This is a genomic window from Bacillus cereus group sp. N6, from assembly GCF_016483705.1.
Classification (GTDB): Bacteria; Bacillota; Bacilli; order Bacillales; family Bacillaceae_G; genus Bacillus_A; species Bacillus_A wiedmannii.
Map to the genome: position 1 here is coordinate 57,672 of NZ_JAEHBI010000011.1, position 54,180 is coordinate 111,851.

A 54,180-nucleotide genomic window follows, 5' to 3' on the forward strand; every position below is an offset into this window, starting at 1 on the left:
CTCCTTGTCCTTGCTACCGATAATAATGCGTTATGTAGACAATATTTGTATAGATAGGATATATAGTCCATACCCATCAACTTAAGAATTTAGAACTCCCCCAAAAAATTATGAGTTTTTTGTTACAAGTTATCACAAAATTTTCGTTTTTTGGGTAGTTTTATTTTCTTAGCTTGATTGCGATGAGCGGTACTCCATAAAGGCCCCTGATACATAATTGATGTTCTGCCATTTGTAGAAAACAATCCACTTATACCATTTTAACAAGAATAAATATCTCGTCCATGTTGTAATATTGGCTTACGTTAAGCTTGTGAAAAAAACATATTCATGTATAATACAATTGATGTATGATACATTAGTTGTAGGAGGGTGACCTATTTGAAAAGAGAAGATGCCTTAAAACTAAGAACAGATATTAAGAAAATGATTATAATAACTGGGGTTTTTGAATCTCAAAATTTGCCCAATGGACCATTTGAAAAACCTTTACCAACTTCTCAAATGATGGCGTTAGAGGAACTAGAGGTGGAAAAATTAACTGTTTGGCAACTATCCAATAAACTTAGATTAGAGACTTCAACTGTAAGTAGATTGGTAGATAAGTTAGTAAAAAAGGGGCTTATTTATCGTGAAGTAAATGAAAAAAATAGAAGAGAACTTTTTCTGCACCTCACAGAAAAAGGTCACATAACTGTTAATTGCTTAAGAGAGCAATCCATTACATTTTATCAAAGTATTCTCAATAATTTATCAGAATCAGAACAAAAAATAGTTGTGGATGGTTTTGAATTATTTATTGATTCTATTTCTAAGCCTTTTGATTAGAGTGAGGTAAATCATAACATTTGGAGGGTAAAATGAGTTTGGATTTTGAACGTCCTATTATTGAATTAAAAGAGAAATTTGATGAATTAAAGAAAATTATGAAAGAAAATAATGTAGATTTATCGCCAGAAATTCATGTATTAGAAAAACGTTTAAATAAAATGCAAGATAAAATTCATTCTAATATTACACCTTTTCAACGAGTTCAAATTGCAAGGCTACGTAACCGGCCCACGACATTGGACTATATACCTTTATTGTTTACAAACTTTCTCGAACTTCATGGTGATCGATTATATGGTGATGATAAAGCAATGATAGGTGGTATTGCAAAATTTAAAGGGATGCCCGTTACGGTTATTGGTCATCAAAGAGGTAGAAATACAAAGGAAAATATAGAAAGAAATTTTGGAATGGCACATCCAGAAGGTTATAGAAAAGCGCTAAGACTTATGAAACAAGCTGATAAATTTAATCGCCCTATTATTACATTTATTGATACAATAGGCGCCTATCCAGGGAAAGGGTCTGAAGAACGTGGAATTTCTGAAGCGATAGCTCGAAATCTATTTGAAATGGCTACACTTAAAGTGCCAATTGTTTGTATTGTAATTGGAGAGGCATCAAGTGGTGGAGCTCTTGGCATTAGTGTCGGTAACCATATCCATATGTTAGAGTATTCATGGTACTCGGTAATTTCGCCAGAAGGAGCAGCATCTATCCTATGGAAGGACGCTAAGTATGCTCCAGAAGCTGCCGAACATATGAAAATTTCAGCAAAAGATTTAAAACATTTAGGAGTTATTGATGAAATCATTCCTGAAATTAAAGGTGGAGCACAAAATGATATAAAATCACAGGCAAAAGTGATTGAATCTGTAATCGAATCATCTCTAAAAAAATTGATCCTATTATCCTCGGAAGAGCTTATACAACAGCGGTATGAAAAGTATAGACAAATAGAGAATTATAAATGAAAATATTTAAAGTCCGTATTAAATTTTGGAGGATTATCGCAAAAAAATTCTAAATATTTTGCAAGTAACCTCTTAAACTGGGATATGCTGATACTATTACACTACAAAAGGTGTATGATCGGTATGGAAAAGGAAAATTTGTTCAAATGGAAGCATTATCACATACCCATCAACTTAAGAAATGGATTGTTCCCCAAAACGAAAAAATGAGCTGAATTCTCATAAATAACTGTAAAAAGGTGGAAATTTCGGTATGGGGGTATCTCAAAGGCTTAGGTTGATGGCAATGGGGTGGGCCCCCTTTTAGCAAAACCGGAGTGGAAATGATGAGTATAAACAGTTTTGTGGGATTGATAAAGGACGAATTATTAAAAGAGGTAAGCATTAGAAGTGAGGATGAATTCGAGCCTGTAGTAGTTAAAGATATTCCTAGACTTTGGAAGTGTTTAGGGATGGGTAATTATGCCGCAGTATTTATGCATCAAGAATACAAAGATTGGGTAGTGAAAGTTTACGCGCGAGAAGGAGAAGGAATTGAAAAAGAGTCAGAAGTATACCGAAGAATTGGAAACCATCCTTCTTATTCGAAGCTTATATATAAAGGAGAAAATTTCATAGTATTGAAACGTTTAAAAGAAATTACCTTATACGATGCTATTCATAAGGGCATTAAAATTCCTAAGCAGGTGATCTTTGATATCAATGAAGCTTTAGAGTATGCAAGAGAACAAGGATTAACTCCTTGTGACGTTCACGGGAAAAATGTGATGATGGAAAACGGAAGGGGATATGTAGTCGATGTATCTGACTTCTTAAAAACAAAAGAAGATAGTAAGTGGAGAGACCTAGAAAAGGCATATTTTATATTTTATTTGCCTTTCATTTATAAATTTCCTTTCCCTGTTAAAGTACCGTATTTTATGTTAAACATTGTTAGACGTTCGTATAGAAAATATAAGAAGCTTAAAAAGAAATTCAAATTGTAAAAGGACCACATACTTATCTTTAGGTTAGATAGGTGAACCACTAGTAAACAAAAGGACCGTACATTTTAGATATGTCTAATATGTACGGTCCTTTTTTTATGAATTTATGAAGTAATCAGTAAGCTGTACCTTTCCTTTTTCACGCAATTACTTATTTTCTTCCTCAAAGCCTTTATTCTTTTTCTTGTTTATTTCGCAAGAATTGATGCGTTCTTTGAGTTCTGTTTGGTTATACAGTGTGGTTTTACTAATCAGGATTCTTTTTGTCATACTCGTGAAGTTAATTATATTTTTCTACGTACTAAATAAAAAGATAAGGCCCCCATAATAACAGGTGCAACGAAATCAAAGAAATGGGAAAAATTAAAAAGAAAAAGAAATGGTATAAGTGTATAGATAACTGCTAGTCCTATAAATACAGGAATTCCAAATTGAAATTCTCTACATCGTTTGATTTTCCTGTATAACACTTCCCCAATTAGACAGGCTACAAGAGCCGGTATACTACCATAAGTGACGATCGTTTTAATGAATCCTAATACAACGTTCGGGTGAATAAAGCTAGGATGAGAAATATATGAAATCAAGAACCATCCAAAAATAAAAGCAAACAGATTTGCAGCATAACTAATTACAAATTTTATCAACGTAATCATCCTCACAGTTTTCTAATATTAACTCCATTGTATGACATAACGTCTCATTAACAGTAGTCAATGATGCATATAATTTTCATTTTTGTGGGATTCGCTTTTCTTAACTTGATAACGAGGGTTGAGTCATAAATTGTGGGAAATCTCTATACTGCTATTAACTCATTAGTTGAAGAAGAATTTGTTCTACAACTAATGAGTTATTATAATATGAAAAATGAAATTCTCCTTCTATAATTTATTCAAATGACTCAATCTCCGCATCTTTTGAATGCCCTGAAAGTGCTAAACATAAGCAAAATAATTAACTATCTCATGCAAGAAAGTTAGGCTAGTTAATTGCATATGTTTTATTGAAAGGGTGTGATGGAACTATGGAACGGCCGAATTGGGGAATTGGAGGATTAGTATTCGTTGGCTGCATGTTTCTTGGCGGAGGAGTGGGATCTATGTTAGGTAATGCCCAAACTGGATGGTTAATAGGAATGGGAGCTGGATTTCTTGGGATGGCTTTAACAAGACTGATTAGAAAGTGAGATAACGGGATTCTGCTTCCAGTAAATAAGGAAATATGTATGTAATACATGGCATAATAGCTTTATAAATTATAGTTAGAACCTTCTATTTTCTAAATTTTTCCATACATAGATATGATTCTCGAGTTGGAGTATGGCACCTTAGGGTGTTTTTTTTATGCTTTTTAAAAATGCCTTACCATATAATAGACTTCGTTAGATTCCGATAATCTTTTTTGTAATAGTATAGATTCATTACCGTTTCAGACTTAAGTATTCATTCATAACCTAACAGTAAAAGGGGGGATGATTCAAGATATGGCGTTTAATGATGAATTAATTTGTCAACAGTTTGCAAGAATTATCGGTGGTCAAGAAGGATTCGCCGGTGGGAAATGTGTGGCAACAATAAATCGGGATGAAATACATGCAACTATTTTAGGAAAACGTTTTAGAGTAACAACTTCTTTCTCGTTTGAATCACGAGATAATAAAACTGGACGAGCATTATGTCTAGGACGTGTAGCGCTCTTGCAGAAGGAAGTCAATGGATTTGTTGCTACAATTATTAAACAAGGAATAATCGTTTCGTCTATACACAATGAGTGGTTATGTGATGATCCAAATTTGATTTACGTTAATATTGAAGATGTTGATGATCCGCTAAGTTTCGCAAGGAAAGTTAGACGAGCGTTATGCAGTTAACCGATTTTTTTAGTTAAATGTGCAATAGAAAAGGATCTTCAATCGAAAGATCCTTTTATGCATAAGATGAAGGTTTTTCCCTTTGTTTCATGAATTAAGTCTAATTGACTAGCAAACGAACGTAATTTCTGTGTACGAATCGATATAATAATAATCTTCGCTTTTATTATAGAGTCAGTCTTTTAGTAGAAAATGAAAATATACGACAAATTTTGACAAATAAAGGCTTATATTTTTGTTATGCTATGAAAGTTATTGATTTGTAATGTATATATAGGAGGATTTTTTAATGTTAAAGAAATTGTTATTTTTTGTAATTTTGAGTTTGTGTGTAATGTCTTTAAGTGCTTGTAAAGGTGATGAAGAAAAATTAAAAGTGGCATCAGATGAGCAAAAAATAGATGAAGATAAAAAAGTAGCGGAGGAAGAAAAACGTAAGCAAGAAGAGCAACAAAGAGTAGAAGAAGAGAAGCGTAAACAAGAAGAGCAGCAAAGAGTAGAGGAAGAAAAACGTAAACAAGAAGAGCAACAAAAAGCAGAAGAAGAAAAACGTAAACAAGAAGAACAACAAAGAGCAGAAGAAGAGAAGCGTAAACAAGGAGAGCAGCAAAGAGTAGAAGAAGAGAAGCGTAAACAAGAAGAGCAGCAAAGAGTAGAAGAAGAGAAGCGTAAACAAGAAGAGCAGAAGACTCAGCAACAACAGTCTATACAACAAGAGAGAACACAAAAACAAGAAAAAACAACACAAGCAACAGGTGGGAAACCAACAAGATCACAAATTTCAGTTGGTTCACATGTAGTTATTCAATTAGATAATGACTATAGTAAAACTGTAAGTGGTGTTGTGAAAGACATCTTAACACATAGTGAAACACATACATACGGCATTAAAGTTCGATTACAAGATGGACAAATTGGCCGTGTTCAAAGTGTTAATTAGTGAAAAAAGATTTGACTACTTTTCAAAGAAATAAAAACTACAAAAAACCGGTTCTTTCGTAAAGGAATTGGTTTTTTGTAGCGTTTTGCTTAGCGTACGAAATTTGCGTTTTGTTGATGTCACCACATCTCTATCAAGTTATCACATACAAAGTAATAGATGTTTTTTATGATTTGAAAGGAGAGGAAGCGAACTTGGAGGGAGTATGTTTGAGAAGATTAAAGGAAATGTTTTTTTGTTCTGGATTATGGACTTATTCGCCTGTTCTAATGAACTAAAAGAAGAACTTTCCCATACCGATTAGACTACTAAGCATTCCGATTCCATTCATGGTGCCTTTTCCTACTGTCAGTAAGTTTCCAAGCATTCCTGGCTGACCGTTATTTCCCCATCCCATAGGACTTACCTGTCCTCCCCATCCTGGAGGGTTTCCAAAAATACCCCAGTTATTATTGGTATTAAAATTAAAAGCTTTAGCTGGTGGCGATAGTAAAGCGGCGAGATGACCTTGTGCGAACATCCCTGCATGATTGAATGGTTGGGCCCAGGGTAAGGGAGGTTTTTGGAGATTACCTACATGGCCTTGTAATGGCGTCCAATTAGCGGGATGTCCTTGTGGCATCATCCCTGCATAATGGATTGGCTGACCTAAAGAGAAGGGAGGAGTTTGAGGATTGAAACCCGTATAATAGGCTGGCGAATCCCAACCAAATGGATAGCCTCGACAACTCCAATTCTCAGGAATCTTCAAATCATTCATTCCCTCAGCCTTAGTGATTTGGGGCTGTAAATATAATGATGACATTGCAATTTGGTTCGTATATTGCTCACCGTTGCCCTCTGAATTCAAATACCAATATTGGTACATAAGTTTATTCCCCTCACTTTAAAAATGTAATGTTAGACTTAGCCTATGTAATATTCCTTTTTATGGATGGTTACATAACTAGATTTACAAGCCTGTATTTAAAGGAATAGGTGTATGGTCTTGTTGATTTATCCTACTATTTGTGGGCAATAAGACAACTCCACCTCAAAATGTAACCTAATTTAATTTCGGTTAACAAACGCGTTTATGAACGTTTGATCAATAAAAAAGATTTTCAGATATTATGTTGGGCAAGTAGAATTGTTAAAAAGAGAATATCCATTCGAAGAGTTTGGCAAAATACTGCAAGGGCAATGTATTGTTGTGCAGATTTGCAAACGGCTTAAACGAATTAATGGAATTTATAATGAAGGGGTAAATGAATATATGAGTGAAACATTACATAAAAGAAAACCACCATATTTAATGCTTGTAATCCTTTTTATTGGGGCCTTTGTTTCATTTCTAAATAACTCGCTTTTAAATGTAGCCTTGCCATCGATAATGAAGGATTTAGACATTAAAGATTATTCAACGATTCAGTGGCTTTCTACAGGGTATATGCTTGTAAGTGGTATATTAATTCCGGCATCAGCATTTTTAATAACCCGCTTCTCCAATAGGAGCTTATTTATTACATCTATGTTGATTTTTATTCTTGGTACGGGCTTAGCGGCTTTAGCGCCGAACTTTAGTTTATTACTGACTGGGCGGATGGTTCAAGCAGCAGGTTCTTCAGTCATGGGGCCTTTGTTAATGAATATTATGCTAGTAAGCTTTCCAAGAGAAAAAAGGGGAACAGCGATGGGGATTTTTGGGTTAGTTATGATTACAGCTCCAGCAATTGGACCGACACTATCGGGTTATATTGTAGAGTATTATGACTGGCGTTTGCTTTTTGAGATGATTTTACCGTTAGCAATCATTAGCTTACTGTTAGGGGTTTGGAAATCGGAGAATGTCATGAGACAAAACAAAAATGCAAAACTTGATTATCTCTCATTACTATTATCTTCTGTCGGTTTTGGCGGTTTGTTATATGGATTCAGTTCTGCAAGCTCCGACGGTTGGACGAATAAAGTTGTTTTAACAACCTTAATCATAGGCGCTATTGCCCTAATTACTTTCATTATCCGTCAATTAAAAATGAATGAACCGTTATTGGATTTACGTGTTTACAAGTACCCAATGTTCGCACTTGCGTCTGTACTTGCGATTGTTAATGCAGTGGCCATGTTTTCGGGTATGATTTTAACCCCAGCTTATGTACAAAACGTCCGCGGTATTTCACCGCTAAGCTCTGGGCTGATGATGCTTCCAGGTGCGGTAATAATGGGGATTATGTCACCAATTACAGGTAAACTATTTGATAAATATGGCCCTCGTATTCTTGGTATAGTAGGACTTTCCATTACAGCCGTTTCAACTTATATGCTAGCAAACCTGCAACTCGACTCTAGTCACACGCATATTATTCTTATTTACACACTGCGGATGTTTGGGATGGCGATGGTGATGATGCCACTTATGACAAATGGCCTTAATCAATTGCCAACTCGCTTAAATCCGCATGGTACAGCTGTTAATAATACAGCTCAACAAGTATCCGGTTCAATTGGTACTGCTATCCTTGTTACGATTATGAATTCGGTAACAAAAACAAAAGCTGAAAGTCTAATGGCTGATGTAGATCCAACAACCTTCACAGAAGCTACGAAGGCAATGTTAACTCAGAAGGCTTTATTATCTGGAATTCAATATTCATTCTATGTAGCGCTTGGCATGAATATTGTTGCACTACTATTAGTTTTTTTCGTTAAACGTGTAGATACAAGCGCGGAAGCTGTCGAGAGGTTAAATCGGTAGAGTAAAATAAAACCTTAGATCATGACTCCTATAAGTTTTTACTGTTTAGTTAGACTATGAAGAAATGCAAATTTCTGCTGCTAAGGCGCTGGTATTTAAATCTGGAAAAGAACCAGTGAAATAATTATATATAGAAAAAAGGATCTGATATTCATATCAGATCCTTTTTTCATTAGCAACACAGTATACTTACTTATCGTATTTGTTTGAATTGACATTAGAAACTACTGGTTTTCCCAATACTACAATCTTTAGCTCTCAATTTCTGATAAACATTATCATAATACGCTTCATTTTTATTTAGTATTTTTTCTGCAAGTTATACATGTAATAGCAACAAACAACTTAGATTAACAACCTGATAAGCAATATCATAATCGTGAATAGTTAGGGAAAAGATAAAATAAGGTAATCAATTACATATCTTTATCCCAGGCGATTCATTGCTATCTTCTTTTTATTGAATGGGATATTTTATTACATGTTTTTTTGAAAGGGTGTTTTTAATGGATAAAAAAGTATCTGCCATTCCTCAACCGAAAACATATGGATTGCTGGGGAATCTCCCATTAATCGATAAAGATAAACCGACCCTATCCTTTATCAAGATAGCGGAAGAGTATGGTCCCATTTTTCAAATTCAAACTTTAAGTGATACCATCATTGTCGTTTCTGGGCATGAACTGGTAGCAGAAGTCTGTGACGAAACAAGATTTGATAAAAGTATAGAGGGTGCTTTAGCGAAAGTTCGCGCCTTTGCTGGAGACGGATTATTTACAAGCGAGACTCATGAGCCTAACTGGAAAAAAGCTCATAATATTTTGATGCCTACATTCAGCCAACGAGCAATGAAAGATTATCATGCTATGATGGTCGATCTTGCCGTACAACTCGTTCAAAAATGGGCACGGCTTAATCCGAATGAAAGCGTAGATGTACCGGAGGATATGACTCGCCTTACATTGGATACAATTGGTCTATGTGGTTTTAATTATCGATTTAATAGCTTTTATCGTGAGACCCCTCATCCTTTTATTACTAGCATGAGCCGTGCTCTAGATGAGGCGATGCACCAATTACAGCGGCTGGATATAGAAGACAAACTCATGTGGAGAACGAAACGTCAATTTCAGCATGATATTCAATCTATGTTTTCTTTAGTGGATAATATTATTGCTGAACGTAAAAGTAGTGGAAATCAGGAAGAAAATGATTTACTTTCCCGTATGTTAAATGTGCAGGATCCGGAAACTGGTGAAAAATTAGATGATGAAAATATTCGTTTCCAAATTATCACTTTTTTAATAGCTGGGCATGAAACAACAAGTGGATTATTATCTTTTGCAATCTATTTTTTATTAAAGAATCCGGATAAATTGAAAAAAGCCTATGAAGAAGTAGATCGGGTTTTGACAGATCCTACTCCAACATACCAACAAGTTATGAAACTTAAGTATATACGGATGATTTTAAATGAATCGCTACGTCTATGGCCTACTGCTCCAGCATTCAGTCTCTATGCAAAAGAAGATACAGTGATTGGTGGGAAATATCCAATTAAGAAAGGAGAAGATCGTATTTCTGTTCTTATTCCACAGTTACATAGGGATAAAGACGCGTGGGGAGACAATGTGGAAGAATTCCAACCTGAACGATTTGAAGATCTGGATAAGGTTCCTCATCATGCTTATAAGCCATTTGGAAATGGTCAACGGGCATGTATCGGTATGCAGTTTGCACTTCATGAAGCTACACTTGTAATGGGAATGCTTCTTCAACATTTTGAATTCATTGATTATCAAGACTATCAGCTGGATGTAAAACAAACATTAACGTTAAAGCCTGGTGATTTTAAAATTAGGATTCTACCCCGAAATCAAACTATTAGCCATACTACTGTTCTTGCGCCTATAGAGGAGAAACTGAAAAACCATGAAACCAAGCAGCAAGTTCAGAAGACTCCTTCTATTATTGGGGCCGATAATCTTTCGCTTCTTGTTCTATATGGATCGGATACAGGGGGAGCAGAAGGTATTGCCAGAGAACTAGCAGATACAGCTAGTTTAGAAGGTGTTCAAACGGAAGTGGTAGCTCTTAACGATCGAATTGGAAGTCTGCCAAAAGAAGGGGCGGTTCTTATTGTAACTTCTTCTTATAATGGAAAACCACCAAGTAATGCAGGGCAGTTTGTGCAATGGTTGGAAGAATTAAAACCGGATGAGCTAAAAGGTGTTCAATACGCAGTTTTTGGTTGTGGAGATCATAATTGGGCTAGTACTTATCAGCGAATTCCAAGATACATTGATGAGCAAATGGCTCAAAAAGGAGCAACAAGATTTTCTACACGTGGAGAAGCGGATGCAAGTGGTGATTTCGAGGAACAGCTCGAGCAATGGAAACAAAGTATGTGGTCTGATGCGATGAAGGCATTTGGATTGGAACTTAACAAAAACATTGAGAGAGAACGCAGTACATTAAGTTTACAATTTGTTAGTCGTCTTGGAGGATCTCCTCTGGCGCGAACATATGAAGCAGTTTATGCGTCTATACTAGAAAATCGTGAACTTCAATCATCTAGCAGTGAAAGAAGCACGCGACATATTGAGATATCCTTGCCAGAAGGCGCTACGTATCAAGAAGGTGACCACCTTGGTGTGCTGCCAATTAATAGTGAGAAAAATGTCAACCGAATTTTAAAACGCTTTAGATTAAACGGAAAGGATCAAGTCATATTGAGCGCAAGTGGGCGCAGTGTAAATCACATACCTTTAGACAGTCCTGTTAGTTTATATGACCTTCTTAGTTATAGTGTTGAAGTGCAGGAAGCAGCCACTCGAGCACAAATACGAGAAATGGTGACATTCACAGCATGCCCTCCTCATAAAAAGGAATTGGAATCGCTATTGGAAGAGGGAGTTTATCATGAACAAATATTAAAGAAACGTATGTCAATGTTGGATCTTCTTGAAAAGTATGAGGCTTGTGAAATCCGATTTGAACGCTTTTTAGAACTTCTTCCTGCGCTCAAACCGCGTTACTATTCTATTTCAAGCTCTCCACTCGTTGCACAGGATCGTCTGAGCATTACGGTTGGTATTGTTAATGCACCTGCATGGAGTGGGGTAGGGACATATGAAGGAGTAGCTTCTAATTATTTAGCTCAGCGTCATAATAAAGATGAGATTATTTGTTTCATTCGAACGCCACAATCGAACTTTCAATTACCTGAAAATCCAGAAACACCAATTATCATGGTTGGACCAGGTACTGGAATTGCACCATTCCGTGGATTCTTGCAAGCGCGTCGTGTTCAAAAGCAAAAAGGTATGAACTTAGGACAAGCACATCTATATTTTGGTTGTCGTCATCCTGATAAAGATTATCTCTATCGTACAGAACTAGAAAATGATGAAAGAGATGGATTACTCTCTTTACACACAGCTTTTTCTCGCCTAGAAGGATCTCCTAAAACATATGTACAGCATTTAATAAAACAAGATAGAATCAATTTAATTTCGTTATTAGATAATGGGGCTCATCTTTATATATGTGGTGATGGAAGTAAAATGGCTCCAGATGTAGAAGATACCCTTTGTCAAGCATATCAAGAAATTCATGAAGTAAGGGAACAAGAGGCAAGGGATTGGTTGGATTCTTTGCAAGATGAAGGGCGATATGGAAAAGATGTTTGGGCTGGAATCTAAATTCTTCTTAATTAGATAAGTAATATTTCATTCACGAACTTCTTTCGACTAAGTATAATTTTAAACAAAATAAACTGATTTATAAAAACCCTGTATTTTTTATTGAATATGGGGTTTTCTTATATTTAAATAAAAGGGACGTATATGTTGATTCAAAATCCAATAATCTTTATGCTTTATATACACAACATGGTAGATTTGACTTAATAAAAAGGGGAACCATCAGGGAGAAGTAGACTTTAATTTAAACTCAACAAAACCTTCACACAAATCTGGGGGATATGATTTGAAAATGGATTAAGAAAGGATTCATTTATGAATGAATGAGTAAGTAAGAAAAGCAATCCAACATTTTTATGTAAATGGGGCTGTAAATGAATATTTACTTAGGTGTGAAAATGAAATTGAATTACCTAAAGAATTAACTGTATTTATTCATAATGCAGACATTCAAACAATGCCTGTCAACATTGATGATATTTGGCCAGCAGAAAAATATGTATTCGATTTTAAACCATATAAGAATGAAGTTAATAGTAAACGAAATTAAGAATAGTTAAGAAAAAGCTATTTCCACTCTTAATTAACGCAATTTTCTAAAATATATAAATGTTAATATTTGTTATATGATATATTTGTCAAAGTACTGTTCCTGTAGTTTCTATAATGAATCTGTAAGATAGTTTGTTTGTCTCATATATTCACCTTAAACTAAAAAGAACTTGCAGAGATTCCTACAAGTTCTTTTTAGTTTAAGGATTGAATGTGGATTTGAAATAAAGAAACGATTTTTTGAGAGGAGAAAAGTAAATGTTTATAAGAGCAGAAAGATTATTAATACGAAATTTTGAGTTCAAAGATTGGCAAGCTGTCCATGAGTATACATCAGATAGCAATGTTATGAAATACATACCCGAAGGAGTTTTTACTGAAGAAGATACAAGAAACTTTGTAAATAGAAATATGGGTGAAAATGCAGAGAACTTTCCTGTGATACTGGTAGATGAAAATATTCTGATTGGTCATATTGTTTTTCATAAATATTTTGGTGAGCATACTTATGAGATTGGGTGGGTATTCAATCCTAAATATTTCAATAAAGGATATGCTTCTGAAGCAGCACAAGCTATATTAAAATATGGGTTTAAGGAAATGAAATTACATAGAATTATAGCTACATGTCAGCCACAAAATACCCCGTCATATCGAGTGATGGAGAAAATTGGAATGAGAAGAGAAGGATATTTCAGGAAGTGTATACCCCATGGAAATGAATGGTGGGATGAATATTATTACGCTATTTTAGAAGAAGAGTAGTGTCTCAGAACGCATTGTTCAAATCAAAATCATAATTAAAATTGTGCTATCCTTGCTTGGTCTATAAAATAATTAAAATGTGGGCGGTGCTCTATGCCCACCAAGCTAACATTATATAAGTTTAATTTCATGTAAGATTTTTTCTTTTTTCTAAAGATCCAGTGCAAGTTCTTTAAAAATTTGCATACAAATAAACCTTATCAGACTTCAATTTTTTTGATTACTCTATATGATTGTGAGACATAGAAAAGTTATATAGGACGCCTAATATATCAAAGACTGTTTCCCTCTTATATCTATGGGATTTTTGTCCGTTTTTCTGTAAGTGATTAAACAGACGAAACAATATCGTTGTTAATTCTTAGGTATCTTTTTGTAAGGCTCTTTTCGTAAAGATTGTTGTTTTTAATTAAAATAAAGGTTAATTTTCTTAATACGGTATAATATTTACAGCAGATTATTCAGTAAACGGGCAGGATTGTGAAAGTATTGAGTTCGAGATATCTTCCTAAAAAACATTACTATAATAAAAGGATGACAAAATTTTTATTATAGTATGGTAATTTGGAAACAGAAGTCAGCTTAATCTATGAAAACCTTATCAGAGGAGTGATGTAAGTGAGACAAAATGTTTACGATAATCCGAATTTCTTCAAAAACTACACAGCGTTGCGTGAAAGTGGAATAAATGCTAATGACTTCATAGAACAGCCAGCAATCAAATCATTAATTCTGTGTTTGAAAGGAAAATCGGTATTAGACTTGGGTTGCGGTGATGGTCATTTTTCAAAGTATTGTATAGAAAATGGTGCAAAAAACGTAATAGGTGTAGACATATCCAAAAATATGATTGAACGTGCTAAAAAGTTAAATCAGGATGATAACATAGAATTTATGTGTCTTCCTATGGAGGATATGGGACTAGCCAATCAAAAGTTCGACCTGATTATAAGTTCCCTCTCTATACATTACATTGAAGATTACTCGGCGATGATTCAAAAGATTAATGCACTATTAAAAAGCAGTGGTGAATTTATCTTTTCAACCGAACATCCAATAGCAACAGCTCGCAAAGGAAGCAACCATTGGATAAAAACTGAGGATGGTAATAAATCACACTGGGCATTAGATAATTATCAAGAAGAAGGAATCAGAGTACACAACTGGTTTGTTGACGATAGTGTGGTTATTTATCATAGAACTGTTGCCACATTAATAAATACTTTAATTGAACACGGGCTTTCTCTGGATAAAATAATCGAACCACAAGCAACTTTGGCAGGGATAGAGAAAATGCCAGATTTAATAAACGAATCGCGAAGTCCATCTTTTATTATAATCAAGTCAAAAAAACAAAATAATATTTAAAAATATTTACCGCAATCTGGGAGCTTTTATTGAATTACGAAAACAGCCGTTTCACTAAGGAATGGCTGTTTTTTTTTAAAACATAACCTAAAGCCGTTAAACTGTATGCATTCGAATTGAAAATATTGAACATAGGAGTGAGTGAAAATGGCATATTTATTACAAGTTGATTTTCCGTTTGAAGGTCCTTTTGGTGAAGAAATGGAAAAAGCATTTTTGGATTTAGCAAAAAGTATTAATGAAGAAGAAGGATTCCATTGGAAAATATGGACGGAGAATGAAGAAACGAAAGAAGCTGGAGGCATCTATGTATTTGAAGAAAAACAAGATGCTGAAAAATACGCCGAAATGCACAAGAATAGACTTCAAGCATCTGGTGTTAAAGATATTAGAGTAAGAATTTTTCACATCAATGAAAAGTTAACGAAACTGAATCGTGGTTATAGTAAATAATGAGGGGCACGTAATTCAAAAAAAGAAGGGGCTAATCTCCTTCTTTTTTTGAATTCTTCCTTTATAAAAAAATCCCTATATAAATAGGGATTCGTGTATCGGCATATAGTTCCTTGGAAAAGGTTGTACCAAGTCGAACATATGAGAATTCTTATATTTGTGAAATAGACGTGAAAGTACTGTGGAAAAGTTGTATTGAAATAATTATTTATAAAAGGGTACGCCCCTTACTGGGAGGTAAGGGGCACAGGAAATGCAAATTTATTTGTAATTTACTAAGTTGATTATAACATATATACCCGTCTATACATGTTACAAAATTATGAACAAAACTATTATTTAGTAACTAGGAATAACGAAGGTTGTATGACTTAAGTTGTTTTTAAAGGAGTATAGCAGAGAAAATGCAAGAAAAGACCTGATAAAAGGACTGTTTTTGTTATTGTTTTTCAGATTTCCTTTGTTCTAGGCTGTATATCCCTATCTAACTGTGTGATCTACATAAAGCATCATTATCAGTAGTCAATGATGCATAAAGTTTTCGTTCTGGGGGGATTAAAAATCATAGCTTGAGGGCGCTACCCCATCACCATCAAGCTATGAAAAGTAAATACTTCAAAATGAAAATATAAGCCGTTTTCTTTCAAAAATACATGGGATTTTTAGCCTGGGTTGAGACTTCGAAATATTGTGCGTTCGCATCAAATAACAAACATGAAAAGGACTTTAAATTTAATTCGCAAGATCTCTTTCTTTTACAAGATCTTCGATGTTATTTGCTTCTTTGATTTCTTTTGACGATAACCAATTTTTATTTATTGTTCCTGTCTTATTGGTTAAATAGATGTTAAAGTTTTTATTATATAGTTCTTCTTTAAGGATTGTAGTTACTTCGATTAAATCCTCAATTAAAAGGGGAGTGTTTTCAAATATATTATTGGTGGTATTTATAACTAAAGTCACTAAATATTTTCGACTATCCTCATCATCTGAACTTGAATAAGTAATACTTTGAAATGCAAATCGATCGTTTTGCATTTCATGTAATCTTTCTTCTACTTTGGTGTGCGTTCTAATCCAATTTTCCTAATATTTGTTTATGGCATCTGACATCGTAGATTTCATTGTTTGTAACAGTTCTTCTTTTGTTATTATTTTTTGTACATTTTTAAAAGGTCCGCCTAAAGATTCACCATTTTGATCCTTAATCTCTAGTTCTGTTATTTTTTTATTATTCTTCTGAATGAGTTGAAGTAGAGCATATAAACGATCTAATTCTACTGAATCCAATTGGCTAAAGTCAATCTCGTTACTCATTTGCAAAGTTAATAATAATTCATTAGTTGGTTTTCCTTCATCTGGATCTTTACTATCTAAAATATATTGAAGAGCATTTTCTGTTTCAGATTCCACGTAGCCTAATTTTTTCATTTCTTCTAGAGTTGGTTTGAATTTCTTATATTCCTCATATGTTTTTTTTCCATATTGGTATTCATCACCTACTGGATTTGAATAGAGGAGACCTTGTACCTTTACTCGGAATTTTAGATATTTGTTATTTTTTTCTTGCACAGTATGGTAGGTATTACCACCGTTATTTTCATTTATAGAGCTCCAATCTGTTACAACAACATCAATACCGTGTTTTTCTTTTATATATTCTTGTACCTCAGCTCCATTTTCTTGATTACAACCACTTAGACATAAGAAACATAATACTAGCAATATTACATGCTTCAAACTTTTCATATAAGCACTCCCTACGTAAGAATTAATTCTTGAATGTGCAGTACACTACAAAATCTTCTTTTCCTTAGTCATATACTTTATCTTTTATATAGTTTGAATCTTAAATCATTTAAATTCCTGACGTTTCCAACTATACAGCTTGAAGTATTACTGTCTTAATATATGTAACTTAGTTGTTTTAAGCTCTTTCTCAATTCTATAAGCATATGGTTCATTGGGCTCATATGTAAAACGTACATTCATACCATGGTATCTATTTTACTATAAAATCTAGTTCTATTATTAAAATGTTCCTTTTTTGTTTTTTGTTTCCTAGTATAGATGTTCCTTCTACTTCAATGAGGGAGGATTTATGGAAGGACATTATACAATTTCAAGTTATGCACCATATATAAGAAGAAAAAACATAGCTACAAACTTAATGTAATAAAATTCGTATATATGCATAATTTCATTTAAAATCACTAATGATAATGTTATACTACTATCAACCAAGAAGAATCCAACAAACTATGATTAATCACTACATCTTCTTTCATAGCATGTCAACGTAAAAAAGACACTTTCCATTGTGTCTTTTTTTTACGCTTTAAGATGAACACATTGACTCAATACTTATATTTGGGGTAGCACCACATGCCCATCAAGCTAATCAAGTGATTTACTAGATATGAAACGATCTTTGGTTCAAAACTAACAATTGATAGAAAAGTAGGCATACTAAAGAAGCCTATTAAAATCTGATTTTTTCGCTAGGCCGTTTGTCTATGCTTCACCGTCGTTTTATACACAATCCCTAGAATATCAAAGACGGTCATTTTCTTATACCGATGACATTTACGACCGTTCTTTTTGAGCAATAGATAAAGACGATGCAAAATTTTCAAAAGTTGTTCTGTGCCAATGGCTATCGCTTGAAACAGTAACGGAAAGTAATCTTTAATCATATAAATCGCCTTGTATTCACTTAGCTCCTGATTTGTTTTTTCAAGCAGAAACTGTCGCATTTGAAACATTGTAGAAGAACAGAGGAGAATGCCGATGAGTTGTCCATATAAATGGCACTCTAGGCGCTCTCTTTTAATGTTTTTACATTCATCAATTTCAAAAAATGACTTCCACGTTTTAAACAAAATCTCAATCTGCCAACGAAGTGAATACAGTGAGTGCACGTAGTTCGTTGGTACTTCTTCTAAAGACGTGTTCGTAATATATACATTCATGCCCATTAAACGTTTACTTTTATCCTTCATGACAATGCCTTTTTTCTTTTCACGTATCGCTTGGTTTTTTAGGCGTGTTTGCGTTTGATCATCGGTTAAACGATGGATAATGACACGTGCTGGAAGTTTTTGATTTTGGCCAATGTATGCCTCGGTAATTTCTATCGTTTCACCAGGGATTAGATCTGACATCATTTGTGTCATATCAAGCTGGATGTATTCTGTTTGCTTTTTTAACGTGCCGTTGTTGAAGTATTCTGGCTCAGGGTTCTTGATATAAATCCGTGTATTTAGCTTCAACCGCGAGATGTAGTAAGCCCCTTTATCATGAATAGTTTGTAAGTCTCCTAAATCGAAGTAACCAAGATCACGTAAACACAAATCGCCGGTCTCTACGGTTTCAAGGCAGATGGTACCGTATGTTTTATCATTATTCTTTCCTGGACCAAGCTGCACGTTAAGAAATTGACCACTAAGTAAATCATATTCCAATTGGATTTTCACGCCTGCCGTATTACTACTTCCACCTGAACCTTGATAGTCAGTGGCGAGATGATCAGGCAGTTGAAACACTGTTGCATCTAGAATACGAATACGATTGAAAGTAGAGATCATGTGTGCAGAAAGTGAGTGATTTGAACAGAGTTTTTGTGTGAGAAGAGAAGTAAAGACTTCTCGAAGAAATGCGACAGCTCCTGGATTAAAGCGTTGATTCAATCCTTCTGAGCTCATCAGTACTCCAGTTGAGGCTTCTAACTGACTGCACAAATGTGTAAGTGATGCGCTGGCTACTTCTTGACTGATCCATACGCAAAGGGCAATGAGTTCGTTCGCTTGATACTTACTAGATCGCTGTACAAAGCCAACTTGTTTGGCGATATCTTGTAGGATTACTGAAGATAAAAAGTATTGTAGCTCTTGTGCGAAAAGATTCAGCTCATTTGAAATAATAGAATTCATTAAAAACACCATCCTTTCTCATAAACTTCTTACGATAAGCATAGCGTTTTTTTATTTTGAGGATATGATTTTAACTTCGCTTGACGGGCAAGTGGCGAGATACCTTATAAGAATAAATTATAAATATAGATAAATAAATTGTAATTTACTCTGTTGAAGTGATGCACCTAAAATGAAGATAACAATTATATAAGGGGTAATTTTATGAGTAATAAATTGAAATATTTATTAGGAGTTAGTATTACCGGATTTGGGGATGGAATTCAACAAATTGCCTTGCTATGGTATATTTTTCATTTAACAGGACAAGCGACTTCTATCGGATTAATGATTGCAATTTATTATATACCAAGTATCATTTTAACACCTTTTGTGTCTGTTTATGTAGATCATCATGATTCTAAAAATATTGTTGTTCTAACAGATAGTATTCGATTTATACTTGTTTTAATCATGGCAATACTTATTTTCATAAAATTCGAATCAGAATTTATTTTTTACATTATGCAATTCTTATTAGCAGTTTGCTACACCGTTTACAAACCTGCATCTTCTGCATTTATTAAGGAAGCATTCTGTAATCATGATATACCATTTGTTATATCAAAAGCATCTTCATTAAATGAAGCAGCATTACTAGTGGGAACTGGTATATCTGGGTTATTTCTAGTTAAATTTTCTTTAGCCACTAGTTTCTTTATTAATTCTGTAACATTTTTAGTTGCGGCCATTTTCTTTTCTTCTATAAAAAGAATGAACCCTAAAAAAATAGAAAATGCAAGAATATCCTACCTTGCAGAATTAATATCGGGATGGCGTTTCATTAATCAAACAGAAGGAATGAAGTACTTACTGTTTTTATCCATTTTGAATAGCATTAGCATACAAATGACAACAACTTTATTATTACCTCTTGCAGAACAGTTTGAAGGAGGTAGCGAACTTTACTCAATATTTGAGATAGCATTTTCAGTAGGAGGAATTATAGCAGGCTTGATTGCTATCTATTTTTTAAAAAAGTTTAAACATAAAGTTATTTTTATTACGATGATGGGTATGGCGACCTCTTCTTTTTTATTATATTTGAATGACTATAAAACAACGGCCGTTATTTGTATATTTATAATGGGGCTATTTACCATGTCGCATTTGATTATCGTGCAAACGTTAATACAGTTGAATACTACAACAGAATATATTGGCAGGGTAATAGGCTTAAGAACAATTCTGGCATCATTTGTTAAGATATCGTCTGCTCTGTCAACTGGTATTTTAATAACTCATATGGGAGTGAATAATATTTTGCTTTTATTTTCTATCTTAATATTGGCTAGCTTTATTACGATTGGAAATATAAAAAAACACATGTATTAAAATGAAGGGAAATACATCTGGAAGATTATTCAGAGATGCTATTACGGGTTGTAAATAACTTGTGAATCGAGGGATAAAATGGTTAATATACGTTCGAAAACAGAAGAATTAAGGGCGAAATTAAAAACTATATTGAATCGAGAATATAAAGAATTGGCTGTTCAGGAATTAAAAGTAATAGGAAATGGAGTACAAAATATTGTGTTCCGAGGGGATTCGGAAAAAGGGCCTTTAGCATTTCGAGTACCTTGGGAACGTGAAGTGAAAAATATAAATGAAGGGTTGTTTAATAGTCGAATCTCATTGCAAAAGGAAGCGGAGCTTTCTAAGTTTTGTAATTCTAAAGACATTCCAGTGCCAAAGGTTCACGGACTGCACCTTTCTACGGAACTTGATTTTTTAATTTCAGATTACCTGGCTACTGATCTTATTCCAATTTCTGCTTACAAAATAGGAGAAGTAGTTAATAAGCTACATAATATTCCAATTGAAGATTTAAATTACCAACATAGGACTAGGAAACCATCTAGCAAGTATATAGCTGAACGTCTCGTAAAAAGAGTAGAAGGATTTAATAAAATTACACATTGCGATATTAAATTTCCTGATATATCGATAATTGAAGAGGTTCTTAAACAAGCAGATCATGTGAAAAAATTATTACATATGGACATTCGACCAGCAAATCTAATTGGATATAACGGAGAAGTTAAGGCGTTGGTTGATTGGGATAATGCTCTAATTGGTCACCCACTGTTAGAACTTATGAGGATAGCTGAAACCAATGAAATTGATTGGTATGAATTTAAAGATGGATATAAGAATAAAGATATCTTTGAATCTATTCCTCGTATTGTCAGCTTATTTTATCAGCTTGATACAGCGGTAATGCTTGCAAATCTGTTTATAGCGCAACTGAAAATAGAGGAAAAAGGGATATTCTATAAAGAGCGTGTGAAAACACTTCATAATGAAATACATAGATATTTATAAAAATAAATAAAAGATGCTTTGACATAGGAGGCACACTACATCGTCATCAATCTAAAAATATGAATTTCCCCAAAACAATAAATACGAGCAAAATGCACAAAATTTTCGTTCTAGGGGTAATATGAGATTTTAACTTGATGGGCATGGGGTAGCACCACATTAACAAAAGAAATAGGAGAGAATATCCTATTTCTTTTTATTAACATAATAAAATGTAATTGCTAAATCCAAAGTAATGATAATAATTAGAAGTAACAAGTGTATAAGCGCATCAGTTTTTCCGTTTAATAAAGACTTTATAAAGAAATCCCATTCTGTTTCATAGGGAGGCTCTGACCAATTTTGTTGCATTCCTAAAGCTATTCCATTTATGAAAAAGATAATACTTAATAAGATTCTTCCAAAAAATAAGGCAACTACTTTTAAATTCCAGTGTTTTATCTTAATTACATACAGGATTGGAAAGAGTATAAGGATCCAAAAAATAATAATATAGATTGTATTTACCATTCTCTACTCCCAATGAAATGATTGTTTTTAATATAGGTAAAGTTTCGGATTGAAGGTATGTTTTATTGTTACTGGTTTAAAGACAAAGGCCGGAATTCCGGCACTTTTTCTATCTTAAAGTCCCACTTTATCTCTCCGTCTCAAAAAACTCAATCTATTCTCCATCAGGACCAGCGAAGAATATGTAACGTGTTCCATCTGGTAATGTTTCAATTTCTTCTCCTAGTAAAAAGGTTACTTTGTGTTTCTTTAGTCTTTCGATTTCATCTTCTAATGAATCCACTTTAAAGCAAATGTGATGTACTTTCCCTTCTGCCGGAAGAGAAGAGTTGTAGCCTTCAATTAATTCGAGTATCGTTTCCTTCGATTCTTCCACACCTAAAAAAGCGAGTTTTAAGTCGGGATTCGGGTGACCCATACGTTTAATGAGCTGTAAGCCAACTACTTCTTCATAAAATGAAATAGATGCTTCTAAGTTTGCGACCATAAGACCGACGTGTTCGATTCTTCTAACTGGCATGTAGATCCCTTCTTTCTGAAAATTATATACAATATGTTATTGAAAATTAAGAAAATAAGCAAGATAAAAACCTTACAAATTTTAGCTTGTTATATGGTATAGTGAGAAAGTATGTTTGGGGAGAAGGAAGGAGATTATACGATGAATACACCTACTCAAACTCCTTCATTATCGGCAACGATGAAAGAGTGGCATTATGCATTAGCGTATGAAATTAAACATTGGAAAACGATAGGTGGTAGTAAAATTTCTATCATGAACGGTCGTTTTTTATATACAGATTATGAAAGTACAGTATACGTATTTCAGCTCATATCGGAAGTAAGCTTACCGGAAGGTTCACCAATTCGAATTGAGTTTGATGGTGAGGAAGCGACAGGAGAAGTATTATCTGTACATGGATTAGAAATAGAACTGAAATTAAATGATTATATACAAGGTGAAATACGAGAAGCTGTTTTATACAGTGAACCGTGGCAATTGTTAGAGCAACTACAAGAGCGATTGAAAGAGGCACATAAAGATAAGTTAAAACGTAATCGTATAAAGCGTCTTGTTGATGGGACGAGCAGTCCGAAACATATTGAGAAGATGAAAAATCCGAAAAATGAATTGGCATATCGTTCATTTTACAATCCGACAACGTACGTGTGGGGACCCCCTGGAACAGGGAAGTCTTACAATTTATCACGTATTATTTCGGCGCATTATCAAAAAGGAAAATCGGTACTTGTGTTGGCTCATAGTAATGCGGCAGTAGACGTATTAATGAGTGAAGTAACGAAGCAAATTGAGAAGAAAAAGAAATGGACACCTGGCGAAATTGTTCGTTACGGTTATAGTCAACATGAACATATAAGAAATCATGAAACATTACTTACGTCGAAGCTAGTTGAAACGACGAACGGATCATGGGGAGAAGAAAGACTCTATTTAGAGGAAACACGACAAGATCTTCGTGAAAAGATTTTATCATATAAAGCGACTTCTGCTGATAAGAAGCGTATACAAGAGATTGAAAGTGATCTTCGAAAGCAAAAAGCGAAAATTAAAGAAGTAGAAAAAGAATATATTGAAAATGCGAAAGTAATCGGTGCGACTTTATCGAAATGTGCCATTGATTCACTTATTTATGAGCGTACATTTGATTTAGTTGTCGTAGATGAAGTGAGTATGGCATATGTTCCGCAAATTGCATTAGCAGCTTCACTTGGAAAACGTATCGTCGTTTGTGGGGACTTTTTACAGTTACCTCCAATTGCGATGGCGAACCATGAACTCGTTCGAAAATGGCTTGGGGAAGATATGTTTTACCATGCTGGGATTGTTGATTCTGTCAATAAATCAGAAGCACATCCGAACCTATTTATGTTGCAGGAACAAAGGCGTATGCATGCGGATATATCGAAGTTTACAAACTCATTTATTTATAAAAATAGAGTATACGACCATCCGTCTGTTTCAGAGCGTAAAGAACTTGCGCGATTGCAACCGTTCGCAAATGAGGCAAGTGTTTTATTTGATACGAGCTTAATGGGAGCCTTTTCGTTAAAGGACGCTGCTTCTGGTTCTCGATTTAACATTATGTCTGGTTTAGTAGCGATGCAAATGATGTTAATCGGACTGTTAGATGGTGTTCAATCGATCGGTGTTGTTACACCTTACAGGGCACAATCCCGCTTTTTATCAACGTGTATTAGAGAAATGTTGCAGAGGACGAAATATCAAAACATACCAGTTTTAGCGGCGACGGTTCATAAATTCCAAGGTTCTGAAAGAGATATGATGATATTTGATACGGTTGATAGTTATCCGCAAGAACGACCTGGCGTGTTATTCTTTGACCATAAAAATCATCGCCTCGTCAACGTTGCAGTAACGAGAGCGAGAGGGAAGTTCATTCAATTATCAGATTGTCATTATATGCGTAAAAACCTTTCGAGAAAACAAGCGTTATCACAATTAACAGCTCATATAGAACGTCACGGAGATGTGTATGATCGTACGACATCAAGACAATTGTGGGAGCGGAAAATTTCGAAACGTTTACGCTGGTTTATGGAAATGAATCTTGAAGAGCCGAAAGGGTTATTGAAAGATATTTTAGCCGCAAAACGAAAAATTATTATTTCACTTCCAAGTACAAAGCAAGTGGATAAGCGAGTCTGGCAAGCGTTAATGCGTACAAATGCGCAAATAACAGTGTATAGTGATGGACCAGTTCCGTTAAAAAATGTAAAGTTACAAAGACAAAATAAAGCATTCCCGTTTATCGTAATCGATGATGAAATCTTTTGGGCAGGAGCACCGCTCACATCTCAAATGATGTTTGAAGGTAGTATGGAATTTCCGTACGTATGTGCAAGATTACAAGCACCGGAAACAATTGGTGTGTTAAAAGGATTTTTAGATATCCGGTAAATTCGGATAGGAATTCCTTGACTTTTAATCGGAATGAACATAGAATGAATATAATTTAATATAATCTTATGAAAATTCTTATCACGAGAGGTTGAGGGATTGGCCCTATGACACCTCGGCAGCGGATTCTTTTATGAATACTGTGCCAATTCCAGCAAGGTAACTTGAAAGATAAGAAAGAAGCTCATTTTGACTGTAAATGCAGAAGCCTCTTTCTATCTTTTAGAAAGAGGCTTTTTTATGTGAAAATATAAGGGGGAAGAGACATGGGAGCGACTGGAGTAACGTCACAAAGAAAAACAATTGAAGAGAGTATAGAAAGAAATAAGGAAAAGTACATAGAAACAAGTCACGATATTCATGCGAATCCGGAGATTGGTAACCAAGAGTTTTATGCATCAAGAACGTTAAGTTTATTACTAGGTAGTGCAGGGTTTCAGCTGCAGCACAATATAGCTGGACATGAAACAGGTTTTATCGCGCGAAAAAGTTCAGGAAAACAAGGGCCAGTCATCGCATTTTTAGCTGAGTATGACGCTTTACCAGGACTTGGTCATGCGTGTGGTCACAATTTAATTGGCACAATTAGCGTTGCGGCCGCGATCGCATTATCAGAAACGCTTGAAGAAATTGGCGGAGAAGTTGTCGTGTTTGGTACTCCAGCTGAAGAAGGAGGACCAAATGGTAGTGCGAAAGCGAGTTATGTAAAAGCGGGTTTATTTAAAGATATTGATGCGGCACTTATGATTCATCCGAGCGGAAAAACAGCGCCAACGAGCCCTTCACTAGCAGTCGATCCACTTGATTTTCATTTTTACGGAAAAACAGCTCATGCCGCAGCTTCACCAGAAGAAGGAATTAACGCATTAGATGCGATTATTCAGCTGTATAACAGCATTAATGCACTTCGCCAACAACTTCCGTCAGACGTGAAAATTCATGGCGTTATTACTGAGGGCGGAAAAGCACCTAACATTATTCCTGACTACGCCGCAGCAAGGTTTTTCATCCGCGCAGCAACGAGAAAAAGATGTGCGGAAGTAACAGAGAAAGTAAGAAACGTCGCACAAGGTGCAGCATTAGCAACAGGTACGAAAGTGAAAATTCATCAATTCCAAAATGAAATCGATGAATTACTCGTAACAAAAACATTTAATGAAGTCGTAGCCGAAGAACTAGAATTACAAGGCGAAGACGTAAATCGAAAAGAAAGATTTGGCATTGGCTCAACAGATGCAGGAAATGTAAGCCAAGTCGTACCGACCATTCATCCGTACATTAAAATCGGTCCAGATGATTTAATTGCACATACGAATGAATTTAGAGAAGCAGCCCGTTCAGAACTTGGAGATAAAGCGTTAATTACATCTGCAAAAGCACTAGCAAATACAGCGTATCGATTAATTACGGAAGAAGGGCTGTTAGAGAAGGTGAAGGAGGAGTTTAGAGAGGCGCAGAGAAATCAGGGGTAGGTGAGAAGGAGACGTATCTCTGGATTTTCTAGTAGGAAATTGAATGAAAAAAGAACCAGCCTATGGCTGGTTCTTTTTATATTATATAAGAATTTTCCCACATACACTCGGTATCTTTATCTTAGTACCCTCTTATCAGAACGACAATTTCTCCTCAAACTCACTCTTTAAAACAATTAAAGGAGACGATAATCCAAATTGCATTAAGGAGTCTAAAAATGTAGCGAGAGAATCCATCGAATTGCTCATGACCTTCATCATATAATTAAACTCCCCGCTAATTCGATATAAATTAGTTACTTCGGGAGTGGCATTACAAAATTGGATGAAATCAGAGCATTGACTCGTTTTAAACATGATGAATGCTTGAATGTTTTTATTAATTTTAGAAGGCTCAAATTTTGTTCGGCAAGCCGCTATAACTCCTTGATCTTCAAGTTTATTAATACGCTCTTTTACAGCAGGTTGCGTCATGGATATGATCCGTCCTATTTATGAAACGGAAATTCTCGCATTTTCATATAACAAGTTTTTCTACATGAAGCTACACTCTAGAAAACAGGATTTAGGGGAATCAGACATGAGATATTTTAAAGGAAAACAATTCAAGTAAGATGTTATTTTAGTAGTTGTCGGCTACTACTGCCGTTTTTCTTTCGGTTATCGTGATGTATCTGAAATCCTGAAAGAACGTGGTATTTCAGTGAAAACAAAAACCATCATGCGATGGAGTCATAAATATGGCAATCCCATCTATCGAATTTGGAAAGTGAAAAATAAATCTGCACGCTTATGAAACCATTCATACCCTATATAAACAAAGGCGAAGTCTTCAAAGAGACTCCGCCTTTTCAACGTACAATGAACTTCAACAATTACTAGCTACTTCCTAAACATTGTTCTGCATTTACCAACCTGTTTATGCTTTTTTCAAACTTTGCAACAGAACCAGTTTAACCATCATCATGCACATGGAACTTTAGGTTATTTAAGTTCAGTTGAGTTCAGAAAACGAGCCCTTAAAAAAGCAGTCTGAATTTGTGTTGACAATTACACCTCCATCAATACTATTAAAAGAACCTTTATACTGTTACAGCTTGAGAAATCCATTGAGCAGTTAGTTCAGGAGATTCAACAGGAAACTGATGACCGTACTGAATACGTGTAATATCCAAGTGTTCAAACTGCTTTGGGACATGATGATCCTTGTCCAAAGCTCCCCATAGTATCTTAATTTTCCTCTTATCCCATGTCTCGGGATTTAACTGGATGGATTTTGATATAGTTAAGCAAGACATGACCGTAGCGTTAGTTTTGCGTATACGGGGGGATTTTAAATCACGGACCACAGAATGAGCGTAATTACTCAATAATTGACTCGATGTTCTGAAGCTATTGGTTTGAATTAGCTCTTTTTCCAAACGGGCGGGCTCCATATATTTTAGAACGAAACTTGTAATACGTCGAAATCTATATTTAGGTTGGATAGGATGCAGTACTGGCTGCAATAAAATGAGTTGTTTGATCAGTGAGGGCAGCCGTTCCATCACTTGAGCCGCAATCAATCCGCCAAATGAATGCCCCACTAATATAACGGGTCTGTTCAACTCAGTGATCATAGTGGAAATGCTCTCTACATAGCCTTCTATCACAGAAGGATTATGGTGATAAGGGGTACGCCCAAATCCAGGTAAATCTACGAACCAAGTATTTAAACCGCTTAAAAATTGTGAGAGGGGCAAAAGGGCATCGGCATTGCTGAACGTCCCATGAAGAAAAATAATAGGTGTTTCATTCCTATCTTTCTCTAGCGAAACTAAGTTAGCCCTTCTTCGTTGACTAAAATCTTTCTGCTCATTTTGATTCAGGCCTAAATGATTTAACCGATAATCCAAATCACTAATGATAAAAGGGAGTGTGGACGGAACTACGAATGAATTTCTGCCGTTCCTTTGTTCTATTTCTAATTTACTGTAAACAGGGAATTCCGACTTAACAAGAAAACTCATGGATTCTTTAGGAATACCAAGCATCTTATCAGCACCCATTCTAAGCACAGTTTTCAATAACGGAAGCGGTATAGTTCCTAACGGCTTTGTTGTCTGCAATTCGTGTGCCATGAGTTTGATGAAAGTTCGGATCGACGGACTTTCTTGCTTAGAATCTAAAAGATAGTAGGTATTGCTTGATAACCCTTCTGTGTTAACAAGTTTTGAAATAAACGAAGCCACATGGTCAATATGAACCATTGGTAACCAATAATCGTCGCCGCCTGGAACAAGCGGCATAAGATTTCGCCTTACGGCATCGACTAAGATACTAAGGCCTCCAATCTGTTCTGTTTTCCCTGAGAAGGAGTCTCCGACGATTACACTAGGATTAACAGTAGATAAGGGAATGCTCATGTTATGAAGAGATTTTCGTATATAAGAGTCGGCTAAAAACTTCATTTTTTCATAAGGCGGTTGATTGTCCAGCAAATGATCTAGATCCAACAATGCATTTTGTTCATGATAGGGACTCATAAAGCCTGCGACATGGATAAAATGCTTTAATTCTTTTTCAGCGTGGATATCCTGTGCTAGCCGAACAAGGGATTTTGCAGGGGTGAGGAAAGACTGCTCAGCTTCAATGAGGTTCAACTCAATATTCATTGGACCTCCTGCGTGAATAATTAGATCAGTTGCAAGTAATTGTTTGTAGCTGTCATCACTTAAACCTAATCGAGGCTGCGTTAGATCACCGATAATAGGAACAATGTTGTTCTGTTGATCGGGTGCCAGTTGATTGATGATGGTAAGAAGACGATTTTTTTGACGTACAAGTGCATAAATCTTATGCTGAGAAGCTAACTCAGCGATTAAATGACGTCCAATATAACCAGTTCCGCCGGTCATGAAGATATTCATAATAAAAACACTCCTTTATTATTTTATAGTACTAACTAGTACTAATACATCTAAAAATATTACTTTAGCATGGAAGCTAAAGTAGGAAATAAATTTTTGATCATATCTTGGTTGTTAGAAGCTTGAGCCAAGAAGAGAGCACCCTCAATAGAGGAGACAATCAACATAGCTGTTTGTTTAACGGGCAGCTCTTTCTTTAGTTCTTGTCGTGCAATCCCTTGGGCTAAAATCAACTCAACACCATGCAGCTGTTTTTCAAAAAAACTCTTGATTCTATCTCTAATTTCAACCGCGTCAATAGGCGTCTGTGTATACAGAGTCAGGAAAGGACAACCGCCAAGGTAGTTATTTTGTTCAATAGTATCGCTTAAAATGTGGAGTACCGCTTCTAATTTCTCTTGAACGGTGAGCTCAGTTTGAGACACAATATAATTAATTCGCTGTTCGTAATGTGCTATCAACTGATTAACAATAGCGAGCAGCAGCTCCTCCTTGCTCTTAAAATAATAATAAATGTTCGTTTTTGAAACTTTGCTATGTGCGACTATGTCGTCCATGCTTGTTGCTAGAAACCCTTTAGTAAGAAACAATGTAAAAGCGGATTGCAGAGCAATATCTTTATTAGTAAGTGTATTTTTTTTCATATTAGTACTATACAGTACTATAAATGGAGAGTCAAGGGAATGATTGATGAAATGCATAGGGGTTCGACCGCACATTCATCAACTTAAGAAAAGTAAACATCCCAAAAACAAAAAAATGAGCTACCTTCTCAAAGTAACTACCTGTAGAGAAAGAAAAAGTTCATTTAGTGGGTACTTCAAAACCTTAGCTTGATTGCGATGGGGTCACCATATCAAAAAAAAAGAAAATTGTGCGTTTAGACATATTTTTCAACCGCTTCCTGTACGTTAAGGGACTCGTTATTTTTTTTACAGTTTTTTATTATGAAATTCTAAATAACTAATTATAATAGGTGAAAAAAACGATCAATAGTTGGGGGACGGAAAGGATTCGAATTTACATTCTTTCTCAATACATATTATGGATAAATAAAGTAAAATATGGGTTGGGGTTATGTCTCATGTTGTGTTAATCCTAACAATAACTAAGGGTACATAATATGCTTTCATACCTTTGAATGATTTTGTTATAGGAGGGATGGAGATTTAAATGGCTCAAATTGTTGGTATTGATAGATACCTTTGTACTGGGGCTTTAATCTATATGCGTGAGGGCCTTTCCCTAAGTCTTGTCAGGAAGTAAGGAACAGTAAGCAAACACTGATATAATATGAATAGAGAAGAGGAATGCCTTATGAAAATAAGTAGTCAAATTACATTTGCAAGTCTGGCCCTTTTAATAGCTGGAAGTTCCCTGTTATATACAACAACAACCTCAATTGTAAAAGCAGAGCCCACTCAAAATATATCTAGTTCGTTACAAACAAATACTCAACGAGATCGTACTTCCGTCAAGCAAGCAATGCGGGATACATTGCAACTTGGATACCCGGGGATACTTGCTAAAACTTCTGAGGGTGGAAAAACGTGGGGGTATGCCGCTGGGATAGCGGATCTGAGAACCAAGAAACCAATGAAAACAGGTTTTCGCTTTCGCATTGGGAGTGTGACGAAGACGTTCACCGCAACAGTTGTACTTCAATTAGCTGGAGAGAATCGCCTGAATCTAGACGACTACATCGAAGACTGGTTGCCTGGTGTCATTCAAGGAAATGGATATGATGGTAACAAGATTACTATCCGGCATATATTGAACCATACAAGTGGTATCGCTGAATACTCAAGGTCAAAAGACGCTGATTTTACGGATACAAAAAAATCGTATACGGCAGAAGAGTTAGTGAAGATGGGGGTTTCTTTGCCCCCAGACTTTGCCCCAGGAGAGGGCTGGTCTTATTCAAACACAGGATACGTATTACTGGGCATTCTTATTGAAAAAGTAACCAGAAACAGCTATGCGGAAGAGATTGAAAATCGGATTATTGAACCACTTGAATTATCGAATACATTCCTACCAGGCAATTCAAGCGTTATTCCAGGCACTAACCATGCCCGTGGATATGACCAACCAGACGGAGCAAGTGAGCTAAAAGACGTTACTTATTATAACCCAAGTGCAGGTAGCTCGGCTGGAGATATGATTTCTACTGCTGACGACTTAAACAAATTCTTCTCTTACTTGCTCGGTGGCAAATTACTGAAAGAACAACAACTAAAACAAATGCTTACTACAGTTCCTACAGGAAGAGAAGGAATCGATGGATATGGTCTTGGAATCTATGAAACTAAGCTTCCAAGCGGTGTCTCGATATGGGGACACACAGGTGGCATTCTAGGGTTTACTACTCTTGTTGGAGGTACACTTGGAGGCAAGCATACGTTGGTTGTCAATTGGAATAGTTTGGGTAGAACTGACAGTCCTAATCCTTTTAAAAATATTTTACTTGCTGAATTTAGCAAGTAGGGAAAAAGGAAAAATTTACTGTAGTTTTCATAGTTAAAAATATACTTTTCTGGTTCAAAAGCCCCACCTTATTTTCGAGAAAAATTTGGGGCTTTTTTTGTTTTGGTGGCGTTTATTCTCCTTAAGTTGATGGATGTGGGGTAGCCCCACATTACTATCAAGCTAAGGTTTTAATATATCTCCTAAATGAACATTTTCTTTTTCTACAGGTAGTTACTTTGAGAAGGTAGCTTATTTTTTCGTTTTGAGGGCGTTTATTTTTCTTAAGCTGATGGATATGGAGTATCCGCCCTAAGTTAAATAAATTTTGACTTAAAAACAAGTGATTTTAACAACGTTAGGAGTGTTTCATGCAGCACAATGTCATATGTGTTGTATTGCAAGAAAAAAATTACATTAGAAAAGAGCCAGAATTCATCCTGTTAAGGGGAAATCGACTCTTAATATTTAAAAGGATGGTAAAAAGAAACACAGAAGTAAAAAAAACTGTGTTTCTTTTTGATTAATATATTTACTGAACTTTACGGCACAGATGCTCCTTCTATCCTATTATAAAAGCGATTTTGAAAGTAAGTAATTTGTAAGAAATGGGTAAGAAAAAAGAAATTTTCATTGTGTATGATAAAAATATAAAGAAGCGTGAAAGGCGGAACAGATATGATTTATATATGAAAAACAGACCAGTAACAAGACTGTTTCAAGGAAAAGAAGTAATTTATGTGGTTAACATATATGTGGAAAAAGAGGGATTTACCCAGGACAGAATGGCGTTTGTAAAAATAATAAATATGAAGATGATTACGAATTCAAAGTTGACCTTTTTTCATTGGTGGAGATGGTAGCTGTGTGGTTAATACGAAATAGCAAGAAACCACCTATACAATATGAATAGAGGAGAGGGATGCCCTATGAAAACATGTAGTCAAATTACATGTGCAAGTCTGGCCCTTTTAATAGCTGGAAGTTCTCTGTTATACACAACGCCAACCTTAATTGTAAAAGCAGAACCTACTCAAAGTGTATCTAGTTCGGTACAAACAAGTACTCAACGAGATCGTAATTCTGTCAAGCAAGCAGTGCGGGATACATTGCAACTTGGATTCCCGGGGATACTTGCTAAAACTTCTGAGGGTGGAAAAACATGGAGTTATGCCGCTGGGGTAGCGAATCTGAGCAGCAAGAAACCAATGAAAACAGATTTTCGCTTTCGCATTGGTAGCGTGACGAAGACGTTCACCGCAACAGTTGTACTTCAATTAGCCGAAGAGAACCGCTTGAATCTAGACGACTCTATTGAAAAATGGTTGCCTGGTGTCATTCAAGGAAACGGGTATGATGATAAACAGATTACTATCCGGCAATTATTGAACCACACAAGTGGTATCGCTGAATACACAAGGTCAAAAAGTTTTAATCTTATGGATACAAAAAAATCGTATAGGGCTGAAGAATTAGTAAAGATGGGGAGTTCGATGCCCCCAGATTTTGCTCCAGGAAAGAGCTGGTCTTATTCAAATACAGGATACGTATTACTAGGGATCCTTATTGAAACAGTAACCGGGAACAGCTATGCGGAAGAGATTGAAAATCGGATTATTGAACCGCTTGAATTATCGAATACATTCTTACCTGGCAATTCAAGCGTGATTCCAGGGACCAAGCATGCCCGTGGATATATCCAACTAGACGGAGCAAGTGAGCCAAAAGATGTTACGTATTATAACCCAAGTATGGGGAGCTCGGCTGGAGATATGATTTCTACTGCTGATGATTTAAACAAATTCTTCTCTTACTTACTTGGAGGTAAATTACTGAAAGAACAGCAACTAAAACAAATGCTTACTACAGTTCCAACAGGAGAAGCTGCACTTGGCAGATATGGTCTTGGAATCTATGAAACTAAGCTTCCAAACGGTGTCTCAATATGGGGACACGGAGGTAGCATTCCAGGGTTTGTTACTTTTGCTGGAGGTACACTTGGAGGCAAGCATACATTAGCTGTCAATTTGAACAGCCTTAATGCTGATAGTCCTGATCCTTTTAAAAATATTTTACTTGCTGAATTTAGCAAGTAGGCCAAAAGGAAGAACGGATAAATTTTATCATATTTTCATAGTTAAACAAACAAATGATGAAATTGATCACTTATCTAAGGAGGCAATTCCCTCATGAAAAATAAACTAACTGGTGTATTAGCCGCTACATTAGCGCTAACTATGATTCTACCAACAGGGGCGAAAGCATTTTCTGATAGTAAGACTACAGTTGTATCTAATGTAGAAGTAGCTAGCCAAGAGCTGAAGAAGATTGCAGCAGAGAAGGCTGCGCTACTCACGAAGTCCCATGGGACGACTAGCGTGCAGTATGCGCTAATTGATAATGGCAAGCTTACTTTGTCGGGGCAGGCTGGAAAGAACGATATGGAAGGGGAACAGCCACTAACCAAAGATACTCTATACGGGATTGGTTCAGTCAGTAAAATGTATGCAACAGCGGCTGTAATGAAATTGGTCGACGAAGGAAAAGTCGATTTGGATGCTCCTGTGGTTAACTATGTTCCTGATTTTAAGATGAAAGATGGGCGGTACAAACGCATTACCCCGCGTATGTTGTTGAATCACTCCTCCGGCTTGCAAGGTTCCACGTTAAGTAATGCATTTTTATTTAACGATAATGATACCTATTCCCATGATTTCTTGTTGCAGCAATTGTCCAACCAGAGCCTGAAAGCAGACCCTGGCGCGTTCTCGGTATACTGCAACGATGGTTTTACGCTGGCCGAAATTTTGGTGGAAAGAGTCAGCGGTATGAGCTTTACCGAATTTCTACATCAACGGTTTACAGAACCCTTAAAGATGAATCATACAAAAACGCCGCAGGACAAATGGAGAGACGAAAAGCGGGCTGGACTTTATTTTCCGGCGTACCAAGGGCAGCTTCCAATTGAATCGGTGAATGTGATTGGTACGGGAGGGGTCTCTTCCACGGCAGAAGATATGGTACGATTCTCACAATTATTTATGGGACAGGGAAAAGGGATCCTCTCTGATAAGGTAGTCAAGGCGATGGAGCAAGAGGAATATAAAAAAGGAATGTGGCCGGGGGATGGAGATAATATTTTTAACTATGGTCTTGGCTGGGATAGTGTGAAACTATACCCATTCAGTGAATATGGGATAAAAGGCTTGGCTAAGGGCGGCGACACGGCACTGCAACATGCTATACTGGTCGTGCTTCCGGAACAGAAAATGGCAGCGGCTGTGTTGTCATCCGGTGGACGAAGCTCTACAAATCAACTGCTGGCAACTGAATTGCTGCTCGCCGTGCTTAAAGAGAAGGGGACAATTAAGAACATCAAGCCGAACAAATCTTTTGGCAAGCCGGTCAAGGTCAAGATGCCTCAAGACGTGGCAAAGAAAGCGGGCTTTTATGGCAATAGCGAAACTCATTTCAAAATTGAAATTACGAAGAATGGAGAACTGTTCTTACCATCTAATCGAGAAGAAAAATATGTATATACTGTGGATGGAAGCTTTATTAATGAGAAGGGTACTTCTAAGCTCAACTTTGTCACCGAGAAGAATGGAAGAACTTATTTGAGGGAGAGCACATATAAATCGACACCAGACTTAGGGCAAGGTGCGATGACTCACTATTTAGCTGAGAAACTAGAAGACAATGTGCTATCGAAGAAAACCGCTGCCGCATGGGCGAAGCGGGAAGGTGTCAAGTTCTATCTCGTGAATGAGAAATTTAGTTCTATTGAATATCTCGTACAACCGAAACTTATTACCACACAAATTACTCGTAAGGAAGGCCTGGCGGGCTATTGGGAGGGCAGAAAAATTACAGGTCCGAACACCGCGGCGCATCAGCTCCAGATCCCCGTGATGAATGGCCGTGATACGACGGAAACGCATTTCTATACAGAAGGCGGCAATGAATATATGGAAATGGCCGGGTTGTTATACGTAAGTGGAAACAACGTAAAACCACTTGATGCTGGCCAATCGTCCAAAGTTACTCTGCAAGCAAATGGGCATGCTAAATGGTTTACGATTCCGCAAGCGGCAGCAGGAAAAAGGATGACCGTGACATTGCCATCGAAGGGTGCGTTCGCGGTGTATGATGAGAATGGAGTATGCGTCAACTTTACCATCGTGAGCGGCAATAACAAAGTAAAACTGCCGAAGAATGGAACGGTTGTAATTGCTGGGGCACGGAACTCAGAATTTGCAATTACGTTGAACTAGCTACAATTCAAAATGGACTTCAACAAAACCAGTACGACATAGGAACGGTGTTTTGCTGGTTTTGTTTGTATTTACGTATTATCTTTAAGAAGAGAATTTCAACGAATAATATCACGCTCAAACTCTGCAAAAACAGCTATCAAACCAATTTAGGGCAATCATCATTTGCTCCATTAATCTTCTTGATGTAAATACGTTCGCAGCCGGTATTATGATGTACAAGCCCTATACGATACAGGAATTATCCGAGGTGTTTCAGCTACTAAGTTTACGCCATATGGCACACTCACATGTCAATAGGCAGCACTTATGTTAGAACGAACTCTAGAATATCTAGGTGTAGAAAAAGAGTCAAATATAGGGCCCTACCACATCGCTATCAAGCTAAGAAAAGCATAAATCCCCAAATAGTAAAATTGAGATCCCCAGAGTAAAAATCATTGTTTTTGGGTAGCATAAAACCTTAGTATGTTAGCGATGTGATGCTAACCCAAATTTGAACCCTATTCCTCAATGAATCAAACAATTTAACATGGTAAAAGTATATTTGGATGAGAGTCCAATACTTACTATTGAAATTGTGATGGTTCACATTGAAAGAAGGCACTTTAGGGTGTCTTTTCTTTATGAAAAAAATTCCCGCACAATGTACAGGGATAAAAAATTATAAGTCATGGTGGGACAGTTCCTGTTTTAGTTAATCAGGTAGTTTCTATTAAAGGTAAAAACAAAATGTAATGCTTTGAAAAAAACTATGTACTAGAACTGGTACTCTGTCGGTAAGCCATGAAAGAGGTACTTATATTATTTGTTTTGTAAATTATCTTGAATTTGTTGTTCCATATTTACTAGTGATGTTTTTAGGGAATTACTAAGCTTTTTAACAAATTTAAGAACAAGAAGCCAGTTTTTAATAATAGAATTCTAAAAGCGTTAGGGTAGAAATTTATTGTTTTTGTTAAAAAAGAATTGACTTCTACTATAGCTGTAACTAATATGGTTACATAAGGTTGTAATTGAGTTAGTTACAACTCATGGATATTTAAAGTGAAAATAAGGTTTATATATTTAATTAAGGATGGTAGTCCACATGTTATTGCCCGGTGTAGAAAGTTACTAACATATTTAAATCAAGATATATTCCAAATTTTGGTATCTTCTATTTTGGAGCAATGATGTGCAGCGCTATCTTTCATTAGAAATCTTATCTAATCTTTTTGGGAAAGGTTAGTTTTGAAAAATATAGTAAGGTAACTCAAAAAAGAACAAGATATAAAAAAGATGTACTTATATAAACCAAAAAGTTAGCTGAGAATTTTAAGTGATAGCTGGAGTGGTTAATAAAAATAAAGGTAGGGGATTTAAATGAAGACGAAACAAGATAATCTTATATACGTATGGGACGCATATTGTGGATGGTGCTATGGATTTTCAGAAAGTATTAAAGGATTTTACAAAGAACACACTGAAATGCCGTTAACAGTTTTATGTGGAGGATTATTTTTAGATGATTTACCAATAAAAAATTTCTCATATATAGAAGAGGGGAATAAAAGAATTAATCAACTTACAGGTGCAGAATTTGGTCCTTCATATCAAAAATTGGTGGAAGAAGGGACTTTTAAAATGAATTCGAAAGATGCTGCAATTGGCTTTTCAGCTTTACGCTCATTAGCACCAGACCGTTTGTTAGAATTCACTGCGGCTATGCAAAAAGCGTTTTATTATGAGGGCCAAAGTCTGAGTGATCCTGAAACATATCGTAAGATTGCAATCGAGCATGGTTTGGACCCTGAACAAGTACTAGAACGTTTAAACGCTCAAGAAACAACAATAGATGTCCAAAACGATTTCAATAAAGTGCGACAGCTTGGTGTTAATAGTTATCCTTCATTACTTTTACAAAAGGATAATCAAATTATCCCTATTGGTGGTGGGGTAATGACGCCGGATAAAATTGAAGCGCGTTTTAAAAATTTATATTAATGAATTTTAAGTTACAGTATATAACATTTAACGTTTTAAAAAAGGCTAGAAGTGGATGGACTTAAACCTTTTTATAACAGTCATAGTTTCAACTTATTTTTAAAAAGAGTCCAATTTTAATGTTTCTATTGACTATAGTAGCAAACATGTTAGCTTACACCAACCGACATTCATCTCTCGCCTATTTGCTGGTGCTATCACACTTTCAGGTAAATTGAAGAGGGAGCTTCTGTCGGAACAAGATAAAAATATGTTAACTAGAAAATAACTTTAACAAAAGGAGAATAACATTCTATGTTTAAAACAATTGATACAAATCAAAAAGATGTGAAATTGACGGTGTTTAGTTCAGACGAAAAAAGTTTTATGGTCACTGCAACCTTAGTTGAGAAAGCGGGACATGCATTTTTAATAAACTCAAAATTTACTCAATCTGATTCGAAAGAAATTGTTGAGTATCTGAAAAAAAACGACTTATCTTTAGATAAAATCTTTATTATTCATGGGGATCCTGATTACTACTTTGGATTAGAAGTTATTAAGGCTGCTTACCCAGAAGCTATAGCGTATGCTACAGAGTCTACTGTTGAACATATTGTTCATTCTGTCTTAGGTAAATTAAAAGTTTGGAAAGGTGCCCTAGGAGAAAACGCACCAAGCAACGTAGTATTACCTCAAGTGTTTAAAGAAAAAACGATTGATTTTCAGGGGTTAACATTTGAACTAGTAGGCTTAGATCATTACAGAACTAGCTTATTTAATAAAGAGCTAAAAGTATTAATTGGTGGTATTGATGTATTTAACGAAATACATGTATTCTTAGCGGATACTAGCTCAAAAGCGGCTATGGAGGCATGGATTGAGAACTTGAAAGTATTACAAGCATTAAATGCTGACATAATTGTACCTAGCCATGGATCAATTGAAAAATCCTTAGATAATCAAGCGATTATTGCAACTATGGATTACCTAAGAACTGCGGTTCAAGCTTCTGAGGAAAGTAAAACTTCAAAAGATTTTGTAGCGAAACTTGAAGCAGCATATCCAGACTATGCAAATAAAGGTGTATTAGAATTAAGTGCAAAAGTTGTAACAAAAGAAATGCCTTGGGGTTAATGCTATGAATAAATATCAAAAACTATTACATGAAACGTATGTGTTAACTGGCGAGGGGAAAATGGATGCTTTCAAAACGTATTTAAGTGAAAATGTATCTTGGACAGAAGCTGCTGGGTTTCCATATGCGGGCACTTATACAGGTCCTGATGCAGTAGTGAAAAATGTACATGAACGTCTTGGTACGGAATGGGATAACTATAACGCTGAAGATGAAATTTATGCTTTTAATAACAATACTGTTATCGTGTATGGAAAATATAGTGGAACATATAAAGTAACAGGGAAATCATTCATAGCAGATTTCTGTCATCTTTATGAGTTTGATGAGAACGATAAGGTTAAGAAGTTTATTCAAATTGTGGACAGTGCAACTGTTAATGAGGTATTAAGTTAGAGTTATTAGTTTCTAACATGCCTTGTATAAGGGGGAGTGTAATTTCCTAACATTCCCCCTCACATTACATTTTTGGGAAAGTTTCTACTTCTCAAGCGTGTTATGGAAGATAACTTATACGATTAGAAGAGGTAGGCATAAATGAAATTAGAGAAAAATTTAATAGTAATAATTATTTCTGTGTTTATTTTAGGAATTGTGTCGACTTTGATATTTCAAGCTTCAACTGGTAATACCAAAGGTCACTCAATAAAGAGTGAGAATGTTGCATCGGTATCGAAAGAAGCGACAGAAAATGAAAAGAATAAAAAGATGGTAGTTGATTTCTATAATGAAGTTTTTAACAAACATGATATCGATATTATCCCTAAATATGTAAGTGAAGATTATAAGCAACATAATCCTTTTGTTGCTGACGGACGAAAAGCCTTCATGGATTTCTTTAAGGAGGACTTTGTTAAAAATCCTAATTCTTCTGCAGAGATTAAACGAGTAGTAGTAGAAGGAGATACAGTTGCTCTTCATGTACATTCTCGTACTAATTCTCAAGATAAGGGAGTTGCTATAGTCGATATATTTCGTATAAAGAATGGTAAGATTGTTGAACACTGGGATGTAATTCAAGAGATTCCAAATGAGGCAGCTAATGATAATACTATGTTTTAGACAGAAGGTATATTCAATTGTTAGTGATGTATAGAATCTAGAAATTATAAAATGAAGGGGATGTCCTAGGTATACTACTAGGACATATCTTTTTGTTTTAACGAGATTTAATATATTATCATTTGTAGAGTGCTTACTTCATATGTTTTTTGATAACTTACCCCTGAAACTGCACCATGTTAATATTAAATTATCGTATTAATTTGTAAGAAAGCTATTTTATATTGAGCAAGAAAAAGTATTCAAGTATAGATTTTGAAGAGGAAGTTTTTTTGATAAATCAAAAAAACTTGATGAATTAGTTGCATATAGAACTCATCAGCGTATATACTATAAACATCAAAAAAAATTGATGAAGGGAGAGTGAACTACAGTGGCACAAGATTTTCAGCTCTATGAGAAAAAATTCAAAGCATTAGCGGATCAGAAACGTTTAGAGATTATGTATGAACTTTGCCAGCGAGGCCAGACTTGTGTATGTGATTTAACAGAGATTTTTGAAATGACGCAATCTAAGTTGTCATATCATTTAAAGATTTTATTAGATGCAGGTTTAATTGTAAAAGAAACAAAAGGTACGTGGAGTTATTATGATTTAAATGATGCGGAAGTAAATAATTTATTATCAGAAGAATTGTGCTGTATCTTTAGAAAAACAGGCAAAGGTAGTTGCTGTTAAAATTTTGCACCATTAATCAAAAAAAATTGATTAATAACATATAAAGAGGAGGAATAAGCTATGAGATATGTTCACGTTGGTATAAATGTTACGGATTTAGAGAAGTCTATTGAATTTTACGAAAAGGTATTTGGTGTGTCACCAGTTAAGGTGAAAGTGGATTATGCAAAATTTTTATTAGAGACGCCAGGACTTAATTTTACACTGAACGTAAGAGATGAAGTGAAGGGAAATCAAGTAAATCATTTCGGTTTCCAAGTGGATACAGCTGAAGAAATTACATTACATAAAGAAAGGTTAGAAAAAGAAGGTTTCTTCGCGCGTGATGAGATGGATACGACTTGTTGCTATGCGGTTCAAGATAAGTTTTGGGTAACAGATCCTGATGGGAACGAGTGGGAATTCTTTTATACGAAAGCACATAGTGATGTTCATAAAATTGAAGAGCCTTCTTGTTGCACGACTTCTAACGTAGTAGAAAAAAATTCTTGTTGTTAATAGGAGATGGAAAATAAAATGAAACGTTTATCTTTTCTAGATCGATATTTAACACTATGGATTTTTCTAGCTATGGCTGTTGGGATTGGTTTAGGGTTTGTGTTTCCTAGTATAGTAGACGGACTGAATACATTACAAGTTGGAACGACGTCTATTCCGCTCGCTGTCGGTTTAATTGTCATGATGTATCCACCATTAGCGAAAGTTCGCTATGAGGAAATGGGCCGAGTATTTAAAGACGTAAAAGTATTGGTTTTATCTTTAGTACAAAACTGGATTATCGGACCTGTACTTATGTTTGTTTTAGCAATTATTTTTCTTCCTGATAAGCCAGAATACATGGTCGGGCTCATTATGATTGGTTTAGCACGCTGTATTGCAATGGTAATTGTTTGGAACGACCTTGCGGATGGGGATAAAGAGTATGCTGCAGGTTTAGTAGCTTTTAACTCAGTATTTCAAATGTTATTCTTCTCCGTTTATGCATACGTGTTTGTAACAGTCATTCCAGAATGGTTAGGGATTGAAGGGGCTATTGTTGATATTACAATGATAGAAGTAGCGAAATCCGTATTTATCTATTTGGGAATTCCTTTTATAGCAGGTATGTTGACACGCTTTGTACTCGTTAAGTTAAAAGGAAGACAGTGGTATGAAAAGGTGTTTATACCGAAGATTAGTCCACTTACATTGCTGGCACTACTATTTACAATCATCATTATGTTCTCTTTAAAAGGGGAAATGATTGTTAGCGTACCATTAGATGTAGTAAGAATAGCAATTCCGTTATTAATCTATTTTATTGTAATGTTTTTTGTTTCTTTCTTTATGGGAAGAAAAATTGGTGCAAACTATCCGGTGACTACAACGTTAGCATTTACAGCAGGTAGTAATAACTTTGAGTTAGCAATTGCTGTAGCAGTTGGTGTGTTTGGTATTCATTCAGGCGCAGCATTTGCAGCTGTTATCGGGCCGTTAGTTGAAGTACCTGTAATGATTGCCCTTGTAAACGTCGCTTTTTGGTTTAAGCGTAAATATTTTAATGATCAACCAGTATAATTTAAAAACAAAGGTGGAAAACAACATGGAAAACAAAAAGACAATCTATTTCTTATGCACAGGAAATTCATGCCGAAGCCAAATGGCAGAAGCATGGGGCAAACAATATGTAGGTGATAAGTGGAATGTATATTCTGCAGGAATTGAAGCACACGGAGTAAATCCAAATGCTATTAAAGCAATGAATGAAGTAAATATTGATATAACGAATCAAACATCGGATATAATTGATTCAAATATTTTAAACAACGCTGATTTAGTCGTTACCCTTTGTAGTCATGCAGATTCTGTTTGTCCTTCCACACCTCCGCACGTTAATCGTGTACACTGGGGATTCGATGATCCAGCAGGAAAAGAGTGGTCTGAATTTCAACGTGTTCGCGATGAAATTGGAGAACGTATAAAGCGATTTTCTGAAACAGGGGAGTAAATAAAGGAAAGAGCCAATCTTCTATTGTATAGGGGATTGGCTCTTTTTTATTATCTACTTCTTTGGTTTAAAACAATTATTAAAACGAATAGAGAATATTCTGTCATGGTGGTAAAGTTAGAATAGAGCAGTTTCAGGGGGGATAACATATGATTTCTGAATTAAACGAGACTGATTTTTATAAATGTAATAGTTTAGTAAATGAAAAAGGGCAATTGGAGGTAAAGGCTGTAATTGCAGGGGTGAATCCTGGTCGTATATTTGTAGATAACATCTATTCTCCTAATTCAGGACTTATTTGGTTAGGGAATAACGATGGCTTCTTTTTTATAGGAAGTGCAGAAAATGAAAAGTTTAATAATGAAATGAATAGTTTTATTGATAATGTGATAGAACCTGAGGCGAGAAAGGCTGGACTAAATTGCTTTGAAGCAATCGGTAATCATTTAAAGTGGAATAAAGCAATCGAAAAAATATTTCAACATCGTAATTTAAAGAGTTGGAATCAAAGAGTGTATACGCTAAAGGAAGAGAATTATGAGGGTAATCGTGAACCTAAAATTGAACAAGGATATACAGTACTAAAAATGAGTAAAGCTCTCTATGAAAATAAAGGGCACGTATTGAAGAATATTGAATTTTTACAATCAAAAATTTTAGAGTTTTGGTCCTCACCTGATGGATTTTTTAATGAGGGAATTGGTTATTGTATAGTTTTTGACAACATGATTGTAAGTGTATGTTTTTCAGGGTTCGTTTTTGAAAATATACAATGTATAGATATTGAAACGATAGAAGGTCACCAAGGTAGAAAATTAGCTCAAAGGATAGCTCATAGTTTCGTAAAAGAGTGTTTGGAGAATAATATTATTCCATATTGGGACTGCATGGATTTGAACAAGCCTTCTGTCGCGGTTGTAGAAAATGTAGGTTTTTCAAATGTGTTTAATTATGTAGGATATTATTTTCCTTTTGAGTGAATTAAGTGTATGTTACAAACCTATCATCGAGGGTTTTCACATGAAAGGAAAAAAGGATGAAACAAATAATAAAAGACATATTAATAAATTATTTTAAAGAAATCCATACATTAGTAGTGGAAGAAGAATTACATAAGAACAGTTGGCATACCGATCTACACTATAAAATCATCGTAAATGGAGATCGGTACTCAGCACGGTTTATAAATAGCGATCGAACAATCAATCCGGCCTTTGGGACGTTATCAAATGAACAATTGAAAGAGCAAGTGCGGTTTACGTATTATTTACGAGAGCATAGAATTCCATTTATGCAGATTAAGGAGAATAGGGCGGGAGAGTCCTTTACATTACTCACTTGGAATGAGGAACAGTAACGGTTTGTATTGTCTACTTGGATGGAAGGGGAACATGTCACTTATTGTACAGAAACGATGGCAGAAGTCTTTGGAAAGGAAGCAAGAAAGATACATGATATTTCTAGTACGTTTCAAAGCCCGATTTTTCAAAAGAAATCTCATTTAGATGGATATGGTGAGTTTATAAGATTATTAGAAAATAAGGGTGGTACACGCAAGGAATTGCAGATATATATGGATTTAGCTAAGTATCATATAGAATGCGCACATACGAGTGATTTGGAGTTTATTGTACAAACTGATTTAAATCCTTTAAATGTCATATGGGATTCAAATCAATGTGTAAAAGGGATTGTAGATTTTGAATCGATTGGATATGTAGATCGTATTGAAGGTTTAGCCTTTTTAATAAAATGGTATTCCCGGACAGAAGGAATAGAGTCGCATGAAGTATGTTCGAAAGTTGCTAGAGCATTTTTAGAAGGGTATAAGGCCCATAATATTTTAACATCAAATGATTATAAAAGGCTTTCTTCATTATTATGGTTATCCGGTAGTTTAAATTGGAACTTTGTGAAGAAAACGCTACTTGTAATAAGTGATGAGAGGGAATTGGAAAAACATTTGGAAGTTTATAGAGTGAGAGGAGAAAGACAATCTTCATTGTTAATTTGTAGATAACATTTATTCTCTTAATTTTGGATGCGAAAAAGAAAGCATATGAGGTGTTCAAAAAATGAAAATACAAATTGTATTGTTTGACGGTTTCGGAGAACTTGTCTCCTTTGCACCTTTTGAAGTACTGAAAAGAGCGATAGAAGAAGGGGCTCCATTTACGGTTGAACTCGTATCAAGTGAACGAAAACAAGAAGTTACTACTTCATTTGGAGTTACGATCAAACTACATGATTTTTTACGAATGGATAATCGTCCAGATTTATTAATTGTGCCTGGTGGTGGCTGGAATCATAAAGCTGAACATGGGGCGCGAAAGGAAGCTGAGCTTGGTACTTTGACTAAAATAATTAGAGAGATGCACAATGAAGGAACGATTGTTGCTGGAGTTTGTACTGGAGGTATGTTACTAGCTGCATCCGGTATATTGAATGATAAAAAGGCGACAATGCATCATTTGGCGCAGAATGAAATGAGTGAATATGGAGCAGAACTGCTTCCTTACAGAATTGTGGATCAAGGGAATGTTATTAACGCAAGAGGAGTTACTTCAGGAGTTGATTTAGGACTTTGGATCACGGAAAGATTCGCAAGTCCTAAAATTGCAGCTGCTGTTGAATATAGAATGGAATATGAGCGGCGAGGTGTTGTTTGGAAGTAATTTGACCGTAATCATAGTTTTTTTGCTGTATAGCGTATTTAATATTGCAAAAGAGAAAGAGCCAACTTATACGAGCAGGCTCTTTTTTTATGTATTCATTCTCTATGTTTAATAATTGGGCTGAATATAACCTAATTTTATTCCTTTCGTGACAGCTTCCAAAATCTCATTAGTCTGTAAAATGAGGGGAAGTGCAACATAATGGACATAAACGTTGCTTATACATGTAAAGTAAGATGTCATAAAATGAATAAAGACTGCTAATTTTCGTGCACTTTGATTATGTAGAAATAGGGGGGATGACATGAAAGACAATACGCCTAAGAAAATTTTATTTATTCAATCAGGAATTCCTTTTTATTACCCAATGATCGAAGCAGCAATTTTGAATAGTTTACAAAAGGTAAACAGTAATACAATTATGGTGAATCCAGAACGAGCGATAGAAACCGCATTAAAAATGAAACCGGATTTTATTTTGGTACTCGGTGGTTTAAACGAGGGTATTATTAGTGTCATGCCAGTAATAAAGAGTGCAGGTTTTACTACTGGACTTTGGCTGACAGATGATCCTTATTATACGGATGTAACACAACATCTTGTGCCGTATTATGATTACATATTTACGCAAGATTTAAATTGTATCAAGTTTTATAGGGCGTTAGGATGTAATAATGTGTTTCATCTTCCGTTAGCAGCAAATCAAGATGTGTTTAAACCTTCTCAGAAAGAAGATACATATAAGTATGATCTTAGTTTTATAGGCACAGCATTTGAAAATAGACTTACCTTTGTTGATTCTATTTCAGAGTATTTAGCAGAAAAAAGCATAAAAATTGTGGGATTCGGTTGGGAGAAGTTAAAGAATTACGAAAGGTTAAAGGATAAAATACAACTTTTTCCACTTGCAAAGTATGAAGATGCGTTACAATTTTACGTATCGACTAAAATCAATATAAATTTACACCGTTCACCAAATGATCAGGAATTGAATTGTAATGCTGCAAATATCCAAGCTTATTCAGTAAATAATAGAACGTTTGAAATTAATGCCGTAGGCTCTTTTCAATTAACTGATATACGACCAGATGTAGCAAAGCATTACATACCAGGTGTTGAAATAGAAACGTTTAATAGTGCACCGGAGTTTATACAAAAAGCGGAGTATTATTTGGAACATGTACAAGAAAGAAAACAAATAGCAAAAAATGGACTGGATAGAACTTTGAGAAATCACACATACGATAAACGTATAGTACAATTATTAAACTATATTAATTTTATAGGCGTGAAGATGTAGTCTAACCATTAACTGAAATGGTAAGCATTTGGTGCTTTCTAACTCTCGTATTCTATAAAAATCATTTACGAAAAAGGGATTTGGATAATTTTATTGAATCTATTTATACAGAAAAAATAATTTCGTATTCAAACTAATTTATATCTAATAATTAGAGGAGATTAAAAATGAATCACTTTTTGTAGAATTTGGCGAATATAAAGCAAGTGTTTGTGAATGGGGAGATAAAAGTAATCCTCAAATCATTTGTTTTCATGGTCTAGGAAGTACAAAATTAAGTTTTATAGAAATAGCGGAACTTTTAAAAGATAAATTTCATATTGTATCGTTTGATCTACCTGGACATGGGAAAACACCAAGTTTCGGGAAGGATGAAGATTACGGTGCATCTCATTTAACAAAATGGGTAGTAGCATTACTTGGGCAACTAGGAAAAGACACATTTCATATAGTAGCACATTCATGGGGAGCAAGCGTTGCGCTTCACTATGCAGCAGAATGTCCAGAAAAAGTGAATAAAATGGTATTGTTAGATGGTGGTTATCATCATGGCAAAATGAATGCAGATTATTTTGCGAAGCTATATAAAGGTGCGAAAGAAGGAGAGTGTCCACCGCGATCATTAGAAGAAGAAATCACCCATTACGAAAAAGATTTTGATGAATACATTTTTGACAGTAAAGAAGCATTCATCCAATCAGAAAAAATGGTTTACAGCAGGTGGTCACCATTAATAGAACGTGCGGTTTATGACTTAATGCGAGAAGAAGATAATAAAGTGAAATGGCATGCTACTGGCGATACAGCTAGAAGTGTAATTAAGTTTCAATATACTGTGTATAAAACGTTGAAATCTCATAAAATTAAAAGCGATATTTTATTGTTGTATTGCGATCTTCCAGATAATTATTTGAAAATCAGAGAATTGCAGATTGCGGAATTTAGGAAGCATATTGATATTACGACTAAGCTTTATAGAGATACAGGGCACCTAATGCATTGGGATAGACCAGAAGAGATTGCCGAGGATGTTTTAAATTGGTTCAAATAAAGAAGGTCCGTTGTTCGCATTTGAGCAACGGATTTTCTTTTGAAAAATTGAATGTAGTTGTCATAACCAGTTCCTTGTAAATAAAGATAATAAAGCTAGCTATAAGTCCAGAAAAGTTTTTGGAGAAAAGTAAGCCTAATGCTCAAAACTGGCTCAGGGTTCTTGATATAAATCTGTGTATGTAGCTTCAACCGCGAGATGTAGTAGACCTGTTATCATGAATAGTTTGTAAGTCTCCTAAATTGAAGTAACCAAGATTACATAAACACAAATCGCCTGCTTCTACTGGATTAGGTTTCTTGCGATTTTTAAATTAAAGGTCTTATCCAAAGTTGAGAAAAATCCACATACCCAAAATATTTCATCTTAATATTCGTTAAATCTGATGAAAAAGGAATTTGACGTGTATCATAGTATAAGGGAATCATAATAGAGGATTCTATCAGTTCTTTTTCAAGATTCTTATTTAGTAAAGACCACTCTTCAAAATGTGTATGTTTGTATTTAGATAGTTGGTTTCTTAGTGATTTATTTGTTTTTAAAACTTTAGCCAATGGTGAATATCTAGCTGTTAAAAAATAATAAAATGATATCTCTTGATTCATCTCGAATACTTCACCATGAATAAAAAGGTCGACTTGTTCATTAAGTTTTTCATCCCTAAGATAGTTTTCAAATGGAACCCATTTAACTTGAAAAGGTATATTTTCTTTTTCTAAGATATTCATTAACCATTTTGTGGTTGCTTCTGTATACTGAGTAGCTTTTATAATAAGTGGTTCTTTAAATTCAGGACGTTTTCTTTTTGGGATATTGATTTGATGATCTATGTCTTTTAAACAGCTTTTAATATTTGGGATTTTTTGAGAATCATATTCATGAATATGATTTATATTGTTAGCGATAATAGAATGTAAGTAATTACGAACATCTATGTGCTGAATGGAAGAATCGCGCCAAGCATTCATAATTATAACGCCAAAACCGGAATTCCTTTCTACTTGAAAAGTAGAATTACATTTATGGTGTTTGGAAGATTGATAAATAGTATCAAATTCCAGAGGGACCTGAATGAATTCTACTGTATCTAGCAAAGGTCTTTCTTGAAAATAATCATGAAATGCTATCAATGATGTTTTCTCCAGGCTATTCTCTCCTATATAAAAACCACCGCTTCCTATGATTTGACCGTTATTTTCTTTATAAATACTTGTATTTATCATACATAACATTTGTAAACAATAACTACACCCCTTTGGGTAATGTATATCAATAATTAATGGTGATACAACTTCTATTTTTTCTATGGGTGCCCATAAGTCTTTATAGTATGTATGACTGCGTAATTTTGAGAGACATAATTTCACATCAGACGCTGTTAAAATGGATCCATCATGAAATTTTATAGACTTTTTTAAATATAGTCTAAGCGTAGATTGAGTTAAATCCCAACTGTGAGCTATTTCAGGGAATATGTTCCCCTTTTCATCCATATAAACAAGTCGATTAAAAACATTCGCAACAATACGTGCACTATGTACATCGGCAGCTTCGAGCGGATGTGTTGTTAAAAAGGGCTTCCTTCTAGGAATAATTAATTTGTCATCTGAATTATGTATATAGCCAAATTTTGAATGAAACTTAGTCATTAAGCGTAGTTTACTGTTTGGAGACCAATTATATAGTAAATATTTACTACTTTTTTCAACAGGCTGTTGGTCCATAATTTCCATTACTTGTGACTCATAGATTTGTTCTATATTTTTCAACCATTGGAGAGAGGAGGGGTTTCCTCTACCCTTTCCAGAAATGAACGTTAGCCAACCTTCATCCATCCATTTATGTAAGTAACGTACTGTTTGCTTTGTACTTAAATTTAAAAAATCTGCTAGGTCTTGTATTTTTATATTTCCAGAAGAAAATGATTGCCATAGGTTTAGTAAAGTTTTATCCATTTTCCTAGCTCCTTTTATAAGTGGACATGTTTTTCTGAAGGTGTCCATTTTTAATTTGATAAGTCTAGTTTAATATAACATTAGACAAGGGGAGGAGATACGATGAATTGGAAAGAATTTGAACAAAATATAAAAGTACGCTTAATTACATCATTTTTTAATCGTGCTGTTACATCAGCAGTAATGCCTTTTATGGCATTGTTTTTTGCTCAAGAAATAAATAAAGTATGGGCTGGTTTATTTTTAATCTTAACGGTTATGTTAAGTTTTTTTTCAAATTTAATTGGAGGTTACATTTCAGATCGATTTCAAAGAAAGAAAATCTTATTGTTAACTTCTTTTTCTAGTACTTTGATGTTTTTATTCATGACTTTAAGCTTATATCCGACAGATAAGATGATTTGGTTATTTGCAATCGCTTATGTAGGTTTTATAATAACTAGCAGTCTTGGGCGTCCATCCATGCAGGCTATCATCATAGACTCAACTACACCGGAAAATCGAAAGGCTGTCTATACAATTGACTATTGGCTTATGAATCTTTCTATGGCAATTGGTGCAGCATTAGGTGGTTTTTTGTACATTAATCATCAACAAGAGTTGTTTATACTACTGACTTGTGTTTCTGCTACAGTACCGATCGCTTATAAAATTTGGCTAGTTACAGAAGTTAAAGAATGCTTAGAAAAAAGGCAGGAAAATATAGTACTTGATCTAATTCAACATTATAAGATTGCTATTCAAGATAGAGCATTTTTAAGAGTTGTAATAGGGTCTACCTGCATATTTGCAGCAGAGTTTTCTTTAAACAGTTATATTGGTGTACGACTTTCAGAAACATTCAATCCAATAAGCATTGGGAACTTTGAAATAGTAGGAGTGAGGATGCTAAGTATTCTTAACATACAAAATATGCTCTTAGTAGTATGTTTAACATTTATTATAAATAGATTTACAGATCATATAAGTGGGAAAAAAGCGTTACTTTTAGGTCTTGTGCTCTATGGGATAGGCTATGTGGCAGTAACATCTTCAAACACTTGGTACGTACTAATTATTTTTAACTTTATTGCTACTGTTGGTGAACTTGTCTACTCACCAATCAGAAATGCAGAACAAGCTAATATGATTCCGGCTGACAAGAGAGGATCATATTCAGCCTTTGCGGGCCTATCAGATATTGGGGCGGACCTAATTGCAAGAATGACTATTATCGTCGGTGCATTCTTAATTCCTACGATGATGTCTGTTTATATTGGTATGATTGTAATAATAGGGGCATTTTTCCTATATAACGGTCTGTTTGTTAGAACTAGTAGTCAATCACAGGAAAGATTGAATAAAATTTCAATATAATATAATACCTAAAATGAAATATACACTATTCTTTCTATAGAATCGTAGAATAAGTGTGTAAAGAGGGATTATACAACTTTGGAGGAATTATCATGGTAAAATATATTTCAATTCTTGGTTCAACTGGCTCAATTGGTACGTCTGCATTAGATGTAGTCACTTCTCATCCAGAACATTTTAAAATTATTGGTTTAACAGCAAATCACAATATTGACCTTCTCGAACAACAAATACATACATTTCACCCTCAGATTGTAAGCGTAAGCACAAAAGATTTAGCAGATGCACTTCGGAAGCGAATTTCTACGGACACAAAAGTCACATATGGAACAGATGGATTAATTGAAATTGCAACTTACCCTGATTCTAATCTTGTATTATCTGCAGTTGTCGGTGTCTCTGGTCTCCTTCCAACAATTGAAGCATTAAAAGCGAAAAAAGATATAGCAATTGCGAACAAAGAAACATTAGTTGCAGCAGGGCATATTGTGACAGATTTAGCGAAACGAAACGGCTGCCGCTTAATTCCAGTAGATAGTGAGCACTCTGCCATTTTTCAATGTTTAAATGGGGAAAATACTCAAGAAATTGAGAGGCTTATTGTTACTGCTTCAGGCGGTGCATTTCGAGATAAAACGCGTGAGGAAATGGAAATCTTACAAGCTAAAGATGCCTTAAAGCATCCCAACTGGTTAATGGGAGCAAAACTAACCATTGATTCAGCTACATTAATGAACAAAGGCTTTGAAGTCATGGAAGCACGTTGGTTATTTGATATCCGGTATGAGAAAATTGATGTTTTAATTCATAAAGAAAGTGTTATTCATTCCTTAGTTGAATTTATAGACGGATCCATCATGGCACAGCTCGGTGCCCCTGACATGAGAATGCCGATTCAGTATGCATTTCATTATCCAACTAGATTACAATCAAATTATAAAAAATTAAATCTACTAGAGATAGCTAGCCTACACTTTGAAAAACCAAATTTCAAAAAATTCCCTTGCTTACATTATGCGTATGAATCAGGAAAAATTGGTGGTACAACACCAGCTGTCTTAAATGCAGCAAATGAAATTGCAAATGCGCTATATTTACAAAATAAAATTTCATTTTTTGATATTGAAAAAACAATTTATTCTACTCTTGAAGCTCATCATAGCATTGCAAATCCAGATTTGGAAACAGTATTAGACGCCGATCATTGGGCTCGTGAATATGCAAACGAATTATTAATTAGAAAATGAAATACGAGCTAGAACAGAACTCGTATTTTTTAGCTCTCCATTTTACGTGTTCTTTTGTTTTCATACATTTACATTCACGGAATTGTAAAGGAAGGTATTTAAGATATCGCATGCAGAAGGATTTATAGTAATTATTAGTTATGGTCATTGGGAAAGTTCTTTTTAATTAATATAAGCTATATACAGAATAAAGAAACCTAAAAAAACTGGAGGTAATTATGAAAACTTTCATATATATGGTTAGACACGGAGATTCACCAAAGTTTGGAAAAGAAGCATCAAGAGGATTAACCGAAAAAGGGAAATTAGATGTTCAACGAATAACAGATATATTACAAGGTGAGGGAATCGACGTTGTTATCTCGAGTCCATACAATCGTTCAATTCTAACTGTTCAGCAGTTAGCGAAGCAAATAGGACAAGAAGTTTTAGTATTTGAAGAATTAAAAGAGAGAATTTTTATTGCTGAAGAGGAACGAATGTCGGATAAAGAATTATTTCCTTTGATAGAAAAGTCATTTTTAGACCCCGACTTTGCTTTAACGGGAGGAGAGTCTAATGTCGACTGTCAGAAACGTGCTATAAAAGTCTTAAAAGAATTATTAAACACCTATCGAGGACAGAAAGTAGTAGTAGGCACTCATGGAGCTATTATGACGTTGATGATGGGGTATTATGACAGTAAGTATGATTTGAATTTTTTACTACAGACATCAAAGCCAGATATATATAGAATGGAATTCAATGGACAGGAATTGGTGGAGGTTAAAAGATTGTGGGAAATTTCATAGATTGACTTTATTCATCCATAGCTTTTCCTAGTGACGTATATTATAAGCAATAGGGTTACTGCGGTAACTCTTTTTCTTATGGCACTGACGGGGGACTGATTTCAAAAATCTAAAAAATTCGGTTCCTTAGCGTACAAAATTCACGTTTTGTTCTTGCTATCCCGAGGTGAAATGGGAGGGAATGTTTTTGGGAAGGATATCTTTAAAGTTATTTTTTAAATCAATCCTATTTTTTTTCATATGCGGTATTGTTGCTTTTTCTATATTTCAGATTATTTTTGTCTGGAGTGTTTCGACAGGATTAGGAAGGGATGATATAGTCGGATTTTCTGATAATAAGTATGTAATTGGTCGTCCGCCTGTTAGCTATAATTTATATAAAAAAGATAGTGGGGAAACTATATTAGATAATGTTATTGGTTATAAAAAAGGGAAAACTAAAAGCTATATTCGGAATGAAATTGAATTTGTAGTGATAAATGAGACAAAGGGTAGCTATGAATTGTATAAAATAGAAAAGGCTTCAGAAAAGGATATAGAACGGCTGAAAGAAATGAAGAAATTAGAATAAAAGAGACTATCTGATAGGTAAAAATGTACACTTGTTATTGTTAGATCTAAAAAATGGTTTAGACTGATAACTGGGTTTTATTGTATGAAAAGAATTATTATTAAAATAAAGCAGTAGGGGTTCAGTCCCATGCCCTCAAGCTAATATTTTGAAGTGTCCTCAAAACGAAAATTCTCTTCGTTTTGGGGAACTACCAATTTCTTAAGTTGGGCATGGGGTATCGCCAGCATTTGGGAAAAAATCAAGCTAAGCAAAAATAAAATAAGCCATCCGTTTGAAGTGACCCCTAAAAGTTAGACACGGTTATTTCATTAGGCAGCTTGATAAAAGTGAGTCCGGTATTGCACCGGGC

Annotated in this window: 42 protein-coding genes, 5 pseudogenes and 1 riboswitch; of the genes and pseudogenes, 36 read left to right on the forward strand and 11 right to left on the reverse strand. The window is 35.0% G+C overall.

The window, feature by feature from the left end; genetic code table 11:
* The first annotated feature begins 381 nt into the window (after positions 1–381).
* The 3 genes from JDS99_RS11050 (at position 382) to JDS99_RS11060 (ending at position 2,791) form a co-directional block, all read left to right on the forward strand.
* Positions 382–828: a MarR family winged helix-turn-helix transcriptional regulator gene (locus tag JDS99_RS11050; protein WP_000817662.1), complete on the forward strand. Its 447-nt coding sequence runs from the start codon at positions 382–384 to the stop codon at positions 826–828.
* Between the two features lie 32 nt (positions 829–860).
* Positions 861–1,805 (forward strand): acetyl-CoA carboxylase carboxyltransferase subunit alpha, encoded by a 945-nt coding sequence (locus tag JDS99_RS11055; protein ID WP_199695080.1) that lies wholly within the window; start codon positions 861–863, stop codon positions 1,803–1,805.
* A 326-nt stretch (positions 1,806–2,131) separates the two neighbouring features.
* A complete protein-coding gene (locus JDS99_RS11060) occupies positions 2,132–2,791 on the forward strand; it encodes a protein kinase family protein (protein WP_088063964.1) in 660 nt (219 codons plus the stop codon).
* Positions 2,792–3,075: 284 nt separating this feature from the next.
* Here JDS99_RS11060 and JDS99_RS11065 read toward each other — a convergent pair whose 3' ends face one another.
* Positions 3,076–3,447 (reverse strand): hypothetical protein, encoded by a 372-nt coding sequence (locus JDS99_RS11065; protein WP_088063963.1) that lies wholly within the window; start codon positions 3,445–3,447, stop codon positions 3,076–3,078.
* Positions 3,448–3,818: 371 nt separating this feature from the next.
* On the opposite strand from JDS99_RS11065, the gene JDS99_RS11070 reads away from it, so the two are divergent.
* From JDS99_RS11070 to JDS99_RS11080, 3 genes are all read left to right on the forward strand, one after another.
* Positions 3,819–3,980, forward strand: coding sequence for a hypothetical protein (locus tag JDS99_RS11070; RefSeq protein ID WP_029442740.1), 162 nt, complete (start codon positions 3,819–3,821; stop codon positions 3,978–3,980).
* A 297-nt stretch (positions 3,981–4,277) separates the two neighbouring features.
* Complete coding sequence (locus tag JDS99_RS11075; protein WP_097907795.1) at positions 4,278–4,664, forward strand: DUF1259 domain-containing protein; 387 nt, start codon at positions 4,278–4,280, stop codon at positions 4,662–4,664.
* 289 nt (positions 4,665–4,953) lie between these two features.
* The gene (locus tag JDS99_RS11080) at positions 4,954–5,604 is read left to right on the forward strand and encodes a YwbE family protein (RefSeq protein ID WP_199695081.1); all 651 of its coding nucleotides are present in this window, start codon (positions 4,954–4,956) and stop codon (positions 5,602–5,604) included.
* Between the two features lie 274 nt (positions 5,605–5,878).
* On the opposite strand, the gene JDS99_RS11085 is transcribed toward JDS99_RS11080, so the two are convergent.
* Positions 5,879–6,472 carry a hypothetical protein gene (locus JDS99_RS11085; RefSeq protein WP_088063960.1) on the reverse strand — a complete coding sequence of 198 codons (594 nt, stop codon included), beginning with the start codon at positions 6,470–6,472 and terminating at the stop codon, positions 5,879–5,881.
* A 387-nt stretch (positions 6,473–6,859) separates the two neighbouring features.
* Here JDS99_RS11085 and JDS99_RS11090 point away from each other — a divergent pair, with 387 nt between their 5' ends.
* From JDS99_RS11090 to JDS99_RS11100, 3 genes are all read left to right on the forward strand, one after another.
* A complete protein-coding gene (locus JDS99_RS11090) occupies positions 6,860–8,338 on the forward strand; it encodes a DHA2 family efflux MFS transporter permease subunit (protein ID WP_199695082.1) in 1,479 nt (492 codons plus the stop codon).
* A 506-nt stretch (positions 8,339–8,844) separates the two neighbouring features.
* Positions 8,845–12,042, forward strand: a complete 3,198-nt coding sequence (cypD, locus tag JDS99_RS11095; protein ID WP_199695083.1) for a bifunctional P-450/NADPH--P450 reductase — start codon at positions 8,845–8,847, stop codon at positions 12,040–12,042.
* Between the two features lie 810 nt (positions 12,043–12,852).
* The gene (locus JDS99_RS11100; protein ID WP_088092721.1) at positions 12,853–13,359 is read left to right on the forward strand and encodes a GNAT family N-acetyltransferase; all 507 of its coding nucleotides are present in this window, start codon (positions 12,853–12,855) and stop codon (positions 13,357–13,359) included.
* A 220-nt stretch (positions 13,360–13,579) separates the two neighbouring features.
* Here JDS99_RS11100 and JDS99_RS31965 read toward each other — a convergent pair.
* Positions 13,580–13,744 (reverse strand): annotated as a pseudogene (locus tag JDS99_RS31965) (IS4 family transposase); the annotation flags it as partial.
* Positions 13,745–13,977: 233 nt separating this feature from the next.
* Between JDS99_RS31965 and JDS99_RS11105 the strand changes: the two are divergent.
* Both JDS99_RS11105 and JDS99_RS11110 read left to right on the forward strand, forming a co-directional pair.
* Entirely contained in the window at positions 13,978–14,727 is a 750-nt protein-coding gene (locus JDS99_RS11105; RefSeq protein ID WP_098857994.1) for a class I SAM-dependent methyltransferase, read from the forward strand.
* Between the two features lie 147 nt (positions 14,728–14,874).
* Positions 14,875–15,180: a monooxygenase gene (locus JDS99_RS11110; protein WP_098857995.1), complete on the forward strand. Its 306-nt coding sequence runs from the start codon at positions 14,875–14,877 to the stop codon at positions 15,178–15,180.
* Positions 15,181–15,912: 732 nt separating this feature from the next.
* Here the strand turns inward: JDS99_RS11110 and JDS99_RS11120 are convergent.
* Positions 15,913–16,929: pseudogene (locus tag JDS99_RS11120) on the reverse strand (hypothetical protein).
* Between the two features lie 752 nt (positions 16,930–17,681).
* The gene (locus JDS99_RS11125; RefSeq protein ID WP_199695085.1) at positions 17,682–19,112 is read right to left on the reverse strand and encodes an IS4 family transposase; all 1,431 of its coding nucleotides are present in this window, start codon (positions 19,110–19,112) and stop codon (positions 17,682–17,684) included.
* A 204-nt stretch (positions 19,113–19,316) separates the two neighbouring features.
* On the opposite strand from JDS99_RS11125, the gene JDS99_RS11130 reads away from it, so the two are divergent.
* Both JDS99_RS11130 and JDS99_RS11135 read left to right on the forward strand, forming a co-directional pair.
* Positions 19,317–20,486, forward strand: coding sequence for an MFS transporter (locus JDS99_RS11130; protein ID WP_098857999.1), 1,170 nt, complete (start codon positions 19,317–19,319; stop codon positions 20,484–20,486).
* A gap of 78 nt (positions 20,487–20,564) precedes the next feature.
* Positions 20,565–21,479 carry a phosphotransferase family protein gene (locus JDS99_RS11135; RefSeq protein WP_098858000.1) on the forward strand — a complete coding sequence of 305 codons (915 nt, stop codon included), beginning with the start codon at positions 20,565–20,567 and terminating at the stop codon, positions 21,477–21,479.
* Positions 21,480–21,665: 186 nt separating this feature from the next.
* Here JDS99_RS11135 and JDS99_RS11140 read toward each other — a convergent pair whose 3' ends face one another.
* Both JDS99_RS11140 and JDS99_RS11145 read right to left on the reverse strand, forming a co-directional pair.
* Positions 21,666–21,989 carry a hypothetical protein gene (locus JDS99_RS11140; RefSeq protein ID WP_098858001.1) on the reverse strand — a complete coding sequence of 108 codons (324 nt, stop codon included), beginning with the start codon at positions 21,987–21,989 and terminating at the stop codon, positions 21,666–21,668.
* 154 nt (positions 21,990–22,143) lie between these two features.
* The gene (locus tag JDS99_RS11145) at positions 22,144–22,509 is read right to left on the reverse strand and encodes a VOC family protein (protein ID WP_199695086.1); all 366 of its coding nucleotides are present in this window, start codon (positions 22,507–22,509) and stop codon (positions 22,144–22,146) included.
* Between the two features lie 111 nt (positions 22,510–22,620).
* Here JDS99_RS11145 and JDS99_RS11150 point away from each other — a divergent pair, with 111 nt between their 5' ends.
* Both JDS99_RS11150 and JDS99_RS11155 read left to right on the forward strand, forming a co-directional pair.
* Positions 22,621–24,930: an AAA domain-containing protein gene (locus tag JDS99_RS11150; RefSeq protein ID WP_141520987.1), complete on the forward strand. Its 2,310-nt coding sequence runs from the start codon at positions 22,621–22,623 to the stop codon at positions 24,928–24,930.
* Between the two features lie 75 nt (positions 24,931–25,005).
* A riboswitch (SAM riboswitch) is annotated at positions 25,006–25,108 on the forward strand.
* Between the two features lie 88 nt (positions 25,109–25,196).
* Positions 25,197–26,402: a M20 family metallopeptidase gene (locus tag JDS99_RS11155; protein ID WP_199695087.1), complete on the forward strand. Its 1,206-nt coding sequence runs from the start codon at positions 25,197–25,199 to the stop codon at positions 26,400–26,402.
* A gap of 135 nt (positions 26,403–26,537) precedes the next feature.
* Here the strand turns inward: JDS99_RS11155 and JDS99_RS11160 are convergent.
* Positions 26,538–26,930, reverse strand: a pseudogene (locus tag JDS99_RS11160) (Lrp/AsnC family transcriptional regulator).
* 91 nt (positions 26,931–27,021) lie between these two features.
* Here JDS99_RS11160 and JDS99_RS31970 point away from each other — a divergent pair.
* A pseudogene (locus JDS99_RS31970) lies at positions 27,022–27,195 on the forward strand (IS6 family transposase); the annotation flags it as partial.
* A 289-nt stretch (positions 27,196–27,484) separates the two neighbouring features.
* Here JDS99_RS31970 and JDS99_RS11165 read toward each other — a convergent pair.
* The gene (locus tag JDS99_RS11165) at positions 27,485–29,311 is read right to left on the reverse strand and encodes an alpha/beta fold hydrolase (RefSeq protein WP_199695088.1); all 1,827 of its coding nucleotides are present in this window, start codon (positions 29,309–29,311) and stop codon (positions 27,485–27,487) included.
* A gap of 59 nt (positions 29,312–29,370) precedes the next feature.
* Positions 29,371–29,955, reverse strand: a complete 585-nt coding sequence (locus JDS99_RS11170; protein ID WP_060749950.1) for a TetR/AcrR family transcriptional regulator — start codon at positions 29,953–29,955, stop codon at positions 29,371–29,373.
* A 673-nt stretch (positions 29,956–30,628) separates the two neighbouring features.
* Here JDS99_RS11170 and JDS99_RS11175 point away from each other — a divergent pair.
* The 16 genes and pseudogenes from JDS99_RS11175 to JDS99_RS11250 all read left to right on the forward strand — a co-directional run bounded on the left by JDS99_RS11175 (position 30,629) and on the right by JDS99_RS11250 (position 47,908).
* On the forward strand, positions 30,629–31,798 hold the full coding sequence (locus JDS99_RS11175; RefSeq protein ID WP_199695089.1) for a serine hydrolase domain-containing protein: 1,170 nt from the start codon (positions 30,629–30,631) through the stop codon (positions 31,796–31,798).
* 908 nt (positions 31,799–32,706) lie between these two features.
* Entirely contained in the window at positions 32,707–33,873 is a 1,167-nt protein-coding gene (locus JDS99_RS11180) for a serine hydrolase domain-containing protein (protein ID WP_199695090.1), read from the forward strand.
* Between the two features lie 93 nt (positions 33,874–33,966).
* The gene (locus JDS99_RS11185; protein ID WP_199695091.1) at positions 33,967–36,051 is read left to right on the forward strand and encodes a serine hydrolase domain-containing protein; all 2,085 of its coding nucleotides are present in this window, start codon (positions 33,967–33,969) and stop codon (positions 36,049–36,051) included.
* A gap of 1,365 nt (positions 36,052–37,416) precedes the next feature.
* Complete coding sequence (locus JDS99_RS11190; RefSeq protein ID WP_199695092.1) at positions 37,417–38,037, forward strand: DsbA family protein; 621 nt, start codon at positions 37,417–37,419, stop codon at positions 38,035–38,037.
* A 294-nt stretch (positions 38,038–38,331) separates the two neighbouring features.
* A complete protein-coding gene (locus tag JDS99_RS11195; protein WP_060486499.1) occupies positions 38,332–39,153 on the forward strand; it encodes an MBL fold metallo-hydrolase in 822 nt (273 codons plus the stop codon).
* 4 nt (positions 39,154–39,157) lie between these two features.
* A complete protein-coding gene (locus JDS99_RS11200; protein ID WP_199695093.1) occupies positions 39,158–39,550 on the forward strand; it encodes a nuclear transport factor 2 family protein in 393 nt (130 codons plus the stop codon).
* A gap of 141 nt (positions 39,551–39,691) precedes the next feature.
* Positions 39,692–40,216 carry a nuclear transport factor 2 family protein gene (locus JDS99_RS11205; protein WP_087984491.1) on the forward strand — a complete coding sequence of 175 codons (525 nt, stop codon included), beginning with the start codon at positions 39,692–39,694 and terminating at the stop codon, positions 40,214–40,216.
* A 373-nt stretch (positions 40,217–40,589) separates the two neighbouring features.
* Positions 40,590–40,895 carry an arsenical resistance operon transcriptional regulator ArsR gene (gene arsR, locus JDS99_RS11210; protein ID WP_000046014.1) on the forward strand — a complete coding sequence of 102 codons (306 nt, stop codon included), beginning with the start codon at positions 40,590–40,592 and terminating at the stop codon, positions 40,893–40,895.
* 60 nt (positions 40,896–40,955) lie between these two features.
* The gene (locus JDS99_RS11215; protein ID WP_087984492.1) at positions 40,956–41,393 is read left to right on the forward strand and encodes an ArsI/CadI family heavy metal resistance metalloenzyme; all 438 of its coding nucleotides are present in this window, start codon (positions 40,956–40,958) and stop codon (positions 41,391–41,393) included.
* Positions 41,394–41,411: 18 nt separating this feature from the next.
* Positions 41,412–42,452 (forward strand): ACR3 family arsenite efflux transporter, encoded by a 1,041-nt coding sequence (gene arsB / locus JDS99_RS11220; protein ID WP_088063946.1) that lies wholly within the window; start codon positions 41,412–41,414, stop codon positions 42,450–42,452.
* 25 nt (positions 42,453–42,477) lie between these two features.
* Positions 42,478–42,882 (forward strand): arsenate reductase (thioredoxin), encoded by a 405-nt coding sequence (arsC, locus tag JDS99_RS11225; RefSeq protein WP_097843177.1) that lies wholly within the window; start codon positions 42,478–42,480, stop codon positions 42,880–42,882.
* A gap of 149 nt (positions 42,883–43,031) precedes the next feature.
* A complete protein-coding gene (locus JDS99_RS11230) occupies positions 43,032–43,862 on the forward strand; it encodes a GNAT family N-acetyltransferase (protein ID WP_199695094.1) in 831 nt (276 codons plus the stop codon).
* Between the two features lie 56 nt (positions 43,863–43,918).
* A pseudogene (locus JDS99_RS11235) lies at positions 43,919–44,902 on the forward strand (phosphotransferase enzyme family protein).
* Positions 44,903–44,957: 55 nt separating this feature from the next.
* Positions 44,958–45,557 carry a DJ-1/PfpI family protein gene (locus JDS99_RS11240; RefSeq protein WP_147787810.1) on the forward strand — a complete coding sequence of 200 codons (600 nt, stop codon included), beginning with the start codon at positions 44,958–44,960 and terminating at the stop codon, positions 45,555–45,557.
* A 304-nt stretch (positions 45,558–45,861) separates the two neighbouring features.
* A complete protein-coding gene (locus tag JDS99_RS11245) occupies positions 45,862–46,857 on the forward strand; it encodes a CgeB family protein (RefSeq protein ID WP_199695095.1) in 996 nt (331 codons plus the stop codon).
* Between the two features lie 160 nt (positions 46,858–47,017).
* Positions 47,018–47,908 (forward strand): alpha/beta fold hydrolase, encoded by an 891-nt coding sequence (locus JDS99_RS11250; protein ID WP_199695100.1) that lies wholly within the window; start codon positions 47,018–47,020, stop codon positions 47,906–47,908.
* 308 nt (positions 47,909–48,216) lie between these two features.
* On the opposite strand, the gene JDS99_RS11255 is transcribed toward JDS99_RS11250, so the two are convergent.
* A complete protein-coding gene (locus JDS99_RS11255) occupies positions 48,217–49,863 on the reverse strand; it encodes an ABC transporter substrate-binding protein (RefSeq protein ID WP_199695096.1) in 1,647 nt (548 codons plus the stop codon).
* Positions 49,864–49,965: 102 nt separating this feature from the next.
* Here JDS99_RS11255 and JDS99_RS11260 point away from each other — a divergent pair, with 102 nt between their 5' ends.
* The 4 genes from JDS99_RS11260 (at position 49,966) to JDS99_RS11275 (ending at position 53,828) form a co-directional block, all read left to right on the forward strand.
* The gene (locus JDS99_RS11260) at positions 49,966–51,219 is read left to right on the forward strand and encodes an MDR family MFS transporter (RefSeq protein ID WP_149212257.1); all 1,254 of its coding nucleotides are present in this window, start codon (positions 49,966–49,968) and stop codon (positions 51,217–51,219) included.
* Positions 51,220–51,311: 92 nt separating this feature from the next.
* Positions 51,312–52,466 carry a 1-deoxy-D-xylulose-5-phosphate reductoisomerase gene (locus JDS99_RS11265; protein ID WP_199695097.1) on the forward strand — a complete coding sequence of 385 codons (1,155 nt, stop codon included), beginning with the start codon at positions 51,312–51,314 and terminating at the stop codon, positions 52,464–52,466.
* Between the two features lie 218 nt (positions 52,467–52,684).
* Entirely contained in the window at positions 52,685–53,257 is a 573-nt protein-coding gene (locus tag JDS99_RS11270) for a histidine phosphatase family protein (protein ID WP_098858021.1), read from the forward strand.
* Positions 53,258–53,444: 187 nt separating this feature from the next.
* Positions 53,445–53,828, forward strand: coding sequence for a hypothetical protein (locus JDS99_RS11275; protein WP_199695098.1), 384 nt, complete (start codon positions 53,445–53,447; stop codon positions 53,826–53,828).
* The last annotated feature ends 352 nt before the right edge of the window (positions 53,829–54,180 follow it).

Bases quoted from the DNA above. Each gene is read 5' to 3' on its own strand.
- JDS99_RS11055 (WP_199695080.1), top strand. From the start codon at position 861: ATGAGTTTGGATTTTGAACGTCCTATTATTGAATTAAAAGAGAAATTT.
- JDS99_RS11060 (WP_088063964.1), top strand. From the start codon at position 2,132: ATGAGTATAAACAGTTTTGTGGGATTGATAAAGGACGAATTATTAAAA.
- JDS99_RS11065 (WP_088063963.1), bottom strand. From the start codon at position 3,447: ATGATTACGTTGATAAAATTTGTAATTAGTTATGCTGCAAATCTGTTT.
- JDS99_RS11070 (WP_029442740.1), top strand. From the start codon at position 3,819: ATGGAACGGCCGAATTGGGGAATTGGAGGATTAGTATTCGTTGGCTGC.
- JDS99_RS11075 (WP_097907795.1), top strand. From the start codon at position 4,278: ATGGCGTTTAATGATGAATTAATTTGTCAACAGTTTGCAAGAATTATC.
- JDS99_RS11080 (WP_199695081.1), top strand. From the start codon at position 4,954: ATGTTAAAGAAATTGTTATTTTTTGTAATTTTGAGTTTGTGTGTAATG.
- JDS99_RS11085 (WP_088063960.1), bottom strand. From the start codon at position 6,472: ATGTACCAATATTGGTATTTGAATTCAGAGGGCAACGGTGAGCAATAT.
- JDS99_RS11090 (WP_199695082.1), top strand. From the start codon at position 6,860: ATGAGTGAAACATTACATAAAAGAAAACCACCATATTTAATGCTTGTA.
- cypD (WP_199695083.1), top strand. From the start codon at position 8,845: ATGGATAAAAAAGTATCTGCCATTCCTCAACCGAAAACATATGGATTG.
- JDS99_RS11100 (WP_088092721.1), top strand. From the start codon at position 12,853: ATGTTTATAAGAGCAGAAAGATTATTAATACGAAATTTTGAGTTCAAA.
- JDS99_RS11110 (WP_098857995.1), top strand. From the start codon at position 14,875: ATGGCATATTTATTACAAGTTGATTTTCCGTTTGAAGGTCCTTTTGGT.
- JDS99_RS11125 (WP_199695085.1), bottom strand. From the start codon at position 19,112: ATGAATTCTATTATTTCAAATGAGCTGAATCTTTTCGCACAAGAGCTA.
- JDS99_RS11130 (WP_098857999.1), top strand. From the start codon at position 19,317: ATGAGTAATAAATTGAAATATTTATTAGGAGTTAGTATTACCGGATTT.
- JDS99_RS11135 (WP_098858000.1), top strand. From the start codon at position 20,565: ATGGTTAATATACGTTCGAAAACAGAAGAATTAAGGGCGAAATTAAAA.
- JDS99_RS11140 (WP_098858001.1), bottom strand. From the start codon at position 21,989: ATGGTAAATACAATCTATATTATTATTTTTTGGATCCTTATACTCTTT.
- JDS99_RS11145 (WP_199695086.1), bottom strand. From the start codon at position 22,509: ATGCCAGTTAGAAGAATCGAACACGTCGGTCTTATGGTCGCAAACTTA.
- JDS99_RS11150 (WP_141520987.1), top strand. From the start codon at position 22,621: ATGTTTGGGGAGAAGGAAGGAGATTATACGATGAATACACCTACTCAA.
- JDS99_RS11155 (WP_199695087.1), top strand. From the start codon at position 25,197: ATGGGAGCGACTGGAGTAACGTCACAAAGAAAAACAATTGAAGAGAGT.
- JDS99_RS11165 (WP_199695088.1), bottom strand. From the start codon at position 29,311: ATGAATATCTTCATGACCGGCGGAACTGGTTATATTGGACGTCATTTA.
- JDS99_RS11170 (WP_060749950.1), bottom strand. From the start codon at position 29,955: ATGAAAAAAAATACACTTACTAATAAAGATATTGCTCTGCAATCCGCT.
- JDS99_RS11175 (WP_199695089.1), top strand. From the start codon at position 30,629: ATGAAAATAAGTAGTCAAATTACATTTGCAAGTCTGGCCCTTTTAATA.
- JDS99_RS11180 (WP_199695090.1), top strand. From the start codon at position 32,707: ATGAAAACATGTAGTCAAATTACATGTGCAAGTCTGGCCCTTTTAATA.
- JDS99_RS11185 (WP_199695091.1), top strand. From the start codon at position 33,967: ATGAAAAATAAACTAACTGGTGTATTAGCCGCTACATTAGCGCTAACT.
- JDS99_RS11190 (WP_199695092.1), top strand. From the start codon at position 37,417: ATGAAGACGAAACAAGATAATCTTATATACGTATGGGACGCATATTGT.
- JDS99_RS11195 (WP_060486499.1), top strand. From the start codon at position 38,332: ATGTTTAAAACAATTGATACAAATCAAAAAGATGTGAAATTGACGGTG.
- JDS99_RS11200 (WP_199695093.1), top strand. From the start codon at position 39,158: ATGAATAAATATCAAAAACTATTACATGAAACGTATGTGTTAACTGGC.
- JDS99_RS11205 (WP_087984491.1), top strand. From the start codon at position 39,692: ATGAAATTAGAGAAAAATTTAATAGTAATAATTATTTCTGTGTTTATT.
- JDS99_RS11215 (WP_087984492.1), top strand. From the start codon at position 40,956: ATGAGATATGTTCACGTTGGTATAAATGTTACGGATTTAGAGAAGTCT.
- arsB (WP_088063946.1), top strand. From the start codon at position 41,412: ATGAAACGTTTATCTTTTCTAGATCGATATTTAACACTATGGATTTTT.
- arsC (WP_097843177.1), top strand. From the start codon at position 42,478: ATGGAAAACAAAAAGACAATCTATTTCTTATGCACAGGAAATTCATGC.
- JDS99_RS11230 (WP_199695094.1), top strand. From the start codon at position 43,032: ATGATTTCTGAATTAAACGAGACTGATTTTTATAAATGTAATAGTTTA.
- JDS99_RS11240 (WP_147787810.1), top strand. From the start codon at position 44,958: ATGAAAATACAAATTGTATTGTTTGACGGTTTCGGAGAACTTGTCTCC.
- JDS99_RS11245 (WP_199695095.1), top strand. From the start codon at position 45,862: ATGAAAGACAATACGCCTAAGAAAATTTTATTTATTCAATCAGGAATT.
- JDS99_RS11255 (WP_199695096.1), bottom strand. From the start codon at position 49,863: ATGGATAAAACTTTACTAAACCTATGGCAATCATTTTCTTCTGGAAAT.
- JDS99_RS11260 (WP_149212257.1), top strand. From the start codon at position 49,966: ATGAATTGGAAAGAATTTGAACAAAATATAAAAGTACGCTTAATTACA.
- JDS99_RS11265 (WP_199695097.1), top strand. From the start codon at position 51,312: ATGGTAAAATATATTTCAATTCTTGGTTCAACTGGCTCAATTGGTACG.
- JDS99_RS11270 (WP_098858021.1), top strand. From the start codon at position 52,685: ATGAAAACTTTCATATATATGGTTAGACACGGAGATTCACCAAAGTTT.